At 65.9% G+C, this 56,375-nt stretch carries 52 protein-coding genes, 1 pseudogene and 2 riboswitches (2 of these 55 cut by a window edge); of the genes and pseudogenes, 29 read left to right on the plus strand and 24 right to left on the minus strand.

The window, feature by feature from the left end:
• A protein-coding gene (locus tag ASD05_RS23610; protein WP_056597589.1) for a LysR family transcriptional regulator crosses the window boundary here: on the plus strand, positions 1-436 show its final stretch. Its footprint begins 452 nt before the window's first position; the window shows 436 of its 888 coding nt (coding positions 453-888); the start codon falls outside the window, past its left edge; it ends in the stop codon at positions 434-436.
• A 3-nt stretch (positions 437-439) separates the two neighbouring features.
• On the opposite strand, the gene ASD05_RS23615 is transcribed toward ASD05_RS23610, so the two are convergent.
• The 3 genes from ASD05_RS23615 to ASD05_RS23625 form a co-directional block, all read right to left on the minus strand.
• Positions 440-1,276, minus strand: coding sequence for an AraC family transcriptional regulator (locus ASD05_RS23615; protein WP_056597590.1), 837 nt, complete (start codon positions 1,274-1,276; stop codon positions 440-442).
• Between the two features lie 139 nt (positions 1,277-1,415).
• Positions 1,416-2,264, minus strand: coding sequence for a fumarylacetoacetate hydrolase family protein (locus ASD05_RS23620; RefSeq protein WP_056597591.1), 849 nt, complete (start codon positions 2,262-2,264; stop codon positions 1,416-1,418).
• Between the two features lie 87 nt (positions 2,265-2,351).
• A complete protein-coding gene (locus ASD05_RS23625) occupies positions 2,352-3,086 on the minus strand; it encodes an SDR family oxidoreductase (protein ID WP_056597592.1) in 735 nt (244 codons plus the stop codon).
• Between the two features lie 121 nt (positions 3,087-3,207).
• On the opposite strand from ASD05_RS23625, the gene ASD05_RS23630 reads away from it, so the two are divergent.
• The 4 genes from ASD05_RS23630 to ASD05_RS23645 are packed head-to-tail and all read left to right on the plus strand — an operon-like array spanning position 3,208 to position 7,496.
• The gene (locus ASD05_RS23630; protein WP_007839003.1) at positions 3,208-3,924 is read left to right on the plus strand and encodes a FadR/GntR family transcriptional regulator; all 717 of its coding nucleotides are present in this window, start codon (positions 3,208-3,210) and stop codon (positions 3,922-3,924) included.
• A gap of 30 nt (positions 3,925-3,954) precedes the next feature.
• Positions 3,955-5,481: a UxaA family hydrolase gene (locus ASD05_RS23635; RefSeq protein ID WP_056597593.1), complete on the plus strand. Its 1,527-nt coding sequence runs from the start codon at positions 3,955-3,957 to the stop codon at positions 5,479-5,481.
• Between the two features lie 20 nt (positions 5,482-5,501).
• A complete protein-coding gene (locus tag ASD05_RS23640) occupies positions 5,502-6,434 on the plus strand; it encodes an SMP-30/gluconolactonase/LRE family protein (RefSeq protein ID WP_056597594.1) in 933 nt (310 codons plus the stop codon).
• Positions 6,435-6,437: 3 nt separating this feature from the next.
• Entirely contained in the window at positions 6,438-7,496 is a 1,059-nt protein-coding gene (locus ASD05_RS23645; protein ID WP_056597595.1) for a malate/lactate/ureidoglycolate dehydrogenase, read from the plus strand.
• A 13-nt stretch (positions 7,497-7,509) separates the two neighbouring features.
• Here ASD05_RS23645 and ASD05_RS23650 read toward each other — a convergent pair whose 3' ends face one another.
• The 4 genes from ASD05_RS23650 to slmA all read right to left on the minus strand — a co-directional run bounded on the left by ASD05_RS23650 (position 7,510) and on the right by slmA (position 10,694).
• Entirely contained in the window at positions 7,510-8,385 is an 876-nt protein-coding gene (locus ASD05_RS23650; RefSeq protein ID WP_414930065.1) for a DMT family transporter, read from the minus strand.
• A 4-nt stretch (positions 8,386-8,389) separates the two neighbouring features.
• Positions 8,390-9,205 carry a DUF2182 domain-containing protein gene (locus tag ASD05_RS23655; RefSeq protein WP_056597597.1) on the minus strand — a complete coding sequence of 272 codons (816 nt, stop codon included), beginning with the start codon at positions 9,203-9,205 and terminating at the stop codon, positions 8,390-8,392.
• Positions 9,206-9,266: 61 nt separating this feature from the next.
• On the minus strand, positions 9,267-9,869 hold the full coding sequence (locus ASD05_RS23660; RefSeq protein ID WP_056597598.1) for a DUF1326 domain-containing protein: 603 nt from the start codon (positions 9,867-9,869) through the stop codon (positions 9,267-9,269).
• Positions 9,870-10,043: 174 nt separating this feature from the next.
• Complete coding sequence (gene slmA / locus ASD05_RS23665; protein WP_056597599.1) at positions 10,044-10,694, minus strand: nucleoid occlusion factor SlmA; 651 nt, start codon at positions 10,692-10,694, stop codon at positions 10,044-10,046.
• Between the two features lie 134 nt (positions 10,695-10,828).
• On the opposite strand from slmA, the gene galE reads away from it, so the two are divergent.
• Positions 10,829-11,845, plus strand: coding sequence for a UDP-glucose 4-epimerase GalE (galE, locus tag ASD05_RS23670; RefSeq protein ID WP_056597600.1), 1,017 nt, complete (start codon positions 10,829-10,831; stop codon positions 11,843-11,845).
• A 19-nt stretch (positions 11,846-11,864) separates the two neighbouring features.
• On the opposite strand, the gene argB is transcribed toward galE, so the two are convergent.
• Positions 11,865-12,758, minus strand: coding sequence for an acetylglutamate kinase (gene argB, locus ASD05_RS23675; RefSeq protein WP_056597601.1), 894 nt, complete (start codon positions 12,756-12,758; stop codon positions 11,865-11,867).
• 186 nt (positions 12,759-12,944) lie between these two features.
• Positions 12,945-14,042 carry a glycosyltransferase family 4 protein gene (locus ASD05_RS23680; RefSeq protein ID WP_056597602.1) on the minus strand — a complete coding sequence of 366 codons (1,098 nt, stop codon included), beginning with the start codon at positions 14,040-14,042 and terminating at the stop codon, positions 12,945-12,947.
• A 45-nt stretch (positions 14,043-14,087) separates the two neighbouring features.
• On the opposite strand from ASD05_RS23680, the gene ASD05_RS23685 reads away from it, so the two are divergent.
• A complete protein-coding gene (locus ASD05_RS23685; RefSeq protein WP_056597603.1) occupies positions 14,088-14,834 on the plus strand; it encodes a glycosyltransferase family 2 protein in 747 nt (248 codons plus the stop codon).
• A 1-nt stretch (position 14,835) separates the two neighbouring features.
• On the opposite strand, the gene ASD05_RS23690 is transcribed toward ASD05_RS23685, so the two are convergent.
• Complete coding sequence (locus ASD05_RS23690) at positions 14,836-15,819, minus strand: glycosyltransferase family 2 protein (protein WP_056597604.1); 984 nt, start codon at positions 15,817-15,819, stop codon at positions 14,836-14,838.
• A complete protein-coding gene (locus ASD05_RS23695) occupies positions 15,819-17,594 on the minus strand; it encodes a glycosyltransferase family 2 protein (RefSeq protein ID WP_200955476.1) in 1,776 nt (591 codons plus the stop codon). The genes ASD05_RS23690 and ASD05_RS23695 overlap by 1 nt, the downstream gene beginning before the upstream one ends.
• A 300-nt stretch (positions 17,595-17,894) precedes the next feature.
• Between ASD05_RS23695 and ASD05_RS23700 the strand changes: the two genes are divergently transcribed.
• From ASD05_RS23700 to ASD05_RS23710, 3 genes are read left to right on the plus strand one after another with little or no spacing between them, the layout of a single operon-like run.
• The gene (locus tag ASD05_RS23700) at positions 17,895-19,313 is read left to right on the plus strand and encodes a mannose-1-phosphate guanylyltransferase/mannose-6-phosphate isomerase (protein ID WP_056597606.1); all 1,419 of its coding nucleotides are present in this window, start codon (positions 17,895-17,897) and stop codon (positions 19,311-19,313) included.
• Positions 19,310-20,113 (plus strand): ABC transporter permease, encoded by an 804-nt coding sequence (locus tag ASD05_RS23705; protein WP_056597607.1) that lies wholly within the window; start codon positions 19,310-19,312, stop codon positions 20,111-20,113. Before ASD05_RS23700 ends, ASD05_RS23705 begins: the two co-directional genes overlap by 4 nt.
• 3 nt (positions 20,114-20,116) lie before the next feature.
• The gene (locus ASD05_RS23710; protein ID WP_056597608.1) at positions 20,117-20,818 is read left to right on the plus strand and encodes an ABC transporter ATP-binding protein; all 702 of its coding nucleotides are present in this window, start codon (positions 20,117-20,119) and stop codon (positions 20,816-20,818) included.
• A gap of 141 nt (positions 20,819-20,959) precedes the next feature.
• Here the strand turns inward: ASD05_RS23710 and ASD05_RS23715 are convergent, their stop codons facing one another.
• Positions 20,960-21,208: a hypothetical protein gene (locus ASD05_RS23715; RefSeq protein ID WP_056597609.1), complete on the minus strand. Its 249-nt coding sequence runs from the start codon at positions 21,206-21,208 to the stop codon at positions 20,960-20,962.
• 182 nt (positions 21,209-21,390) lie between these two features.
• On the opposite strand from ASD05_RS23715, the gene ASD05_RS30270 reads away from it, so the two are divergent.
• Complete coding sequence (locus ASD05_RS30270) at positions 21,391-22,293, plus strand: hypothetical protein (RefSeq protein WP_157610245.1); 903 nt, start codon at positions 21,391-21,393, stop codon at positions 22,291-22,293.
• 121 nt (positions 22,294-22,414) lie between these two features.
• Here ASD05_RS30270 and ASD05_RS30275 read toward each other — a convergent pair.
• The 3 genes and pseudogenes from ASD05_RS30275 to ASD05_RS23730 all read right to left on the minus strand — a co-directional run.
• Positions 22,415-22,616 (minus strand): annotated as a pseudogene (locus ASD05_RS30275) (DDE-type integrase/transposase/recombinase); the annotation flags it as partial.
• Entirely contained in the window at positions 22,616-22,768 is a 153-nt protein-coding gene (locus tag ASD05_RS30280) for a hypothetical protein (protein WP_056597611.1), read from the minus strand. The pseudogene ASD05_RS30275 and the gene ASD05_RS30280, both read right to left, overlap by 1 nt.
• Positions 22,769-22,865: 97 nt before the next feature.
• Positions 22,866-27,743, minus strand: coding sequence for an FkbM family methyltransferase (locus ASD05_RS23730; RefSeq protein WP_056597612.1), 4,878 nt, complete (start codon positions 27,741-27,743; stop codon positions 22,866-22,868).
• A 287-nt stretch (positions 27,744-28,030) separates the two neighbouring features.
• On the opposite strand from ASD05_RS23730, the gene gmd reads away from it, so the two are divergent.
• Together gmd and ASD05_RS23740 are read left to right on the plus strand one after the other, a co-directional pair.
• Positions 28,031-29,068: a GDP-mannose 4,6-dehydratase gene (gene gmd / locus ASD05_RS23735; protein ID WP_056597613.1), complete on the plus strand. Its 1,038-nt coding sequence runs from the start codon at positions 28,031-28,033 to the stop codon at positions 29,066-29,068.
• Entirely contained in the window at positions 29,065-29,943 is an 879-nt protein-coding gene (locus ASD05_RS23740) for an NAD-dependent epimerase/dehydratase family protein (RefSeq protein ID WP_056597614.1), read from the plus strand. The genes gmd and ASD05_RS23740 overlap by 4 nt, the downstream gene beginning before the upstream one ends.
• 385 nt (positions 29,944-30,328) lie before the next feature.
• Here the strand turns inward: ASD05_RS23740 and rfbC are convergent, their stop codons facing one another.
• Genes rfbC through rfbB form a run of 4 tightly spaced genes read right to left on the minus strand, consistent with a single transcriptional unit; the run spans position 30,329 to position 33,748 of the window.
• Entirely contained in the window at positions 30,329-30,877 is a 549-nt protein-coding gene (gene rfbC, locus ASD05_RS23745; protein ID WP_056597615.1) for a dTDP-4-dehydrorhamnose 3,5-epimerase, read from the minus strand.
• Positions 30,874-31,770 carry a glucose-1-phosphate thymidylyltransferase RfbA gene (gene rfbA / locus ASD05_RS23750; protein WP_056597616.1) on the minus strand — a complete coding sequence of 299 codons (897 nt, stop codon included), beginning with the start codon at positions 31,768-31,770 and terminating at the stop codon, positions 30,874-30,876. The genes rfbC and rfbA overlap by 4 nt, the downstream gene beginning before the upstream one ends.
• 20 nt (positions 31,771-31,790) lie before the next feature.
• Positions 31,791-32,681, minus strand: coding sequence for a dTDP-4-dehydrorhamnose reductase (gene rfbD / locus ASD05_RS23755; RefSeq protein ID WP_056597617.1), 891 nt, complete (start codon positions 32,679-32,681; stop codon positions 31,791-31,793).
• Positions 32,678-33,748 carry a dTDP-glucose 4,6-dehydratase gene (gene rfbB / locus ASD05_RS23760; protein ID WP_056597618.1) on the minus strand — a complete coding sequence of 357 codons (1,071 nt, stop codon included), beginning with the start codon at positions 33,746-33,748 and terminating at the stop codon, positions 32,678-32,680. The genes rfbD and rfbB overlap by 4 nt, the downstream gene beginning before the upstream one ends.
• Positions 33,749-33,862: 114 nt before the next feature.
• A riboswitch (glycine riboswitch) is annotated at positions 33,863-33,959 on the plus strand.
• A gap of 7 nt (positions 33,960-33,966) precedes the next feature.
• A riboswitch (glycine riboswitch) is annotated at positions 33,967-34,072 on the plus strand.
• A 91-nt stretch (positions 34,073-34,163) separates the two neighbouring features.
• Between rfbB and ASD05_RS23765 the strand changes: the two genes are divergently transcribed.
• Positions 34,164-35,465, plus strand: a complete 1,302-nt coding sequence (locus ASD05_RS23765; protein ID WP_056597619.1) for a D-amino acid dehydrogenase — start codon at positions 34,164-34,166, stop codon at positions 35,463-35,465.
• Between the two features lie 6 nt (positions 35,466-35,471).
• On the opposite strand, the gene ASD05_RS23770 is transcribed toward ASD05_RS23765, so the two are convergent.
• The 3 genes from ASD05_RS23770 to ASD05_RS23780 all read right to left on the minus strand — a co-directional run bounded on the left by ASD05_RS23770 (position 35,472) and on the right by ASD05_RS23780 (position 39,083).
• A complete protein-coding gene (locus tag ASD05_RS23770) occupies positions 35,472-36,752 on the minus strand; it encodes an FIST C-terminal domain-containing protein (RefSeq protein ID WP_056597620.1) in 1,281 nt (426 codons plus the stop codon).
• A 45-nt stretch (positions 36,753-36,797) separates the two neighbouring features.
• On the minus strand, positions 36,798-37,562 hold the full coding sequence (locus ASD05_RS23775; protein ID WP_056597621.1) for a PhaM family polyhydroxyalkanoate granule multifunctional regulatory protein: 765 nt from the start codon (positions 37,560-37,562) through the stop codon (positions 36,798-36,800).
• A 78-nt stretch (positions 37,563-37,640) separates the two neighbouring features.
• The gene (locus ASD05_RS23780; RefSeq protein WP_056597622.1) at positions 37,641-39,083 is read right to left on the minus strand and encodes a PLP-dependent aminotransferase family protein; all 1,443 of its coding nucleotides are present in this window, start codon (positions 39,081-39,083) and stop codon (positions 37,641-37,643) included.
• A 114-nt stretch (positions 39,084-39,197) separates the two neighbouring features.
• Between ASD05_RS23780 and ASD05_RS23785 the strand changes: the two genes are divergently transcribed.
• The 10 genes from ASD05_RS23785 to ASD05_RS23830 all read left to right on the plus strand — a co-directional run bounded on the left by ASD05_RS23785 (position 39,198) and on the right by ASD05_RS23830 (position 47,128).
• A complete protein-coding gene (locus ASD05_RS23785; RefSeq protein ID WP_056597623.1) occupies positions 39,198-39,797 on the plus strand; it encodes a LysE family translocator in 600 nt (199 codons plus the stop codon).
• Positions 39,798-39,805: 8 nt separating this feature from the next.
• Entirely contained in the window at positions 39,806-40,753 is a 948-nt protein-coding gene (locus ASD05_RS23790; protein ID WP_414930061.1) for a DMT family transporter, read from the plus strand.
• A 2-nt stretch (positions 40,754-40,755) separates the two neighbouring features.
• Entirely contained in the window at positions 40,756-41,163 is a 408-nt protein-coding gene (locus tag ASD05_RS23795) for a VOC family protein (RefSeq protein ID WP_056597625.1), read from the plus strand.
• 60 nt (positions 41,164-41,223) lie between these two features.
• Complete coding sequence (locus ASD05_RS23800) at positions 41,224-42,426, plus strand: PLP-dependent aminotransferase family protein (RefSeq protein ID WP_056597626.1); 1,203 nt, start codon at positions 41,224-41,226, stop codon at positions 42,424-42,426.
• A gap of 15 nt (positions 42,427-42,441) precedes the next feature.
• Positions 42,442-43,080 carry a LysE family translocator gene (locus ASD05_RS23805; protein ID WP_056597627.1) on the plus strand — a complete coding sequence of 213 codons (639 nt, stop codon included), beginning with the start codon at positions 42,442-42,444 and terminating at the stop codon, positions 43,078-43,080.
• A gap of 14 nt (positions 43,081-43,094) precedes the next feature.
• A complete protein-coding gene (locus ASD05_RS23810; protein WP_007838937.1) occupies positions 43,095-43,736 on the plus strand; it encodes a glutathione S-transferase family protein in 642 nt (213 codons plus the stop codon).
• Positions 43,737-43,869: 133 nt separating this feature from the next.
• Positions 43,870-44,793, plus strand: coding sequence for a PhzF family phenazine biosynthesis protein (locus tag ASD05_RS23815; protein ID WP_056597628.1), 924 nt, complete (start codon positions 43,870-43,872; stop codon positions 44,791-44,793).
• Between the two features lie 23 nt (positions 44,794-44,816).
• Positions 44,817-45,509: a VOC family protein gene (locus ASD05_RS23820; protein WP_056597629.1), complete on the plus strand. Its 693-nt coding sequence runs from the start codon at positions 44,817-44,819 to the stop codon at positions 45,507-45,509.
• A gap of 2 nt (positions 45,510-45,511) precedes the next feature.
• Positions 45,512-46,144, plus strand: a complete 633-nt coding sequence (locus tag ASD05_RS23825) for a LysE family translocator (RefSeq protein WP_056597630.1) — start codon at positions 45,512-45,514, stop codon at positions 46,142-46,144.
• A 12-nt stretch (positions 46,145-46,156) separates the two neighbouring features.
• Positions 46,157-47,128 carry a threonine dehydratase gene (locus ASD05_RS23830; protein ID WP_056597631.1) on the plus strand — a complete coding sequence of 324 codons (972 nt, stop codon included), beginning with the start codon at positions 46,157-46,159 and terminating at the stop codon, positions 47,126-47,128.
• A 9-nt stretch (positions 47,129-47,137) separates the two neighbouring features.
• Here ASD05_RS23830 and ASD05_RS23835 read toward each other — a convergent pair whose 3' ends face one another.
• The gene (locus ASD05_RS23835; protein WP_056597632.1) at positions 47,138-47,959 is read right to left on the minus strand and encodes a creatininase family protein; all 822 of its coding nucleotides are present in this window, start codon (positions 47,957-47,959) and stop codon (positions 47,138-47,140) included.
• Between the two features lie 370 nt (positions 47,960-48,329).
• On the opposite strand from ASD05_RS23835, the gene pgaA reads away from it, so the two are divergent.
• From pgaA to ASD05_RS23860, 5 genes are all read left to right on the plus strand, one after another.
• Positions 48,330-50,843 (plus strand): poly-beta-1,6 N-acetyl-D-glucosamine export porin PgaA, encoded by a 2,514-nt coding sequence (gene pgaA / locus ASD05_RS23840; RefSeq protein WP_056597633.1) that lies wholly within the window; start codon positions 48,330-48,332, stop codon positions 50,841-50,843.
• Positions 50,843-52,903 carry a poly-beta-1,6-N-acetyl-D-glucosamine N-deacetylase PgaB gene (pgaB, locus tag ASD05_RS23845; protein ID WP_056597634.1) on the plus strand — a complete coding sequence of 687 codons (2,061 nt, stop codon included), beginning with the start codon at positions 50,843-50,845 and terminating at the stop codon, positions 52,901-52,903. The genes pgaA and pgaB overlap by 1 nt, the downstream gene beginning before the upstream one ends.
• Positions 52,900-54,177, plus strand: a complete 1,278-nt coding sequence (pgaC, locus tag ASD05_RS23850; RefSeq protein WP_056597635.1) for a poly-beta-1,6-N-acetyl-D-glucosamine synthase — start codon at positions 52,900-52,902, stop codon at positions 54,175-54,177. Before pgaB ends, pgaC begins: the two co-directional genes overlap by 4 nt.
• The gene (gene pgaD, locus ASD05_RS23855; RefSeq protein ID WP_056597636.1) at positions 54,167-54,748 is read left to right on the plus strand and encodes a poly-beta-1,6-N-acetyl-D-glucosamine biosynthesis protein PgaD; all 582 of its coding nucleotides are present in this window, start codon (positions 54,167-54,169) and stop codon (positions 54,746-54,748) included. The genes pgaC and pgaD overlap by 11 nt, the downstream gene beginning before the upstream one ends.
• 109 nt (positions 54,749-54,857) lie before the next feature.
• A complete protein-coding gene (locus ASD05_RS23860; protein WP_056597637.1) occupies positions 54,858-55,655 on the plus strand; it encodes an SDR family oxidoreductase in 798 nt (265 codons plus the stop codon).
• 81 nt (positions 55,656-55,736) lie between these two features.
• Here ASD05_RS23860 and ASD05_RS23865 read toward each other — a convergent pair whose 3' ends face one another.
• Positions 55,737-56,375 carry the 3' portion of a LysR family transcriptional regulator gene (locus ASD05_RS23865; RefSeq protein ID WP_056597638.1) on the minus strand. It continues 270 nt past the right edge of the window, so only the last 639 of its 909 coding nucleotides appear in the window; its start codon lies beyond the right edge, outside the window; the stop codon is at positions 55,737-55,739.

Here is a 56,375-nt window from a genome sequence, read left to right on the forward strand (position 1 = left end):
CGACGCACGCTTCGTTGCGCGGCCGGTGGGAAAGATGGCGCTGCACGTGGTGGCCGCGCCCGCACTCGTCGCGCGCACGGGCGTGCCAAAGAAGCTGGACGCGCTCGCGGCGCTGCCGCTCACCGCACTGATCGACCGCAGGTCGGGCCGCCCCTGGCCGCTGATCTTCAGCAAGGGGCGGCAGCTGATGGTGACGTCGCCGGCCTTCGTTACCGACGACTTCGATGCCGAGTGCGCCGCGGTGCTCGCGGGCTTGGGCTTCGCCCAGTTGATCGGGGCACTGGCCGAGCCCTGGCTCGAATCGGGCGCGCTGGTGCCGGTGCTCGAAGCCGACGCGCCGGAGCCGTGGCCGATCTACGTGTACCGCTCGCAGCGCGCGCCGGTGCCGGCGCGCGTACGGCTGGTCTACGACGAACTGATCCGCGTGCTGCGCTGAACGCTACGGCAAGCCGCACGTCCTCTGCCACGCGCCGGGCGTGAAGCCGAACTGGCGCGCGAAGATGCGCGTCATGTGGCTCTGGTCCGCGAAGCCGCTTGCAGCAGCGGCGTCCGCGAGGCCTGTGCCGCGGCGGATCAGGCCGCGTGCGCGTTCGGCGCGCTGCAGCAGGAGCCACGCGTGGGGCGGCACGCCATAGGCCTTCTCGAAGCGCCGCAGCACCTGGTACTTGCCGAGGCCAGTCATCGCGGCGAGTTCGTCGAGCGTGGGCGCGGCGAGCAAGTCGTCGGCGAGGCGCTCGCGCACCAGCCGCACATCGCCACCGATCTCGGGCAGCGCAACGGCGGTGGAATGGGCGTCGAGCAACACGCCGCAGACTTCGGCCAGCGATTCTTCGCAGGCCAGAGCTTCGGCGCCTGCGGAGTTGCCCGTGGCACGGCGCCACTCGTCGAGGCGGGCGAACAGGCGGCGCAGCGTATGGAGCAGCCGCGCGTCCTGGAGCACGGGCCGCGTGAATTCGATGCCGGCGTCCGCAACGCCTGCGCGCATGTCCGCCATCACGGCCACATCGAAATACACCATGCGCCAACGCCGCGACGGGCCGCCGAGCGGCCGGCCGTCGTGTACTTCGCCGGGGTTGGTGGTGATCAGGTCGCCCGCATAGGCATCGACCTTGCCACGGCCGCTGGCCGAGCTTTGCGCGCCATGGTCGAGCAGACCGACGCCGTAGGTCGAATGCCAGTGCCGGCCGTAGTGGCGGGCACTCTCGATCGCGGTGCCGTGCACGCCCTCCCAGGGCGTGCCGAACACCCGCGATCGATGGTCCGGCGGCGCTTTCATCCGCCGGATGATCTCAAAACGAGTCCTCTTCACGGGAACCACCGCGGAACCGGCTTTGCCGGGCCGCAGGTGGTGCCCCCGGTAGGGGGAAGGCGCGCGCGACACGAAGTGCGCGAAGCCTGGGGGCGAGTCAATCCAATCAGAGCTTGAAGGGAATCACTTCCTGGCGCTGTTCGCCCAGGCCTTCGATGCCCAGCGTCATCACGTCGCCCTTCTTCAGGAACAGCGGCGGCTTCATGCCCATGCCCACGCCGGGGGGCGTGCCGGTGGTGATGACGTCGCCGGGCATCAGCGTCATGAACTGGCTCACATAGCTGACGATCTTGGCCACGCTGAAGATCATGGTCTTGGTGCTGCCCGTCTGCACGCGCTGGCCGTTCAGGTCGAGCCACATCGAGAGCTTCTGCGGGTTCTCGATTTCGTCGCGCGTGACGAGCCAGGGGCCGAGCGGGCCGAAGGTGTCGCAACCCTTGCCCTTGTCCCAGGTGCCGCCGCGTTCGATCTGGTATTCGCGCTCGCTGACGTCGTTGATGGTGCAGTAGCCGGCCACGTAGTCGAGCGCGCTCTTCTGCGACACATAGCGGGCGCGCGCGCCGATGACCACGCCGAGCTCGACTTCCCAGTCGGTCTTGACGGAGCCCTTGGGCAGCATCACGGGGTCGTTCGGCCCCTGGATGCAGCTGTTGGCCTTCATGAACACCACGGGTTCCTTGGGCACCGGCAGGCCGGACTCGGCCGCGTGGTCCGCGTAGTTGAGCCCGATGGCGATGAACTTGCCGACGTTGGCCACGGGGCTGCCGAAACGCGGCTTGCCCTTGACCCGCGGCAGCTTGTCGATCTTCTGCTTGCGCAGCTTGGCAATGGCGGCATCGCCGAGCTGGTCGGGACCGATGTCCTTGACGACCGCGCTCAGGTCGCGGAGTTGGCCCTTGTCGTCGATGAGGCCGGGCTTTTCCTTGCCAGGGTTGCCATAGCGGACGAGTTTCATGCTTTCCTTTCAGTGCATTGAATCAATACGTGGAGCGGCCACTGGAGAGGTCGGAGACCGCACCGGTGGCCCGCGAAGTCGAGCGGGTCATATGGTGATGCCGCCGTCGACCGTGAAGGCCTGACCGGTAGCGAAGATCGATTCGTCGCTCGCAAGGAACACTACCACCGGCGCGATCTCCTCGGCCTGCGCGAGCCGGCCCATGGGCTGGCGCGCGATGAAGGCCTTGCGCGCGGCGTCGGGGTCGGCATTGGCGTTGATGCGGTCGCCGAGCGAGGGCGTGTCGACCGTGCCGGGGCACACGGCATTGCAGCGGATGCCCCGGGCCACGTAGTCGGCCGCCACGCTCTTGGTGAGGCCCAGCACCGCTGCCTTGGTGGTGCCGTAGACAAAGCGGTTGGGCAGCCCCTTCATGCTGGAGCACACGCTGGCCATGTTGATGATGCTGCCGCGCCCGGCCGCCAGCATGCCGGGCAGTACGGCCTGGATGGTCCACATCTGGGCGCGCACGTTGAGGCTGAAGGCGAACAGCAGCTCGTCGTCGGTGGCCTGCTCGATGGTGCCGTTGTGCACCACGCCCGCGCAGTTGAAGAGAACGTCGAGCGCGGGCAGCTTCGCCACCAGAGCGCCGATGGCGGCCTTGTCGAGCACGTCGAGCTTGAGCGCGGTGACGTTGGGCATGCCGGCGTAGCGTTCGAGCAGCTTTTCGTTGACGTCGGTGGCCCAGACCTGCGCGCCTTCGGCGGCCATGGCAAGCACGCTGGCGTGGCCGATGCCCTGGCCGGCGGCGGTGACCAGCGCGGTCTTTCCCTTCAATCTCATGGGTGTCTCCTCGGGTTAGGCCCGATGTTGATCCGGGCGGTGTATCGTATTCTGAATTGGCCTTACCACTTGTCCAATTCAGGACAACCCTTAACCCCTTCGATTTCTCCTTTTCGTTCCCGTGCCGATCCAGACCCTCGAACCCCAGCGCCTCTACCGCCAGATTGCCGAGCAGCTGCGCGTGCTCATTGGCAAGGGCGAGTTCGCGGTGGGCGCGCGCATTCCCGCCGAGCGCGACCTGGCCGCGCAGCTGGGCGTGAGCCGGCCCTCGGTGCGCGAGGCGCTGATTGCGCTGGAGGTCGAAGGCTGGGTCGAGATCCGCACCGGCTCGGGCGTGTACGTGCTCGACAGGTCGCACCGAGCGGCCCCGCCAGCCAACGGCGCAGCCGGCGTCGAATGGGGCCCGCTCGAAATCATCCGCGCGCGCCGCCTGGTGGAAGGCGAGACCGCCGCCACCGCCGCCCAGTACGGCAAGCGCAAGGACGTGGACGCCATGCGCCGCGCGATCCGCATGATGCGCGAGATGGCCGCACGCAACGAGGTGCCGCACGAGGGCGATCGCGCCTTTCACCTGGCCATCGTCAACGCCTGCGACAACGTGGTGCTGACCGAGACGGTGCAGGGCTTCTGGGAGTCGCGGCATGGGCCGATCTTCGCCCGGATGATCGATTACTTCGAGACCATGGACTCGTGGCAGGCCGCCATCGGCGAGCACGAAGCCATCCTCGACGCCATTGCGGCGCACGACCCGGCCGCGGCGCGCGACGCAATGCACCATCACATGGACAAGTTCCACCAGCGGTTCAGCGCGAGCTGGCGCCGCACCAAGGCCTCCTGACAAACATACAAGCGCCGGCAGACACTCACGATGACTCCCTACATCCGACTCCACCCCGCCGATGACGTCGTCATCGCGCGCTCGCAACTGCTCGGCGGCACCGTCGTCGAGAACGTGGCCGTGCGCGGCCTGATCCCGCCGGGCCACAAGATCGCCATGCGCGCCATCGCGCAGGGAGAGCCCGTGCGCCGCTACAACCAGATCATCGGTTTCGCGAGCAAGCCCATCGCCGCCGGCGAGCACGTGCACACGCAGAACCTCGACATGGGCCCGGACAAGGGAGATTTCGAACGCGACTACGCCTTCGGCGCCGACGTGAAGCCCGCACCCGCCAAGCGCGAGGCCACCTTCATGGGCATCAAGCGCCCTGACGGCCGCGTCGCCACGCGCAACTACATCGGCGTGCTGACCAGCGTGAACTGCTCGGCCACGGCCGCGCGCGCCATTGCCGACCACTTCTCGCGCAAGACCAATCCGCAGGCACTTGCGGCGTTCCCGAATGTCGACGGCGTGGTCGCGCTCACGCACGGCACCGGCTGCGGCATGGACACCGAGGGCATGGGCATGCAGATCCTGGAGCGCACGCTCACGGGATACGCCACGCACCCGAACTTCGCGGGAGTGCTGGTGGTCGGGCTCGGCTGCGAGGCCAACCAGATCAACGCCTGGCTCGCAACCGGCCACCTGGCCGAGGGCGAGAACTTCCGCACCTTCAACATCCAGGACACGGGCGGCACGCGCAAGACGGTGGAGAAAGGCGTGGCGCTCATCAACGAGATGCTGCCGCGCGCCAACGCTGTGAAGCGCGAGCCGTGCAGCGCGGCGCACATCACCATCGGGCTGCAGTGCGGCGGCTCCGACGGCTACTCGGGCATCAGCGCCAACCCGGCGCTGGGCGCGGCGGTCGATTTGCTGGTGGCGCACGGCGGCACCGCCATCCTCAGCGAAACGCCCGAGGTGTATGGCGCCGAGCACCTGCTGACGCGCCGTGCCGTGAAACGCGAAGTCGGCCAGAAGCTGGTGGACCGCATCAAGTGGTGGGAGCACTACACCGCCATCAACGAAGGCGAGATGAACAACAACCCTTCGCCGGGCAACAAGGCGGGCGGGCTCACCACCATCCTCGAGAAGTCGCTGGGCGCGGTCGCCAAGGGCGGCACGAGCAACCTGGAGGCGGTGTACGAGTATGCGGAGCCCGTCAGCGCGCACGGCTTCGTCTACATGGACACGCCGGGCTACGACCCGGTGAGCGCCACGGGCCAGGTGGCCGGCGGCGCCAACCTGATCTGCTTCACGACCGGGCGCGGCTCGGCGTACGGTTGCGCGCCCTCTCCCTCGCTCAAGCTCGCGACCAACTCGGCGCTGTGGCAGCGGCAGGAAGAAGACATGGACATCAACTGCGGCGAGATCGTGGACGGCACGGCATCGATCCAGGAGATGGGCCAGCGCATCTTCGAGCTGGTGCTCGCGACCGCCTCGGGGGCGCAATCGAAAAGCGAGCAGCACGGCTACGGCCAGAACGAGTTCGTTCCGTGGCAGGTCGGCGCCGTGATGTGAATCCATCGACAAGGAACCCCATGGCCACACTCCCCTTCGGCTTCCTCGACGGCACCGGCTTCGAACACCTGGACCCTCGCTTCAAGACCTGCATTCCCGGCCCCGAGCGCGTGCAACGCCTGTGGACCGGTGCGCGCTGGTGCGAAGGCCCCGCCTGGTTCGGCGCGCACCGCACGCTGGTGTGGTCGGACATTCCGAACAACCGCATGCTGCGCTACGACGAGGTCAACGGCACGGTCGGCATCTTCCGCGAGCCGTCGAACAACGCCAACGGCCACACGGTCGACCGCGAGGGCCGGCTCGTGAGCTGCGAGCACCTCACGCGGCGCGTGACGCGCACCGAGCACGACGGATCGATCACCGTGCTGGCTTCGCACTGGCAGGGCCAGCGGCTCAATTCACCGAACGACGTGGTCGTGCATTCGGACGGCGGCGTGTGGTTCACCGACCCGAGCTACGGCATCCTCTCCGACTACGAAGGCCTGAAGGCGGACAGCGAGATCGGCGCCTGCCACGTCTATCGCATCGACCCCGCGAGCGGCGAGGTCGAGCGCATGGCCGACGACTTCGTGAAGCCCAACGGGCTGGCGTTCTCGCCCGACGAATCGCTGCTGTACATCGCCGACACCGGTGCGAGCCATGCGGCGGACGGGCCGCGGCACATCCGCAAGTTCAAGGTCGGCGCCGATGGCCGCACCTTGAGCGGTGGCGAAGTGTTCGCCGAATGCACCAGCGGCCTGTTCGACGGCTTCCGGCTCGACACCGAAGGCCGCATCTGGACCAGCGCGCTCGACGGCGTGCACGCCTACCACCCCGACGGCACGCTGCTCGGCAAGATCCTGCTGCCCGAGCGCGTGGCCAATGTCTGCTTCGGCGGGCCGAAGCGCAACCGGCTTTTCATCTGTGCGACCACGTCGCTCTATGCCATCACGCTGAACGCGAAGGGAGTCTGATCCATGTCCAGAACACTGGAGGCCGATGGCCTGCAAGCCACCGTCGCCCGCATCCTCGAAGCCGCAGGCAGCACGCCGGCCGAAGCCCAACAGGTGGCCGCCAACCTCGTGCTGGCGAACCTCAGCGGCCACGACTCGCACGGCGTGGGCATGCTGCCGCGGTACGTCGACGCGGTGGCCGAGGGCGGGCTGAAGCCGAATGCCGCCGTGCGCGTCAACCTCGACATCGGCACGCTGATGGGGCTCGACGGCCAGCACGGCTATGGGCAGATCGTCGGCGTGCAGGCGATGGAACTCGGCATTGCGCGGGCGAAGCAGCACGGCAGTTGCATCTTCACGCTCTCGCATGCGCACCACCTGGGACGCATCGGGCACTTTGCCGAGATGGCGACGGCGCAGGGGCTGGTGTCGATGCACTTCGTCAACGTGCTGTCGCGGCCGGTGGTCGCGCCGTGGGGCGGCGGCGACGGGCGCTTCGGCACCAACCCGTGCTGTATCGGCATTCCGCTCGCGGGCGCGGACCCCTTCGTGCTCGACTACGCGACCAGCCGCGTCGCGCAGGGAAAGATGCGCGTGGCGCACAACAAGGGCGAGCGCGTGCCCGACGGCTACCTGATCGACGAGAACGGCGCACCGACCAACGACCCCGGCGTGGTGGTCGTGCCGCAGGGCAACGGCCTGTTCGGCGCACTCATGACCTTCGGCGAGCACAAGGGCTACGGCATGGCCGTGGCGTGCGAGCTGCTGGGCGGTGCACTCACGGGCGGTGGCACATGGCACCGGCCGGCCGACACGACCCGCACGGTGCTCAACGGCATGCTGACGGTGCTGATCGACCCGGCGCGCCTGGGCACGCAGACATCGTTCGACCAGGAGGCGCGGGAGTTCGTCGAATGGCTGCGGCAGAGCCCGCCGGGACAGGGCTTCGACGAAGTGCAGATTGCCGGCGAACCGGAACGCAAGGCGCGGGCTGCACGGCGGCGGGACGGGATCTGGGTCGATGAGGCGACGTGGGGGGAGATCGTCGCGGCGGGTGCCAAGGTGGGCGTGGCCATCGCGTAAGGGCTGACGCCGGCTAGCGGCGCACGCTTCGCGACTTCTGGCTCAGCACGAGCGCGATGCCTCCCAGGATCGCCACGGAGGCAGCCGCCAGCCGCGGCGTGATCGCCTCGGACAGGAACAGCACGCCACCGAACGCGGCCAGCAGCGGCACCGACAGTTGCACGGTGGCTGCCCGCATCGCCGAAAGGCGGCCCAGCACCGCATACCAGACGACATAGCCGAGACCCGAGGTCAGCGCGCCGGAAGCCACGGCAAGCGCAACACCGGTCGCGTCCGCATGCGTGCTTGCCACGAAGCACAGGCTCAGCGCGAGTGCGAGCGGCACCGCCCGCGTGAAGTTGCGCGCAGTGGCGGCCAGCGGGTCGGCCACACCGCGGCCGCGCAATGAATACATGCCCCACGCCACGCCCGCCACTGCCATCAGCACGGCGCCAAGGAGCGGCGGCGCGGAAATCCCCGGGGACACCAGGTACACGAGTCCGACCGCCGCCAGGGCAAAACCGAACCATGCAGCAGGCCCGAAGCGCTCGCCGGAGCCCAGACCCGCACCGAGCATCGTGAGCTGAACCGCACCGAACAGAATCAGCGCACCCGTACCCGCGGACAGGCTGAGGTAGGCGAAAGAGAAGAACGCGACATAGGCGAACAGCATGGCAGCGGCAAGCCAGTCGGCCCGCCCGGCCACGGACGGCCGCACCCTGAGCCGCACGACGAGCGCAAGCGTGATCGCACCGGCAACCAGCCTGATGCTGCCGAAGCTGGCGGGATCGATGCCCCGTTGCTGCAGCGCGAGCCTGCACAACAGCGAGTTGGCCGCGAACGCGACCATGGCCACCGCGGTAAGGGCAATGGTCTGCAGGATAGACGGGCCGCGGCGCCCTTCAGACATGGCTTCAGACATGCATCGCCACCATGAAGACGGCCCAGCCCAGCAACGCGAACCCAAGCGGCGCGCTGAGACGATGGCCCCAGGGAACGTTCTTTTCTAGCGCCATGACGGCCGCGAGCAGAAGCATCCAGCCGAGGCTGCCGGTGCCGAGCGCGAACATCAACAACATCAGCGCCCAGCAGCAGCCGACGCAGAACAGGCCGTGGTGCGTGCCCAGCGCGAACGCCTGCCTGGCCTGCGCCTGTCCCCGCCAATGCTCGACGACGAAGCTCAGCGGCGTGCGGCACTTCTCCAGGCACCGGTGCTTGAGACGGCTGAACTGGAAGGCTCCAGCCAGCGCGATGGTCGCGGCACCGAGCACCCAGCCGTGCCACGCCAGGGTCGGCGCGCTGGCGAGCAGGGCCAGCACCGCACTGTGGAGTGCGTACGCCAGCAGCCCGAAGGCGCCCCACACCGCCATGTAGCCCAGCCCCAGCAGCACGAGAAGGCGCCCGTGATCCGGGCGCCCCTCGGTCAACCTGTCGAAGGCGTTGAACAACGGCAGCGTGGTCGGCAGCATCATGGCCGCCGTCATGAGAATCCACGAAGCGGCGTAGAGCACCATGGGCACGACCACGTCGCCGGCGGGAACGACCTGGCACAGGAACGCGGCCGGGCCCGAGGCGGTCCAGTCGCCGTGTTCGAGATAGCGTCCATAAGGACTGCGCGCCCAGGCCCACAACGCCATCCACGCGAGCGTGATCAGCGCAACAAGCACCGGCAGGAACACACGGCGGTGACGCGAGACGTTGCGCGGCGGCGAGCCGGCCGCCGGGTTCATTGGGCAACCTTCGTGCTTCGCATTGCGGTGCGAGCTTGCTTGGGGCGGCCCGGCGCGGCGCTCATGCGTCGAAGACGAAGGTGCTCTGCAGCGCGTTGTGGTTCTTGATGTCGAGGTCGATGCCCAGCGCAGCATTCTTCGACCGGTAGGTCGGGGCCTTGCCGACGAACACCGGCGCGCCCGGAACCGTCGAGAACACGGTGTCGGAAAGGGTGGTCTGGCCGCCGGTCGCGCCGCGGTAGGGCTCGAGTTCGGCGTAGTAGTCCTTGCCGATCTCCAGCTCGCCCTTGCCGTTGTTCACGGTGAAGCGGATCGGCGCCCTCTCGACCGACACGACCTGGCCGATGAGTTTGGCCAGGTCGGCAATCGGTCCGCCGGCCTGCCCGGTGTAGACCTTGAGCAGCGCTTCTTCCTGCTCCTTGGAGGCGCTTTCGTCGACGAAGATCGCCGCCGTCCAGTTGCCTTCCAGGATGTTTCCGGGCACATGCGCCACGGCCGCGATGGTGTTGCCGCCGACGTCGATGCCGTCGATCGTTCCCTTATCGATGCGCCACGCGACGATCGTGTCGCAGGTGCCTCTGTCAGGATCCTCGCCGATCCAGCAGGGACAAAGGACGTTGCAGTTGCATACCTCGAGCAGGCGACCTTCCAGGTGATAGCTCATACGAACCTCCGTTCAAGAAGCCACACGAACACGGACTTGTCGCCGCGACGGGGCGGCAAGGGGCGCTGATCCTACGCTTCGCAACGAAGCAAGTCGAGCGCGATGCCGGGCCGCGCGCCGTCACCTGGGTACCCTGTCACCGGGGCGATGAGCCATCGCCCCGACAGGGACGAATCAAACGATCAATGCGATCGTTGCTTCGAGGTGCTCGGAAGGCGCGCGGCGGAAACCCGAGCGCGCAAAGCGCTGGAGCTGCCCGACCACGAAGGCCGTGAGCGCCGCGGCGCGGACCTGCGCATCGACGCTGGGCGTGGCTGAACCATCGGCCGCGGCGGCGCCGCGCAGCACCTGGCGCAGCGTGGCTTCGATCTTGTCGAAGAACTGGTTCATGCGCTGCTGCAGGCGCTCGTTTTCATAGACCAGCGCATCGCCCACCATGACGCGGGTCATGCCGGGGTTGCGCTCGGCGAACTGGACCAGCAGCGTGAGGATCTTGGCGGCCTGCTGGGCGCCAGTGGCGCCCTCGCGCTCCAGGATCTGGTTGACCAGCGTGAAGACGCTCTGCTCGATGAAATCGATCAGGCCCTCGAACATCTGGGCCTTGCTGGCGAAGTGGCGGTAAAGCGCGGCCTCGCTCACTTCGAGCCGCGCGGCCAGCGCAGCGGTGGTGACCCGCTCGGCGCCGGGCTGCTCGAGCATGGCGGCGAGCGCCTGCAGGATCTGCACGCGCCGCTCACCCGGCTTGGGGCGCTTGCGCGTCGGGGGGGTGAGCGTTTCCGCAGAGGTCTCTACGCCGGAAGCACTGGTCGTCTCTTCGTTCTGCATGGGAGCGCGTGCAAAGATGTAATCAATTGATTCTCGCACAGGGCTGTGAGCACGCGCCTTCTCCGGCTGAGCGCGCCGACAGTCTCGCGAAAGCTCGTTCAAAATCTACTTTCCCTGGCAATCGATAGAACTTCATGAGCCAACGTATCCTGGTCACCGGCGGCGCCGGCTTCATCGGCAGCCATAGCTGCGTGGCGCTGGCTGCAGCCGGCTATGTGCCCGTGATTCTCGACAACCTCTGCAACAGCGACGTGCGCGTCCTGGAGCGGCTGCGTCAGATCACCGGCAGCAAGGTCCAATTCATTCAAGGCGACGTGCGCGACGCCGCGCTGCTTGCCCGTGTGTTCGCAGAAATGCGGTTCGCAGCCGCGATCCATTTCGCAGGCCTCAAGGCAGTGGGCGAATCTGTGGCCGACCCGCTGGCGTACTACGACACCAACGTGGGCGGCAGTCTGATGCTTGCCTCTGCGATGCGGGATGCCGGCGTCAACACACTGATCTTTTCCTCGTCGGCCACGGTCTACGGTGAACCGGAGCACTCGCCGATCCCGGAAGACGCCGCCTTGCGGCCGGCGAGCCCCTATGGTCGCTCCAAGCTCATGGTGGAACAAGCGCTCGTCGACCTTTATCGCTCGCAGCCCGGCTGGCGCATCGCGCTGCTTCGCTACTTCAATCCGGTCGGCGCGCATGAAAGCGGATTGATTGGCGAACACCCTCACGGCAAGCCGAACAATCTGATGCCCTTCGTCTGCCAGGTCGCCGTGGGGCAACGCGACAAATTGCAGATACACGGCGCCGACTATCCAACACCGGACGGCACCGGAGTGCGTGACTATGTCCACGTGATGGACCTTGCTGAAGGCCACGTCGCGGCCTTGAAACACGCGGAGATCCGATCGAGCCTCGTTACCCTAAACCTGGGAACCGGGCAGGGAGCCTCGGTGCTGGAAGTGGTGCGGGCCTTCGAACGTGCAAGTGGACGCCCCTTACCCTTCGAGATCGGTCCGCGCCGGCCGGGCGACGTCCCCGCCTACTGGGGCGATCCATCACTTGCCCAGACGACGCTGGGCTGGCGCGCGCGCCGCAGTCTCGATCAGATGTGCGCCGACAGCTGGCGCTGGCAGCAGCGCAACCCGGAAGGGTACCGCTAGCACCTCTCGCAATTGACTTTCAGCGCGCGCGAATCATCGTCCCGTAAGCCTGGTCGGTCAGGATCTCCAGCAGCATCGCGTGCGGCACCCGGCCGTCGATGATGTGCACCGCGTTCACGCCGCTCTTGGCCGCGTCGAGCGCGCCTTCGATCTTTGGCAGCATGCCGCCCGAGATCGTGCCGTCGGCGAACAGGTCGTCGATTTCTCGCGCACTCAGGTTGGTGAGCAGCTTGCCGTCCTTGTCGAGCACGCCGGGCGTGTTGGTCAGCAGCATGAGTTTCTCGGCCTTGAGCACGGTGGCGAGCTTGCCGGCGACGACGTCGGCGTTGATGTTGTAGCTCTCGTTCTCCTCGCCGAAGCCGATCGGGCTGACCACGGGGATGAAGGCGTCGTCCTGCAGGGCCTTGACCACGCTGGGGTCGATGGAGACGATGTCGCCGACCTGCCCCACGTCATGGTGCAGGTTCGGGTCGGTGCGGTCGGCCAGCTTGAGCTTCTGCGCGCGAATCAGGCCGCCGTCGCGCCCGGTCAAGCCCACGGCCTTGCCGCCGGCCTGGTTGATCAGGCCCACGATGTCCTGCTGCACCTCGCCGGCCAGCACCCATTCGACGACTTCCATGGTCTCGGCGTCGGTCACGCGCATGCCCTGGATGAAGCTGCCCTTCTTGCCGAGCTTGTTGAGCGCCGCCTCGATCTGCGGGCCGCCGCCGTGCACCACCACCGGGTTCATGCCGACCAGCTTGAGCAGCACCACGTCTTCCGCGAAGTCGGCCTGCAGCGCCGGATCGGTCATGGCGTTGCCGCCGTACTTGATGACGATGGTCTTGCCGTGGAACTTGCGGATGTACGGCAGCGCCTGGGCCAGGATCTCGGCCTTGTCGCGGGGGGGGATGTTGAGGACGGGGGCGGTCATGGGCGGTCAGGCTCCAAAGCAACAGTGGACGATCAGGTGAGGCTCAAATTCTCGCGCAATCGCGGTGACAGCCGACTGACTGCGCGGGAACACCGTGGAACCGGCTTTCCCGGGCCACCGGTGTTGCCCCCTGCAAGGGGGTTGGCGCAGCGACACGAAGTGCGCGAAGCCTGGGGGTGTGCCGGTTCACGGACGCAGCCAGCGCGGCACCTTGAAACGCACAATCATCAGGTACGCGCCCACATAGGTCGTGACAAACAGCAGGCAGAAGAACATCAGCACGATGGTGTTGTTCCAGAACAGCACGGCCGGCACCACCGACAGCGCAGCAAACATCCAGAGGTACGGCGAAGTGCGGTTGTTGCGTGCGAGCAGCTGCCGGGCCTCGTCGTCCGCGAAGGCCACGCGCACGATGCGGCGGAAGATCAGTTGGTGAAAGTGCAATGCGTCGGCCGTGCCCGGCGACTGGCCGCGCGCCAGCTTGCGGTAGATGGAGAACAGCGTCTCCCACACCGGGTAGATCAGCAACAGCATCGGGAACCAGGGCGACACCACGCGGTGGCGCTGCACCAGCGTCACGCAGGCCACGGCGATCACCATGCCCCAGACGTAGGCCCCGCCGTCGCCGGCGAAGATCTTGCCGCGCGGGTAGTTCCACACCAGGAAGCCGAATGTGGCGCCGACCAGGCAGATCACCATGGCCGCCAGCTGCCGGTCGCCGACCTGCAGCGCCACGTGGGAAATTGCCAGGCACACCAGCACGGCGACCGTGCCCGCGAGCCCGTTGTAGCCGTCGATGATGTTGAAGGCATGCGGCAGGCCGCCGATGGCCAGGGCCGCGAACAGCACGGTGGCAAAGGGAATCATCGCCAGCCAGCCGTCGACCGTTTCGGAGCCGGTGCGCGCCACGCCCAGCCCCAGCAGCCAGCACACGAGCAGCGCGGAGCCGATGGTGAGCCCCAGCCGGTAGCGCACCTTGACGTTCTGGGTGACGTCTTCGACGATGCCGCCCAGCACTGCCGGCGCGATGCACAACAACGTGAGCATCGAGGTCTTGACGGGCCACGACACGTTGAACGGATCGGTGCCGGTGACGCCGGCTGCCAGCCATGCCACGCCCATGCCCAGCAGGATGCCCGCACCGCCCAGGCGCGGCACATGGCCTTTGTGGAAGCGCTGAGGCATGTCGGCGCCATAGAGGCGGGCATGCCTGCGCGCGCGGCGCATGAACAGCTGGACCGCGAAAGCGGCGACGAAGAAACTGATGACGATCAGAGCAATCATGTGTGGGGGTTGGGGAACCCTAGAATTCCCGAGCGAAATTAGACCATGCCCACGCCTCCCTCCCCCCGCCCCCCGATCACCATTTCAATCGTGAGCCACGGCCAGCTCCCGCTGGTGCTGCCGCTGCTCGAGCAGTTGGACCGGCACAGCCGAGCCGTCATTGACAAGGTCGTGCTCACATTGAACATCCCCGAGCCGGACGTGCTCGCTGACCGCAACTGGGGCTTCGAGGTGGAGCGGATCGGGAACGCGAGCCCCAAGGGCTTCGGCGCCAATCACAACCAGGCCTTCGAGCGCTGCGGCACGGCGTGGTTCCTGGTGCTGAACCCGGACATTCGCTTCGACAGCGACGTACTGACGCCGCTGCTGGCGCAAGCCGCGGCCGACGCCGGGTTGCTGACACCACGCATCCTGGAGCCGGGAAAGAACACACCGGAGCCGCACCGGGCCATGCTCACCCCCTTCGAGATCGTCGGGCGCAAGAAGCCCGGTTACGTGCGGCCCAGCGTGCCGGCGTGGATTCCAGGGCTGTTCATGCTGTTTCGCAGCGAGGCGTACCGGCAGCTCGGTGGCTTCGACGAGCGCTTCTTCATGTACGGGGAAGACTTCGACATCTGCGCACGCACCCGACTCGCTGGCTGGAAGCTGCAGGTGGGCGAAGACCTGGTGGCGCGGCACGACGCACAACGCGAAAGCCACCGGAGCAAGAAATACCTGTACTGGCACGTGACCAGCCTGCTGAAGGTGTGGCTGTCGGGGGCGTTCTGGCGGTACTGGCGGCTTCGCAGTTGAGTCAGCCGCGTTCGAGCAAGTCCTGCACGATGGCGTGCCCACCGCGGCCAAAGCGCGCATAGCGGCCACGCGCCGCCTCGATCAGGATCGGCAAGAGACGCAGCGGCCGCGCTGACGGAAGTTCGGCCCGGAACCGCTGGTGCGCAACCTTGTCGCGCTGTGCCTCCAGGTAACGGGCTGGCACCCTGGTGCCGAGTTGCTGCAGGCGCTGCAGCAACGCCTCGGCCCGGCGCAGACGCGCCACGTGCTTGTCGCCACGCTCGACAAATGCCTTGGCGATCTTCTCGGACAAGGTGAGCCGCCGCGCGCCGATCTGGTTGCTCGCGTGCTGGCGGTAGTCGATGGTTGGTTCGGGCAGCACGTCCATGCGGCCGATGGCCGCGGCCACGGCGGCCAGCCACTCGTCGTGCACCCATTCGGGCGCGAACGGCAGCGCGACTTCGAGCAAGGTCTTGCGGAACACCGTGGTGGCGCCGGTCACGAGATTGCGCCGCAGCAGCACGCCGAAGGCCTCGCCGTGCGCGATGGCCTCCAGCTCTACGGGCTGCACTTCCAGTGCATGGAAGAGCGTGGAGCCCAACGGTTTCAGCTCCGCATCGACGAGGCGTGCGTCGGTGTGCAACAGCAACAGGTCGGGACGGGACTCGAATTGCGCCACCATGCGCGCGAGCCGGCCAGGATGCCAGGCATCGTCCTGGTCGCACAAGGCAATGAGGTCATGGCTGCAGGCGCGCACGGCCTGCTCGAAATTGCGCGTGACGCCCAGGGGCGGCACGTTGCTGAATACGCGCAATTCGATCCGATCGGCCACGTCGCACTGCGCAAGGGTGTCGCGCACGACGGCCAGGGTGTCGTCGGTCGAACCGTCGTCGGACAGCACGATCTCCCGCGGCAACGGCGTCTGCGTGCAGATGCTGCGGATCTGCTCGGGGAGATAGCGCGCGCCGTTGCGGGTGCAGAGCGCGACGGAAACGTCGAGGGCCATCAGACCGGAGGCAGGCGGGGCGGCCAGGCGTAGCTGAAGTCCTCGCGGGCCAGCATGAGGTTGGGGCTGTAAGCGGGGTCGTTCTGGATGAGATCGCCCCAGCGCTGGTGCATGTAGGCGGACTCTTCCTGGAACTGCGCCTGCCTCTTCGGGGACATGTTCTTCGAACGGGTCGCGGACTCGTAATGGAACAGTTCCGCATACGGCGTCCAGACATTGCGCAGGCCCGCTTCGCGCAGGCGCAGGCAGAAGTCGATGTCGTTGAAGGACTCCTTCAGATGCACTTCATCGAGGCCGCCAACAGCGAGGTAGTGCCGTTTCTGAATCACGAGGCAGGCCGCCGTGACGGCGGAGAACGATTGAATCAGTGCAGCGCGGCCGCCATAACCTTCACGCCCGACCGGCATGCCCCGATGCGCATGCGCCGCAATGCCGCCGATGCCGAGGATCACGCCCGCGTGCTGCAGTGTCCTGTTCGGATACCAGAGCCGGGCCCCCACCGCCCCCACACCCGGCTGAACGGCCAGGCAAACCATCTCGCTCAGCCAGTCGGGCGTGATGACCTCGATGTCGTTGTTCACCAGCGCGAGGATTTCGCCGTTCGCTGCGGGGATCGCACCGTTGTTGAGCGCCGAGTAATTGAAGTCGCGGTCGTCGCGCAGCACGCGGACATTCGGCTTTTCCGAAGCAATGCGCTTGAACCAAGCGAGCGTGTCCGGATCGTCGGAGCCGTTGTCGACGATGATGATCTCGTAGTTCGAATAGCTGGTCTTCGCGAGGATCGACTCCACGCACTGGCGCGTCAGTTTCAGGGCGTTGCGCGTGGGGATGATTACCGAAACCAAGGGTAAGACATCGGGCAAGGCGTAATGCACCCGGTAGCCGAAGTCGAGGTGTTCGGCGCTGGCGCGCACACCGGTGCGCACGAAGTGCTCGTTGAGGGCACGCTCGCCCGCGATGGCCGCGTAGGGCTTGGCGCTCATCGAACGGGCCGTGCTCTCGCTGTGCACGCGCCAGTGATACAGCACGCGCGGAATGTGGCGGATCTGCCCGGGCTCGACGCGCTCCATGCAGCGCAGCACGAGGTCCCAGTCCTGCGAACCTTCCATGCCAACGCGGAAACCACCGACCGATCGCATGAGCTCGGTCGAAAGCACGCCGAGGTGGCTGAACATGTTCTGCGAGCCGAAGAGATCGACGTTCCAGTCGCACTTGAAGTAGGGACCGAACCGGTGGCCGCCCTCGTCGACCTTGTCCTCGTCGGAATAGATCAGCTTCACGTCGGGATGGGCCGCGATGCAATCTGCCACCCAGAAGAGCGCATGCGCGGGGAGCAGGTCGTCGTGGTCCATCAGCGCGACCCAGGGGCCCGAGACCAGTTCCAGCGCACTGTTGGATGCGGCCGAAATGTGGCCGTTCTCGGGGCGGAAGAAGACCTTGATTCGGGGGTCGCTCTCGCTGTAGGTCTTGAGTATCTGGCGCACCTCCGCCGAGGGAGAGGCATCGTCGGCGATGCAGAGCTCCCAGTTCGGGTAGATCTGCGCCCGCACCGATTCGATGGCCTCGCGCAGCCAGCCGGGGTTCGGGTTGTAGGTGGGCATGACGACCGAGATCAGGGGCCGGTCTTTCATGGCGGCCACGCGCTGGGCAATGCGGTCGCGCAACTCGGGCGTCAGCGTGTCGTAGCGGCGCACCCAGGACGAATAGTTGTTGTAGCCGCCGAAGCGCCGGCCCAGCTCCCAGCGGATGCCCGGCCAGCCCGATTTCTTGAACATTCGCCATGCCCGCTGAACGCGCCCCATCAGTCCGGGGCCTTGCCAGAGTCCGGCCAGGCCGAGGATGAATCGATAGACAGATTTCATAGGATGCGCATCGCGGAGAACGGGTGAGGCGGAGCTTGTCAGGAAGTACCTGAGATAGACCGAGCAATGCCGAAACATGGAGGGCCGACCTTGCGGGAGGGGATTATCTTCGCAACCACGCGCAACAAAGGACAGCCGCAGCCGTTTCGCCCCAAGACCGATCATCGGAGGGCTGCCCGTAAAATTGGCTGGTTAAAAAGCTAAAGGAAAACAATGAGGCTACTCTCAGTGGTGCTCTCGGGAGGCGCCGGTTCCAGGCTCTGGCCTGCTTCGCGCCAGGCTTTTCCCAAGCCATTCATGAAGATCGGCGACTCAACGCTGCTGCAACAGGCCGTCGAACGCGGTCAGGCCTGCGGCACGGGCGACCTGATGATCGTTACAAACAAGGATCATCTGTTCCTCACGAAGGACGTGCTCGGGCAGATGAGCGACCCCCCGGCCACGACCTTTCTTCTCGAGCCCAAGGGACGCAACACCGGCCCGGCCATCGCGTTGGCTGCGCTGCAGTGCGCGCACCAGTTCAGCGGCGATACGGTCATGCTTGTTCTTTCTGCAGACCACCTCGTGCCCGACGTGCATGCTTTCGTCGCCAGTGCGACCGAGGCTTTCCGCCTGGCCCAGGAAGGCAACCTCGTGGTATTCGGCGTGAGCCCGACGAGCCCCGATACGGGTTTCGGCTATATCGAGGTCGAGCATGTCTCGCGCGAGAGCCAGGGAGTCAAGCGTTTCGTCGAGAAGCCCGACCTCGAGACAGCACAGAAGTACCTGGCCACGGGTCGCTACTATTGGAACAGCGGCATGTTCGCCTTCACGGCAGACACAATCATCGCGGCCCTCGAAAAGCATGCCCCCGACGTGATCCGGGCAGCAAGGCATGCTTTGGAAACTGCCAAGACCGCGGGCGAATCCGTGAATTTCGATCTTCATGCATTCGGCCTGCAACCGGACATCAGCATCGACTATGCAGTGTTGGAACGCGCCTCCAATGTTCATGTGGTTCCCGCCAAATTCAGCTGGAGCGACGTGGGCTCCTGGCCCGCCGTTGCCAACGCCTTGACCCCCGACGCCAGCGGCAACACGTTGCCCGACGACGTGGTGGCACTCGACACGACCGGTACGCATGTGCAGGTCGAGAGCTATGGACCGAAGGTCGTTGCTACCGTGGGCGTCCACGACCTCGTGATCGTCGATACGCCAGACGCGCTGCTCGTGCTCCACAAGGACAGTGCACAGAAGGTGAAAAAAGTCGTCGATGTACTGAAGGCCCGCAAGCACGAGACCGTGCATCTGCCGCCAGTGGTCCACCGCCCGTGGGGCACGTACGCCTCGCTCAAGGAAGAAGAAGGCTACAAGGTCAAGCGAATCACGGTCCGGCCCGGTGAAGCGCTCTCGCTCCAATATCATCACCAGCGCGCCGAGCATTGGGTAGTGGTACAAGGCCAGGGCATCGTGCAGATCGGAGACGTCGAGCACCAGACCCTCCCCGGCCAATACCGCTACATTCCCCTGAAAGAGAAACACCGCCTCACCAACACCGGCGACGAAGAGCTCGTGCTCATCGAAGTGCAGTGTGGTGGCTACCTGGGCGAAGACGACATCGTCCGCCTTGCGGACACTTACGGACGTACATGAGCCAAGTCCATTCCAATCTACACCGAAGCGCCTTATCTGACTGGTGGCAAGGCACCCGCCGCACCGACATCTGGTGGACCCTCGCCTGGTTCGACATTGTTCTGCGCTATCGCCGTTCGATGCTCGGCCCGATGTGGCTCACCTTGAGCATGGGCGTGATGATCGGCGGCATGGGCCCGCTGTATAGCTCGCTGTTCGGCACCGAGCTTTCCAGGTTCTTTCCGCACCTGGCGCTCGGCATCATCTTCTGGGGATTCTTCTCCAGCATCGTTACGGATGCCTGCAATGCCTTCGTCGGGTCGTCCAACTATCTCAAGCAAGGCTACTTTCCGATCAGCCTGTTCGTCTGGCGCAGCCTGGCTCGCAACTTGATCCAGTTTGCCCATCAGATCGTGCTTTACATCCCGGTGGCGATCTGGGCCGGCATTTCGCTATCCTGGTCGGTATTGCTCGTCTTGCCGGCTTTTGCCATCCTGATCATCAATGCGCATGCCTTGGGACTGCTGCTGGGCCTCATCTGTACGCGCTATCGCGACGTCACGCAAATCGTCACTAGCGTGATGCAGATGCTGATGTTCCTGACGCCGGTGTTCTGGCTGCCCGAGAGCCTTCCCGGACGCGCCAAGTACGTGCTGTGGAATCCGTTCGCACAAATGCTGGACCTCCTGCGCACCCCGCTGATGGGCGGCGTTGCACACATCCATAGCTGGATCGGCATCCTGGTCTGGACGGTGATGTGTCTGACCCTCGCCATTCTTCTGTTCTCGAAGTACCGCCGCCGCGTCGTCTACTGGCTCTGATCCATGGCATTCATTTCACTCAAAAACGTCGCGGTCAACTTCCCGATCTATGGCGCTGGTGCCAACTCCCTCAAGAAGACGCTTGCAGCCTCCGTGACTGGCGGACGCTTCGGCAAGGAAACCGGCGTGACCGTGGTTCAAGCGCTCAGTGGCGTCAACCTCGAACTCAAGAGCGGTGACCGGCTCGGCCTGGTGGGTCACAACGGCGCAGGCAAGTCGACCTTGCTGCGCACGCTGGCCGGCGTCTACGAACCGTCGTCGGGCGAGTTCACGCGGCAGGGCTCGGTCGCCAGCCTGATCGACCCGTCGCTCGGCATCGAGATGGATGCCACGGGCATCGAAAACATCATGCTGCGCGGACTCGTGATGGGCATGAGCATGAAAGAAATCGACCGCCTCACGCCCGACATCTGCGAGTTCAGCGGACTGGGCGAGTACGTCAACATGCCGGTGCGCACCTATTCGACCGGCATGATGATGCGGCTTGCGTTCTCGATCTCGACCAGCGTTCAGGCAGACATCCTGTTGATGGATGAATGGCTCTCGGTGGGCGATGCGGAGTTCACCGAGAAAGCCGAAAAGCGGATGAGAGACGTGGTTTCGAAGTCCGGCATTCTGGTGCTGGCCTCGCATTCGCCTGAGCTGATCGCCAAGGAATGCAACCGCGTGATCCACCTCGAGCATGGGCGGATCGTCGAGCAGTAAAACAAGCAACGACAGGCCTACATCCGCAGGCGGATCACGCTGCCAGATTGCACTCGGCACTGACGGCAAAAATCACACGCCCGGTTGACGTTGATCAGTCCGGCAACTACGCAATCTTTGAGCCCGAACTCAGCGATCTATTCATCGCTGATCAAGAGCGGATGCCGGCGATGCGAATGGCCAAACGAGGCGCTTGCCACGGGCCAAGGCGTCCTTGAACGTCGGCGATTTCTCCATGCCCTCGGTGCACGCGTTCACGGCGCTCATTCGCGTGCCCCGAGAAGTTGTCGGGACGTCGGTCTTCTCCAGATTGAGGGGGTCAACGGTGTGCCACTGCTGCGGCCAGTGCGCGAAGGTGGCAATCCAGAGGTTCGCCGGCGTGTTGCTCATGCTTTCTAAAATACTGCATATTTAAACAGCCCTTCGGCATCCAAGCGTTTTTCGAGCACACCTTCTCGGAAACAGCCGCCGAAGTACCGCGACTTACGGTCACGGCGGTACGGGCGCGCCCATGCCCCTCGAGCAGTGTCGCACTGAAGAGTTTTGCAATTTGATCAAGGAGCAACTTCAACATGCCAACTGCCAGTGCCAACCTAGTTTCGGATCCGGCATTTCGCGGCAACTTTTGCGACTACGTAGACCGCTCGCGCGTCTACGTTCCGAACGGTAACGATCCAGCCGCGCCTCCAGCTTGGAGCATCAATCAATCCGATGGTGCAGGAACAAATCGATGGGGCCTTTTCTCGAGCTTTTCACAGTTGCAGAACGGCGAGCAAGTCATGAACACGGCGTCGGAACAATTGGTCCGACAAGCCAGTCAGGGCGTCCGGCTAGCAACCAGTGGAAGTGCAGCTTACAACGGAGGATGTCGAGTAGCTGGCCAGGGATGGCTTCACCTCCTGCTAGTTGACGATTTTCTTCGCACGGGTCCCGGTTCCTTGCCTGCACCTCACACCCTGCTGACGGTCGGGCGACAGTATTCAATTGACTTGGCGTGCGATTTCCAAGTCATCAATAGCGACTCGCAGGCGCACTGCACAGCAGACCCGAACAATCCCAACATGTTCCCCCTGACACTGCTGCTGTCTGGATTGGATGCTGCGGGAAACATTGAACCTGTGAACGCAGATTTCACAAATCGCCTCTGGTATCAGATTCCGCTCTACGACAATCGAAACCGTCAAAGCACCCAGCAGATCATGAGGGACCAACACTCGTTTCCGATCTTCATCGAAAGCAGCGCCGACTTCTTCACCCCCTCGACGCATGACGGTGGGCCGCGCAGCATTCGTGCGAACTTGAAGGACAGGCTGGTTTCGGCGATCGCACGGGTCACAGCACAGTACGGCGGGAATGTAGATTCGATGAGGTGGGGCATTGAGCACGTCAACATCGGCTACGAAACCTACGGCGCTTGGACTTCAGAGACGAGAATCGACTATCTCCAACTCACTATGACGGGCGATTGGGGCTGACGTCACCACGCCTCCGTACGTCCGACATCCACGCTGGTGAAAAGTTGGATGCTTGCGTCGGGTTACCCTGATCGCGGTGAAAGATCAGACACGCCTGCTTGCTCGCGTGCCGCTTGCACTACGCCATGCGCAGCGCATCGATCACGAGTTCGCGCGTCATTTCATCGCGCAGCGACCCGCCCCACCACCTGGCGGCTGAACAGATCGATCACCACCGCCAGGAACAGCCAGCCCTCATCCGTGGCGATGTAGGTGATGTCGCCCACCCAGGCCTTGTCCGGTTGCGTGACGGTGAATTCGCGGTTCAGCAGATTGGGCGAGATCAGCGCTGTGCCTTGGCCCGGTTGAACAAGGTTTGCTCGACCACGCCCAAGGTACTACCCGCCGCCGCCGCGATGCTCTGGCCGCCTTCGACCAGCCGCATCGCCTCCTGCTTGAACTCAAGCGTGTAGCACGCTCTTGCTGTCTTCGTCATTTCAACTCTCCTTGCTTGCATTGAAACACTCAGCAAGGGATACGTTTTTCGAGGGCAAGGTCAGAAGCCAAAGAAGATCCGCATACGCGTCCGGCATTCAAAAACTCTGTGACGCCCTGTTTTGCAGAGTTATCTTGATCTCAGCCAGTCTGCTTGACATTTCATGTCCTGCAGCATCAAGTGCCAAGTTTTTTTCTGCGCTCGTTTTTGCCCGTTCGCCCAACTCCCTGGCCCAAGCCTGATTTTCATATACGCGCCGCATCAATTGGGCCGCAACTTCGATTGAAGGCTCAGCCCATTCGAAATCGGCATCATAGGGAGGAATCGGACGGCCGAGCTTCTTGAGCTTATAAGGCACAAGAAGACTATTAGAGTCATCCATGAAGTCCACGTTGCCTGAGTAATTGGTGGCGATGACTGGTTTGCCCATCAGCATCGCCTCTGCCATTGTCAGGCCTAGGCCTTCGCTGCGATGCAGGGAAACATACGAATCGCACGCATCCATCAGCGACAGCACTTCGTCCGAACTGTAGACCTGATCGATGATCGTGATATTGCTATCGGCCGCGGCCCGGCGCAGTTCCTCGATTTGCGCCGGATGGCGATCGCCAAACGAAGTCTTAAGCACCAGGCAGACTGGCTCGTCCCGTGTGAATGCGCTCTTGAAGGCGCGGATAAGCCCCAGCGGATTCTTCCGCTCCATGATGCTCATCATGTGGAAGGTAAAGAGAAAAGTGTACTTGCCGCGCTCGAGTCCAAAGTACTCGCGATCGCGCCGCTGGTACGCACCCAGCTTGACCCCCGGAAACAACGTGCGTACCGGAATGGACAAGCGCTCACGCACGCCTTTCGCCACAAACTCCGTTGCGACCCACACCTCATCAACCGTTGCAGCCTGTTCGATCCAGGAGTCCGGGATCGAATCGAACTCCCAGTACCAATAAGCGATGCGGTAGGTGCGCCGGGTGCGTTCAGCCAGATCGACTCGCGCATACACCTCTTCGAAGAACGGCTCAGGTTGCGTATGAATGATGGTGATATCGAAGTCTTCCAAGCCGTCGAACGCGAGGTGACAAGGATCATCTTTCTTGTCCGTCCGAATGTCACGCAAAGAAGTCGCGACGCCTGCGCGCTTGAGGCTATCGACCAGTGCCTCAACCGACACCCGGAGTCCCGAGGGATAGCAAAAATGTCCCAGAACATTAACGCCAGGTGCTACAAGCTCCCTAACGACTGCTTGCTTGTTGAGATGCCTGCACCAGGCACTAACTTCAGCAGAGTGCGTTACTTCATCGGACTGTAGCCAGTCGATGAACGCGGCGCCCTTACTCTCGTCTTCAAGCGCACGCGGATGCTGAGTCTGCCAATGCTCCCGGGCATAGTAGGCCTCCCGCAATTGCTTGGCCGGGGGCACGTCCAGCGGCCATTGCAATGGCTCGATCCAGTTGCCTTCCGCCCGATAAGTTGCGGCAAACCAGTTTGCAAAGGCCCGACGCCCAAAAACCGTCATCGCGTCTGGATAAAGGCGTTGCCATGAGGGTGTGAACAGATAGGCGCGCACCAACTCGAGCGACGGATTCTCGGCCGCCAGCCAGAACAGCCACCAAATTTCTTCGAGGCGCAGTCCCCCCTCGCGCCGCCCGTGCCGAATGAACCATTGAAACAGCGCGGGCCGCCCCGCAGGCGTCAAGCCATGTGGCATCGAGACGCGAACATCGGCGCGATACAGGAAGGTCTGTCGCGCATTTGCCGAGATGTCCGTCGAGAAAAGCTCCTCGATCGCCTCAAAAAACGTGGCAGGCAGACTGAATCGCGCCACACCGTCGGCCTTTAGCCAATGCACGAAATCGCCCGAGATGCCCGCTGATAGTGCCTTGGGGAAACGGTTTCGCACTTCGGCGTTGCTGCGCAATAAGTCCAAACACCAACGCGCAGCCGACCACTTATCGCAAACCTTGTGAGCAGGCTGGGGATTCCACACCACCGCTTCGCGCGGCAACCCCGCCACCATCAGACATGCTTCGTCGTTGAACAAATCCAACGCCCATCGCGACAAAGGCAGTGAACCATCTTGGTCGATGCGCGTCTTGAGAATGTCGCGTACCGACGGTGCGCCGCCGAGTCTCAACGTCGGAATCGCCATGGTGCCATCCATCTCTGGATGGAGATACGGATCCTCATCGATTCCCAAGGTACGGATATCGTCGGCGATACGGCGTACATCTTCGGTCGGGTTTGCATTGCCACGCGTCGCGCCCTCATGATGGACGAGGCAAGCGTGTGGTGCATAAGCCGTACGGTAGCCCGCCCGCCAAATCTGCAAACATAACGCGACATCGCTCATCGCCACTAGATAAGCTTCGTCAAATCCCCCAACTCGCTCGAACGCTTCGCGTCGTACGAGTTGGCACGCGCCCATGATCGCGAGCCAGTTGCGAGGGTGATCTGCCGAGCCAAACACGCTCCATCCTTGACCATCAGCGCTCCGATACATCAGCGCACAAAGGTGGATACCGATCCCCACGCCACCATGCTGCAACTCGAGTGAGGGGAAGATCAGTTTGGTACCAACAACCCCGACTCCAGGCCGCAACGCAAAGCGAACCATTTCCTGCAGCCAGTCCCTCGAGATGACCTCGATGTCGTTGTTAAGGAACAGTAACATCTCCCCATGCGCACACGAAGCGCCATAGTTACAGGCCGCCGAGTAGTTGAACTTCTTCCGGAAATGAACAATGCGAATTTCGCGAAAAGCGCGAAGTTCTTCGTAGTACGCCAGCGTCTCCGGCTCGTCGGAGCCCGTGTCGACAATGATGATTTCCTTGTTGGCATAGTCGGTCCCGAGCAACAAACCGTCCACACACATGCGCAAGAGATGCGCCTTGTTCTTGGTCGGGATGACGATCGACACCAGTGGAGGCTCCTCCATGGGCCACACCACTCGCTGGGTACCGTCGACTTGGGTTTCCGCAACCGCAGCAAACCCTTGCCGCGTCCAATACCTCTCGATAACGGCGCGACAGTCCGCCGCTCTTGGCGTCAGAGCGGCGGGGCGCCCCCGATCACTTCCAAGCTTTCGATGGCACAGCACCTTAGGAATTCGTTGAATCTGTTGGGCAAGGTCGCTTACGCGCAAATTGAGATCCCACTCCACCGCCGTCCCGCCATCGGCAGCAACGCCTGCTCGCTGGACGAGCGAACGCCGAAGCAGGGTCAAGCGACCGAAATAGTTGAACGCGTATAGAAGATCGGGCGACCAGCCCGGCTTGAAGTAAGGCGCATCACGAAAATGCGTCGGCGATTCCTCGTCTTCGTCGCTGTAGAAGATATCCGCTTCCGGAGCGTGATCTAACCCTGCGGCGAATTCGTTCAGCGCGTGCGGCGCCAACAAATCGCCGCAATCCAGGATGGCAACAAACTGCCCTGTTGCTTTCGCGAGCGAAGCCTCTAGGCACGCTGCTTCGCCGCCATTGATTGCGTTGACCACGATGATGCGCGGATCGGACTTTGCCAGTTGAGTGATCAAGGACGTTGTCGCTTGATCTGCGGCATTTGACTGGCACAAGATTACTTCCCACACTCCGTGCGACTGACCACGAACAGAGCCCAGCGTACGCGACAGCCCTTCGGCGGACTCGACGCTGTAGATAAGAAAGCTCACAACCGGCCCCTCGCTCGCAGCGAAGGTCGCCGGAGCAGAACGGGTCTCGCCATTCCGGAGCCACTGAGCGTAGGCCCCAACAGGGGGAATCGACAGCACCACTGCGCTGCCCTCGCCATGAGCTAACGCCAACTGCGTGCCTGCACCAGCCTGCGTGACCGCGCTTCGGCTGTGAATGAAACGAAGCCGCTGGGGCAAGCGCCAAGGGGTGAGAGCCCACCACGCGGCCTTTACCATACGTCTCGCCTGACTCCGCAGGGGAGCCGGAATTTTCGAAACGATCCGCCGTATGGGCCCTGTCAGTCGCCAGGAGGTGGAATTCAGTATGGCTTGATGCTGGTGTGCTGCCTGGATAGCACGTTGATTGGCTTCGGCCACCATCGCATCTCGCGCGCGCAATTCAGCCAATTGCGCGTTGGCACGCCGATGCGTCTCTGCCTCGCGCGCCTCTACTTCAACTCGCTTACTTTCGAGAGCTTCTGCGTTGATCAACGCCTGCGCCAGACTTTTTCGATGGCGCTCACGAAGCAAACTCAATTCGTGCTGAGTCTTGCCAGTCAGTGCTTGTGCAGTTTGAACAAGATCTTTGTAGTGAGCAACTTCCGCAGAAATAAACCTATCAAAGACATTGGGAGGGAACTTGAAAGCGTCAAGCAGTTCAGGATGCTCTTCTGCCACGTAGTAGCGATTGAGGCCGTCGGAGTAGCAATGTATATAGCGCGCAGCTATCAACAATGATTCCCATTGCTCATGGCTTTCAACCCTGGAAAGAGGAAGATCGGCCCCTAGGACTACAACTGGAAGAGTGGCCTCTACGAGGACGATCCATGGCCTATTGCGTTGCCAATCATTCCCTGCAAGGACTTCCTTTTCGAGACCCTCTACATCGACCTTCAAAAAATGAACGGCCTGGGTCTGTGGGATGTGCTTTGTCCAGATGGCCGCCAATGTGGTCAGATCGACCGCTTCTTGCCTTGCGGCCATTCCGGCCGCTTTGTGGCTTTCGGCGATTCGCGGATCGACTGTTGAAAGCCCCGTGTCTCCAATAAAGTTCATCGAAACCGAGCCAATTCGGTCGCCGACGGCAACCCGAAGGTTGATGTCAAGAGGCCTTCTTTCGAGCAATTGGGCGTAGTAGTACGGGTTGGGCTCGATATTGATGCCATGCCACCCCTTGTCGCTGAAGGCTCTAGTCACAGAATCTAGATCAGGAGACCAGGCACCAACGTCCACGTAGAAGCCGACTCGAACGTGACTGAGCGCTCGCCAGAGCATCACGTCTTCAGAATTTTGAGCGTAAGAAATGAAAGGCATTTATTTTTTTGGCCTCACCTGCAGGTGTGGGGAAGGAGGTCAAGATCCGAACAAAGAAAGCGGAGCTTCCGAGTTGACATAGGTAGCATAACCACTTACCTGCGCCTTGGATTCGATGTCCGCCGTCAGAAAAGAGACCGTATCACATGACAGCTGACGCAAGTTCCATCTCGCTTACGTTCCTGCTCGCGGAGCGGGATCGTCTTTGCGGCAAAATTCAAGGGTCTTCACTCTGAGCTTTCCAGCCATCGAGCGTTGACCCCGATCTATTTGAATGAGAGATTTACATGAAGAAACACGCCGTCGTCACAGGCATCACCGGACAAGATGGGGCTTACTTGGCCGAGCTGCTACTAAGCAAGGGCTACGTAGTCTACGGTACCTATCGACGGACCAGTTCCGTCAACCTCTGGCGCATCGAAGAGCTTGGCATTCAGAACAATCCCGACTTGAACCTCATCGAATACGATCTAACGGATCTCGGCAGTTCAATCGGGCTGATCCGCGACACAGCTCCTGACGAGGTTTACAACCTCGCTGCTCAGAGCTTCGTTGGCGTGAGCTTCAACCAGCCTGTCGCCACGGCACAGATCACGGGCATTGGCGCGCTGCATCTGCTCGAAGCCATTCGCCTTGTCAACCCCAAGATTCGCTTCTACCAAGCCTCAACCTCCGAGATGTTCGGTCAGGTACAGGCTATTCCGCAGGTCGAAGAAACTCCGTTCTACCCACGCAGCCCCTATGGCGTGGCCAAGCTCTACGCGCACTGGATGACCATCAACTACCGTGAAAGCTACGACATCTTCGGCTGCAGCGGCATCCTGTTCAATCACGAGAGCCCGTTGCGTGGTCGCGAGTTCGTGACACGAAAGATCACCGACAGTGTCGCCAAGATCAAGCTCGGCAAGCTCGATGTACTGGAACTCGGCAACCTCGATGCCAAGCGCGACTGGGGCTTTGCGAAGGAGTATGTTGAAGGCATGTGGCGCATGCTGCAGGTCGATGAACCAGACACATATGTGCTGGCCACAAACCGCACGGAGACCGTGCGCGATTTCGTGAGCATGGCGTTCAAGGGTGCGGGCATCAACGTTGAGTTCAAGGGAAGCGGCGAAGCCGAATCCGCCGTCGATACGGCAACCGGCAAGATCGTGATGCGCGTGAATCCGAAGTTCTATCGGCCCGCCGAAGTCGAACTTTTGATCGGCAACCCCGCCAAGGCCAAGGCCAAGCTGGGATGGGAGCCCGCGACCACACTGGAGCAGCTGTGCCAGATGATGGTCGAAGCCGATGTACGCCGGAATACGCAGGGCTTTTCGTTTTGAAGATTCTGCTGACTGGCGCAGAGGGTTTCACCGGCCGACTGTTTGCTGAGCGCGCCGTAGCAGCAGGCCACACTGTGGTCGCACTGCAAGCCGACCTGACGAACGCCAACGCGCTATGCGACGAAGTGCTAGGTATCACACCAGATGCCGTGGTGCATCTGGCGGCAATCAGCTTCGTCGGCCATGCCCACAACGAGGCGTTCTACGCCGTCAACGTGGTCGGCACGACCAACCTGCTAAGCGCGTTGACCCAGCTGCCAGTGCGTCCGAATCGCGTGCTCCTTGCCAGCAGTGCAAACATCTACGGCAATACCACCCACTCGCCCATCGACGAGACGCAGACGCCAGCGCCTGCCAATCATTACGGCATGAGCAAGCTGGCCATGGAATACATGGCGCGCACGTATGCCGATCGGTTGAACCTGGTGATTACCCGTCCGTTCAACTACACCGGTCCAGGTCAGGACGTCAATTTCCTGATCCCGAAGCTCGCGATGCATTTCGCGGCACGTGAGCACTCCATTGCGCTGGGCAACCTGGACGTGGAACGCGAGTTCAACGATGTGCAGATGGTTTGCGATGCCTATCTGCAGTTGCTTTCATACGGCGAGCCCGGGGAAACGTACAACATCTGTTCAGGGCAGCCTTATGCGCTCCGATTCGTCATCGACACCTTTGTGCGCCTGACGGGACACTCCCCCCGCATCGAAATCAATCCCGCATTTGTACGGGAGAACGAAGTGCGCCGACTGTGCGGCAATGCAACGAAGCTCCAGGCACTTGTTGCAAAGCAGGGCATCCAGTTGTACACACCGTCGCTCGACGAAACCTTGCGGCGGATGCTCAAGGCGGCCGATGGCAACAAGGCTACTTGAACTCCGATCCACCATAGGGTTACCAACAACGCGAAACAGCTCACTCCATTTGTGGATGGCAGTTTGGGCTTTTCGCCTCTGTTCCAAACTGAGGCTGTTGCCGAATCAAATAGAGATCACCCGCCGTCTTCTGCTCGCCGAGCCATGCTGCCTGCGGCCAACAGCCTTTTGCATGGCAGCATCTAGGTGGCAGGGGTCACCATTTGGCGACCTTGCGTTTGAGCTGCGCCTTCCCTTTCAAAAGCCAAAGGGCTCCTTCAAAAAAAGAAACGGCTGCTAGCGCAGCAGCAAAAAACCCTCTCTACGAGCAGATTCGATCAGACCAGTGTTCCATCGAGATCGACCGCAATAACTCTTTGCTTCGAACCCGCAAGCTCCAACATACTTACGGGAACAAATCGCCTTCGTCCAGCGAAGACCCGACTGCATCTTTGGCGGAAAGCTGCGGCGGCGCGCCGGTATCAGGCCACGCGATGCTCAGTGCGGCATCATTCCACGCAATGCAGCGCTCGTAGGCGGGTGCGTAGTAATCTGTGGTCTTGTAGAGAAATTCAGCGCTCTCGCTCAGCACCAGGAAAGCATGCGCAAAACCTTCGGGCACCCATAACTGCTTGTGGTTTTCATCGGTTAGCTCCACGCCTACCCATTTGCCGAACGTTGGCGACGACTTTCGAATGTCCACCGCCACGTCGAACACAGAGCCTCGAACAACGCGCACCAGTTTCCCTTGCGGTTGCTGGATCTGATAGTGCAGCCCGCGCAGCACACCCTTCACAGATCGCGAGTGATTGTCCTGAACGAAGTCGACATGCTTGCCTACGGCTTCGTCGAAAGCCTTCTGATTAAAGCTCTCAAAAAAGAAACCGCGCGCATCGCCGAACACTTTGGGTTCGATCACCAGCACATCGGGAATGGCGGTGGGCGTTGCTTTCACGATCGCACCTCGTCGATCAACAGGTGTTTGAGGTATTTGCCATAGCCACTTTTCTCGAGCGGCGTGGCGAGCTTTTCGAGCTGCTCGGTGGAGATGAATCCATTGCGCCACGAAATCTCTTCGGGACACGCGATCTTCAATCCCTGCCGGTGCTCCAATGTCGCGATGAACTGCCCTGCTTCCAGCAGGCTGTCATGCGTACCCGTGTCCAGCCACGCATAACCGCGCTGCATGATCTGAACGTTCAACTGATCGAGATTGAGGTAAGCCTGATTGACGGCTGTGATCTCCAGCTCGCCGCGCGCGCTGGGCTTCACGGCCTTGGCGATATCGACGACCTGGTTGTCGTAGAAGTACAACCCGGTTACCGCATAACTGCTCTTCGGCTTCAGCGGCTTTTCCTCGATGCTGCTGGCTCTGCCCTCGGCGTCGAACGCGACCACGCCGTAGCGCTCAGGATCATGCACGTGGTAGGCGAACACGGTGGCGCCCGACTGCTTCGCATCCGCATCAGCGAGCAGGTGCGCAAAGTCGTGCCCATAGAAGAGGTTGTCCCCAAGCACCAGCGCACTCGGGTCATTGCCCACGAACTTGTCGCCAATGATGAACGCCTGCGCCAGCCCATCCGGGCTGGCCTGCACCGCATACTGCAGATTGATCCCCCACTGGCTCCCATCCCCCAGCAACTGCTGGAACCGCGGCGTGTCCTGCGGCGTGCTGATGATCAGAATGTCGCGCATTCCGCCGAGCATCAGTGTGCTCAGCGGGTAGTAGATCATCGGCTTGTCGTACACCGGCAGGAGCTGCTTGCTCATGGCCAATGTGGCCGGATGCAGGCGGGTGCCCGAACCGCCGGCCAGGATGATGCCTTTGCGTTGCGTCGTCGTGGTCATGTACTTTTTCTCGTAAAGATTCAAAGGATCTCGCGCAGCATGCGCGCAACGCCTTCCTGCCAGGGCGGCAGGCGCAGGCCGAAGGTGGTCTGCAGCTTGGAGGTGTCGAGCCGGGAGTTGTGCGGGCGCTTCGCCGGAGTCGGGAAGGCGCTGGTGGGCACCGCCTCGACGGCCTGCGGGCCGGCCTTGAGTTCAACGCCGGCCTGCTGCGCCAGTTCGAGCACGAAACGCGCATAGCCGTGCCACGTCGTCTCGCCACCGGCAATCGCGTGATAGAGACCCGCCTTCGCCGGATCCTGCAGCGTGGCTCGAATGGCGTGTGCCGTCACGTCGGCCAGCAGCTCGGCCCCGGTCGGCGCGCCGAACTGGTCGTCGATGACGGTCAGCTTCTCGCGCTCCTTCGCCAGCCGCAGCATGGTCTTGGCGAAGTTGCCGCCGCGCGCCGCATATACCCAGCTCGTGCGAAAGATCAGATGGTTTGGGCAGTTCTGCGCCACCAGTTGCTCGCCTTCGAGCTTGGTCTGTCCGTACACGCTGAGCGGGCCGGTCGCGTCGCCTTCTTTCCAGGGCTTGGTGCCGCTGCCGTCGAAGACGTAGTCGGTCGAGTAGTGCACCATCAACGCTCCGATCTGGCGGGCCGCCTCGGCCAACACGCCAGGCGAGGTTGCGTTGAGCTTGCGCGCGAAATCGGGCTCGCTCTCGGCCTTGTCGACCGCCGTGTGCGCCGCGGCATTGACGATCACGTCGGGGCGAACCTTCAGCACCGTCTCGGCCAGTTGCTCGGGGCGGCTGAAGTCGGCGTTGAAATCGGTGCTGTCGAAGTCGAGCGCGACCAGTTCACCCAGCGGCGCAAGGCTGCGCTGCAGTTCCCAGCCGACCTGCCCGCCTTTTCCAAGCAGCAGCAGCTTCATGCCGCGACCTTCGCGTCGTACTGCTTTTCGACCCACTCGCGGTAGGCGCCGCTTTGCACGTTGCGCACCCACTCGCTGTTCGCGAGGTACCACTCCACGGTCTTGCGGATGCCGGTGTCGAAGGTTTCGGCGGGCTTCCAGCCGAGTTCGCGCTCGAGCTTGCGCGCGTCGATGGCGTAGCGGCGGTCATGACCCGGACGGTCCGTGACGTAGGTGATCTGCTCCTTGTACGGCTTGCCATCCGCGCGCGGTCGCAGCTCGTCGAGCAGCGCACACACGGTGTCGACGATCTCGATGTTGGGCTTCTCGTTCCAGCCGCCGACGTTGTAGGTCTCGCCCAGCTTGCCGGCCTCGAGCACACGGCGGATGGCGCTGCAGTGATCCTTCACGTAGAGCCAGTCGCGCACCTGCATGCCGTCGCCGTACACGGGCAGGTTCTTGCCGGCCAGCGCGTTGACGATCATCAGCGGGATCAGCTTCTCGGGGAAGTGGAACGGGCCATAGTTGTTCGAGCAGTTGGTGGTGACCACCGGCAGGCCGTAGGTGTGGTGCCAGGCGCGCACGAGGTGGTCGCTGGCGGCCTTGCTGGCCGAATACGGGCTGTTGGGCTCGTACTTGTTTTCTTCGGTGAAGGCCGGATCGGTCTTGGAGAGCGAGCCGTAGACCTCGTCGGTCGACACGTGCAGGAAGCGTAAGGCGGCTTTCTGGTCGGCCGGCAGTGCGCTCCAGAAGCCGCGCACGGATTCGAGCAGGCGGAAGGTGCCGAGCACGTTGGTCTGCACGAAGTCTTCGGGGCCGTGGATGGAACGGTCCACATGCGATTCGGCCGCAAAGTTCACCACGGCGCGGGGCTTGTGTTCGGCCAGCAAACGGTCGAGCAGCGCGCTGTCGCCGATGTCGCCCTGCACGAAGATGTGCTTCGGGTTGTCCTTGAGCGATGCGAGCGTCTCGAGATTGCCTGCGTAGGTCAGCTTGTCGAGGTTCACGACCGGCTCGTCGCTGTTGGCGATCCAGTCGAGTACGAAATTGGCGCCGATGAAGCCGGCGCCGCCGGTTACCAGGATCATGGGGTCCCCTGAATGTTTGTGAGAAGTTCGGTGCGGCAGATTAACAAATGATTATCCCATCGCTCATATGGGCAAAAGTCACAGGTCGGTAGTCGCACGAACCTCGCCTACAATCGCCCCACTGCAGGAGAGCGGGCCACCCCGGTGGCCCTACCGAAGGCGCAAACTCCCATAAACGCTCAGGTCGGCCCGAACAAGGGGTCTGTACTGCACCAACTGAAACGCCGTCTGGAGAGCCGCCACGCCATGTGGCGCACCGAAGGAGCAAACCCTCTGCGGGCGCAGCGGGTGAATCTCTCAGGTACCGAGGACAGGGGGAGCGGCAACTTGGACGGCGGTCGTCCGGTTGCTTGCTATTGATTCAATAGCACACCACACCCGCCATTCAAGCGTTGCAACCTCAAAGGTACTTGAAATGCGTGTGATCGTTCTTGGCGCCGGCCTGCTCGGCGTGACCTCGGCTTACTACCTCCAGCAACTCGGCCACGAAGTGACCGTGATCGACCGGCAGGCCACCCCGGCCGCCGAAACCAGCTTCGCCAACGGCGGGCAGATCTCGGTCAGCCATGCCGAACCCTGGGCCAATCCCAGCGCGCCGCTGAAGGTGCTGCAGTGGCTGGGCAAGGAAGACGCCCCGCTGCTCTTCCGCATCCGCGCCGACATGCGCCAGTGGCTCTGGGGCCTGCAGTTCCTGCGCGAATGCACCCCGGCACGCACGCGGCACAACATCGAGCAGATCGTGCGTCTTGGTACATACAGCCGCTCGATGTTGCAACAGTTGCGCCGCGACACCGGCCTGAACTATGACCAGCGCACACAGGGCATCCTGCACTTCTACACGACGCAGAAAGAGTTCGACGGCGCCCTCGCGCCCGCCGAGCAGATGCGCGCCCTGGGCTGCGAGCGCCAGGTCATCTCGGCCGACGAAGCCGTGAAGATCGAGCCCGCCCTCGCCCACATCCGCCCTCAGCTGGCTGGCGCCACCTACACGGCCGAGGACGAGTCCGGTGACGCCAATCGCTTCGCGCGCGAGCTGGTCGGCCTGGCCGCCGCGGCCGGCGTGAAGTTCCTCATGAGCCACACGGTGACCGCCTTGCGCGAAGCCGGCGGCAGCATCGACCACGTCGAGGCCACCGACAACGAAGGCCGCTTCCAGCGCATCCGCGGCGACGCCTTCGTGCTGGCGATGGGCTCCCTGAGCCCGCTGTACGCCGCGCCGCTGGGCATCAGCCTGCCGATCTATCCCGCCAAGGGCTACTCGGTGACGCTGCCCGTGAAGGACGCCTCGAAGGCGCACCAGGTCTCGCTGACGGACGACGAATTCAAGCTCGTGTTCTCGCGCTACACGTCCGAGTCGGGCGACCGCCTGCGCATCGCCGGCACGGCCGAGCTCAACGGCTACGACCGCGACCTGAACCGGGTTCGCTGCGAAGCCATCGTGCGCCGCGTGGAAGAGCTGTTCCCCGGCGCCGGCGACACCACGCAGGCGCAGTTCTGGACCGGCCTGCGTCCCGCGACGCCGAGCAACGTGCCGCTGATCGGCAAGACGAAGCTGCCGAACCTGTTCCTCAACACGGGCCACGGCACGCTCGGCTGGACGCACGCCTGCGGTTCGGGCAAGTCGATCGCGCGCATCGTGAGCGGATTGGCGCCGGAGGTCGATTTCGCGTTCACCGGCATGCCCACGCCCGCGCCGCGCGCGCTGCAGCCGGCCTGATCGCCGTCAGTCGTTGCTGGCGAACACCGTCAGCACGCCGGTGTAGCCATACAGATGGTGGCGAGCGATCTCGCCCGCCGCGAAGAACCCCACCAGCGGCACGTCGCCCAGCGCGTGCCGCACGATCTGCAGTTCCGCCCCCGGCGCACCGAAGTGCGGACCGCCGCGCCCGGAACAGCTGACGTACACCGCCCCCGCGATGCGCCGCGCCGGATGCGGCGCCGCCTCGGCCTCGCCCGCCGCCACGGCGCGCGCGGTGGCCAGCGTCTGCTCTTCGGGCTCCAGTTCCTCGCGGATTTCGGCGCAGATGCGCATCAGGTCGGCACGCGCGGCCTGCGCATTGCGGCGGCAGAAGCTCAGCCGCATGCCGGCTTCGGCCACGTCGGCGATCGCGATGCCGCGGCGCGTCGGGTCCAGTCCGATGATGTGGCGCACCAGCACGTCGGCGCCCAGGTCCCCGGTGCGGCGGATGCCGTCGCTGCCCGCATAAGCCAGGCCGACCAGCGTGTTGCGCACCGCATCGATGGCCTCCTGCGGCCGCTCGAGCGACACCTGCAGGTCGGCCAGCAGCACGTCGAGCGCCGGCTCGCCGTCGAGCTTCAGCAGCAGGTTGCCGTCGGCTTCGGTGATCTCGCGCTCGCGCGCTGCCCCCGATCGCAGTGGCTGGCAGCCCTGCGTGACGCGCGACACCAGCCGCACGCCCTCGCCGAACACCACGCCCGACAAGCCACCCGAGAACACCCCGCCCGCAGCCCCGTGCCCGCGGATGTTGCCGTTGCCGCCAACCGCGAACTGCAGCGCGCTGCCACGCCCCGAAGACAGGCCGCCGAACAGGTAGCCCGTGTTCGTGCGCCCCGCCATCTCGGCGATCAGGTCGGCAAGATCGGGCGTGGCCGGGTCGGCGTGCACCAGCGCCGTGTGCGCCTCGAAGCCGCTCATCTCGGAATTGCCCAGCGGCGCCACGCCCGAGAACACGCGGTATTGGTCGCTCGGCAAGGCACAGAGCATCAGGCTCAGCCCCGGCTCGTCGAAATACTCGGCGTTGTTGGCCGACACGCCGACGCCGACCGTGCCCGACCAGTCGGTCACTTCGGGCAGTTCCGCGCTCAGGTGGTCGAGGATGTCCTGCGCCTCGCTCGCATAGTGGTCGGTGATGTAGAGCAGCCCGAGCGTCGGCGAAGACGCGTAGTCGGGCAAGGCCATCTGTGCGCGCAGCTGGGCCAGCACGAGGCCGGCCGCCATACGCCATTGCGGATGGGTGGCGTGGCCGGAGGGGAACAACTTCATGGTGCGTGCCAACCCGTTCTCTTCAACGAATGAATGTGTATGACGTCAACGCCGGCCGGAGGTTCGCTTGCGGGCGGCGGCCGACGTCCTTTTCTTTGCGGCCGGTGCTGCAGCCTTCTTGGCTGCTGCGGGCTTGCGGGCAGCCGCGGCGGGCTTGCCCATGACCTTGTCGACGGCGTCGGCCAACGGCTGGGCCATGGCCGGCACCTTCAGCTGCGCCGCGTCCTGCAGCGCCGAGCTTGCGATCTGCTGGAACTGCTCGGTGAGCGAGCCCCACCACTGCATGGGGTCGACCACGCCGGCGCCATCGGCCGCTGCGGTCTTCGCCTTGGCCGAAGCCGGCCTGCTGTGCGATTTCTTCGGCGCAGGAGCTTCCTCCTGGGGCACTTCGTCCCCGTCTTCGTCCCCATCTTCGACCTCTTCGGTTTCGGGCTCCGGGGCCGCCGAAGCGGGGGCGGAGGCTGGCGCCATCGCGGCTGCCTGCTTGGTGAACGCGTTGGCGATGTCTTCCATCCGCACGTTCATGCCGCGCAGCGTCGACAAGGTCATCTTCTGCACTTCGAGCGCCTGGATGGTGGCCTTGAGGGCATGGCCGTTCTGTTCGAGCCAGTACTGCACCGTCTTGAGCTCCTGGATGCGCTTGTCGACCTCTTCCACGCTCAGCGTGGGCGCCACCCAGCTCGCAAGGCTCGGCATCCCCGGCACCGAACCGGCGCCCGAACCCGCCGCGGCGCCGCCGGCGAGGTTCTTCAGGAAGTCGAATCCGGGGACGAACTGGCTGAAGTCGAAGGGCTTGCTGGTGTTGCTCATGCAGAGGTCTCCTGGGATGGTTTTCTTGTGTTCCCAGCTTACTCCAAGCCCCCGGCCTTTTTCGGCCTTTCGGCACCGTCAGAGTTCGCTTCGGACCTTGCTGAAGACCTTCCAGAAGGCCGCGTCCTGCGAGGTCGCGAAGTTGATCCGCATCATGGTGCTCGGCGGGCGGCGCGCGTGGAACAGCGAGCCCGGCGCCAGCAGGTAGCCCTGGTCGAGCATGCGCTGGGTGAGCGCATCGGTGTCCACGCCCGTATCGACCCAGCCGAACAGCCCCGCGGGCTCCGAGGCGAAGGTGCAGCCATGCGACATGGCCAGCTTCACCGCCCGCCCACGCGCCCCGTCGAGGCGGATGCGCACGCGCTCCGAGTGCCGGCGCAGCTGCCCCTGGTCGATGCACCACGACAAGGCCCGCTCGAACAGCGTGGGCGAGGTCAGCGTGGCCAGCAGCTTGGTTTCGAGCAGCCGTTCCTTCAGCGCTGGCGGCGCGGCCAGGAAGCCGATGCGCCAGTTGGGCGCCAGGATCTTCGCGAAGCCGCTCACGTAGATGGTGCGCTGCAGCCCGTCGAGCGCGCTGAGCCGGGTGGCGTGCTCGGGCGCGAGGTGGCTGTAGGTGTCGTCCTCGACGATGTGGAAGTCGTGCTCGTTCGCCAGTTTGAGCACGCGGTGCGCGCTGCCCGGCGTGAGGCTGTAGCCGGTCGGGTTGTGCAGCACGCTCACGCTGACGAACAGCTTGGGGCTGTGCAGCTTGCAGTACTGCGCCATCACCTCCAGGTCGGGCCCGTCGGCGCGCCGCGGCACCGGCAGGATGCGCATGCCCAGCGCCTCCAGCCGCGCGAACTCCAGCGCCCAGCCCGGCTCCTCGACCATCACCGGATCGCCCGCGCGCAGCAGCGTACGGCTCACGATGTCCAGCGCATGGGTGGCGCCGATGGTGGTCACGATCTGTTCGGGCGACGCCGGCACGTTGATGCCCACCAGCTTCTGCGAGAGGCTGCGCCGCAGGCTCATGTCGCCGGCCGGCTCGCCGTACTGGAGCGACAGTTCCTGCAGCGCGGCTGTACTGGTCATGCGCCGCACGGCCGTGGGCATGAAGGTCGACGCCATCCAGTCCGGCGGGAACACGCCCATGCCGGGCTGCGGCTTGTCGCTCGGGCGGTGGAACATGCTGCGGATCAGCGAACTGGCATCGGCCGGCACACGCGAGGCCAGCATCTGCACGGCCATCGCCGCGGGCATGCCGCTCGCACCGGCTTCCATGCCTTGGCCCGAGCGGGTGTCCTGTACCGGTGCCGAATCGCGCACGTAGAAGCCGCGCTGCCGGCGAGCCTCGACGAGGCCCTGCGCCAGCAACTGGTCGTAGGCGGCGACGACGGTATAGGGGCTCACGCCCTGCTGCCGCGCGCATTCGCGCACCGAGGGCAGGCGGGCGCCGGGCGGCAGCAGGCGGGTGCGGATGCGCTCGGCCAGACGGTCGGCCAACTGCCCTGTCAGTGACTGTGTGGAGGTGCGTGTCAGCATGCGTTTTTCGGGGCTGTGCCGGCTTCTGTGTCGAAGGAGTCACCAATACAGATTGCCTGATTGTTCGATCATCTGTACTGGAACTGTAATGGTCGCAAGTTTAGAGTGTGTGTCATGAACTGGCAAGAATTCACCGCGCTGCTGGTGCTGGCCACGGCGATGAGCTTCTCGCCCGGTCCCAACACCACGCTCTCCACCGCCCTCGCGGCCAACGGCGGCCTGCCGCGCGCCATGCGCTTCGTGGTCGCGGTCCCCGTGGGCTGGACCCTGCTGCTGGCGCTGTGCGCCGCCGGCATCGGCGCGCTGGTGGTGGCCATGCCCTCGCTGCGCCTGGCCATCAAGGGGCTGGGCATCGGCTACCTGCTGTGGCTCGCGTACAAGCTCAGCGGCAGCGCCACGCTCGGCAAGGCCGATGGGGCGAGCCTGTCGGTCGGCTTCGGGCAGGGCGTGATGCTGCAGTTCGTGAACATCAAGGCGTGGCTGCTCGCGCTCACGCTGGTGGCGGGCTGGATCGCCGGCCAGCCCGACGCCCTCGGCCGCTTCGCCATCGTCGCGCCGGTGATGCTGGCCTATGCCTTCGTCAGCAATTTCGCCTATGCGCTGGTCGGCGCGCTGCTGCGCGAATGGCTTGCCAAGGGTTCGCGGCTGCTGTGGTTCAACCGCGCGATGGGCCTCGTCCTCGTCCTCACCGCCTGGTGGATGGTGAGCGTATGAAGCTCGCCATGAAAGACGAGACGCTGGGCATGTGGCTCGGCGTCATCGGCGTCGCGACGTTCGCCATCACGCTGCCCATGACGCGCCTGGCCACCGGCTCGCAGGATGCGCCGCAGCTGTCGCCGTGGTTCGTCACGCTCGGCCGTGCTGCGCTGGCAGGTGTGCTGTCGGCCATCTTCCTGTTGGTGACGCGCTCGCCGAGGCCCGCCGCGCACCAGTGGAAGCCGCTGAGCATGGCGGTGCTGGGCAACGCCATCGGCTTTCCGCTTCTGCTGGCCTACGCGCTGCGCGTGGTCACGGCCAGCCACGCGGCGGTGGTGACGGCGCTGCTGCCACTCGTCACGGCCGCCGTGGCGGCCTGGGTGCTGCACCAGCGCGCGCGGCTCGGCTTCTGGCTCTGCGCCATCGCGGGCAGCCTGCTGGTGGTGGCGTTCTCGGTACTGCGCGCGAGCCAGGGTGGCCATGGCTTCGGTTTCGAATGGGCCGACCTGCTGCTGGTGGGCGCGGTCATCGCCGCCTCCTTCGGCTACATCTACGGCGCGCAGGTCACACCATCGCTGGGCGCCGAGCGCGTGATCTGCTGGGTCTGCGTGATGGCGCTGCCCTTTACGCTGCCGGCCGCGCTGGCGCTGTGGCCGCAGCAACCCGTCGCGGTGTCGGCCTGGGTGGGCTTCGTCTACGTCGGCATGTTCTCGATGTGGATCGGCTTCTTCGCCTGGTACCGCGGCCTCGCGCTCGGCGGCGCGCTGCGCGTGAGCCAGACACAGCTGCTGCAGCCCTTCCTGTCGATCCTCGCCTCGATCCCGCTGCTGGGCGAACCGCTCGACGTGGTGACGCTGGGCTTCGCCATCGCGGTGGTGGCCACGGTGGTCATCGGCAAGCGCCTTTCGCAACCGCAGGCCGCGCCAGCTACGGCATCGCTGCCCGCAGGCGCCGTCGGCCCCGGGAGAAGCTGACGATGTTCAGTCACATCACCGTCGGCTGCACCGACCTGCCGCGCGCCGCCGCCTTCTACGACGCGCTGCTCGCCCCGCTCGGCCTGAAGCGCCGCCCGGTCACGCCCGACGGCGGGCCCGAGGCGGCCTGCTGGGTCGTGCCGGGACAGGTGCTGCCGCGCTTCTACGTGTACATCCCGCTGGACGGTGAACCCGCCAGCGCCGGCAACGGCAGCATGGTCGCGTTCTCCGCGGCCTCGGCCGAAGCCGTGAATGCCGCCCACGAAGCGGCCCTGCGCCACGGCGGCCGCGACGAAGGCGCGCCGGGCCCCCGCCCACGCTATGGCCATGGCTATTACGGCGCCTACCTGCGCGACCCGGACAGCAACAAAATCCATGTCGTGTACCGTGGCGACATCCCGCCGGACTGACCTCCGGCCCACCTGCCCCCCTTATCCGAATCTCACCTCACCGCCTGAAAGAAGAAAGCCATGAACTGGAAACTCGCCGCCCGCGCCGCCAAGATGAATCCTTCGGTGCTGCGTGAAATCCTCAAGGTCACCGAGCGCCCCGGCATCATCAGCCTGGCCGGCGGCCTGCCCTCGCCCAAGACCTTCCCGATCCAGGCCTTTGCCGATGCCTGCGCCGAAGTGCTGCACAACGACGGCCAAGCCGCCCTGCAGTACGCCGCCAGCGAAGGCTACGCGCCGCTGCGCCAGGCCGTGGCCGACATGCTGCCCTGGGACGTCGACGCCTCGCAGGTGCTCATCACCACCGGCTCGCAGCAGGGCCTCGACCTCGTGGCCAAGGTGCTGATCGACCCGGGCAGCAAGGTGCTGGTCGAGACGCCCACGTACCTCGGCGCGCTGCAGGCCTTCGGCCCGATGGAGCCGCATCCGGTGGGCGTGGCCAGCGACGACGACGGCGTGGTGGTCGAAGACCTCGTGGCGAAAGCCAAGGACGCTCGCTTCGTCTACCTGCTGCCCAACTTCCAGAACCCCACCGGCCGCACCATGACCGAGGAGCGCCGCGCCGCCGTGTCGGCGGCCGCCGCAGCAGCGGGCCTGCCCATCGTCGAGGACAACCCCTACGGCGAACTGTGGTTCGACGAAGCCCCGCCGCTGCCGCTGGCCGCGCGCAACCCCGAGGGCGTGATCTACCTGGGCTCGTTCTCGAAGGTGCTGGCGCCCGGCCTGCGCCTGGGCTTCCTGGTGGCGCCGAAGTCCATCTACCCGAAGCTGCTGCAGGCCAAGCAGGCCGTCGACCTGCACACGCCGATCTTCACGCAGCGCATGGTCTCGGCCGTGATGAAGGACAAGTTCCTCGACCGCCACGTGCCCACCATTCGCGCTCTCTACAAGCGCCAGCGCGACGCGATGATCGCCGCGCTCACGCGCGAGATGAAGGGCCTGGACGTGAAGTTCAACGCGCCCAAGGGCGGCATGTTCCTGTGGGCGCGCCTGCCCGAGGGCGTCGACACCGTCACGCTGCTGCCCAAGGCGGTGGAGCGCAACGTGGCCTTCGTGCCCGGCGCGCCGTTCTATGCGGGCGAAGGCGATCCGCGCACGCTGCGCCTGTCGTTCGTGACGGCCAGCGTGGAGGAAATCGACGTCGCCATCGCCGCGCTGGCGCAGACGCTGCGCGAAGAGCTGGTGCTGCTCGGCAACAAACAGCTCGCGGCCGCGCAGGCCTGAGCCAGGAGCCTCCCCTTGATCGGCCTCGCAACGCTCTCGCTCTTCCTGCTCGCGGTACTGGCGCTGTTCCTGTCGCCCGGCCCGAACATGGCCTTCGTGCTCTCGCACGGCGTGGCCCACGGCCCGCGCGGCGGCTTTGCGGCGGCCCTCGGCATCTCGGCGGCCGACCTCGTGCACACGCTGTTCGCAGCCACCGGCGTCACCGCGCTGGTGGCGGCGTGGCCGCCCTCGTTCGACGTGCTGCGCTATGCGGGCGCGCTGTACCTGGTGTGGCTGGCAGTGCAGGCGCTGCGAAGCGGCGGCGGCCTGCGCATCGGCACGCAGCCGCAGCCGGCCGGGTTCGGGCGCATCGTGCGCATGGCGCTGCTGAACAACCTCGTCAATCCGAAGGCGCTGCTGTTCTTCATGGTGTTCCTGCCGCAGTTCGTCGATCCGGCGCGCGGCAGCGTGCCGCTGCAGCTGGTGCAGCTCGGCGTGGTGCTGTCGATGGCCGCGCTGGCCTTCAACACGCTGCTGGGCGCATGCAGCGGCCAGATCGGCCGCTGGCTGCACAGCCGCCCCGGTGCGGCACGGTTCCAGAGCAGCCTGCTGGCCGCCGTGATGCTGGGGCTGGCCGTGCGCCTGCTCTTCCTCGACCGTCCTTCATCCCGCTGACAAAGAAACCGACCATGCTCAACATCTGGGGCCGCATCAGTTCGATCAACGTCCGCAAGGTGGTGTGGTGCGCACAGGAGCTCGGGCTCGACTTCCAGCGCACCGAGGCCGGCGGCAGGTTCGGCGTGGTGCAGACGCCCGAATACCTCGCGCTCAATCCGAATGCGATGGTGCCCACCATCGACGACGGCGAAGGCGCCGAGCGCGTGACGCTGTGGGAATCGAACGTGATCGTGCGCTACCTCTGCGCGAAGCATTCGCACGGCACCCTCTACCCGAGCGAGCTGCCCGCGCGCTTCGACGCCGAGCGCTGGATGGACTGGCAGCAGACCACGCTCAACCGCGCGAGCCGCGACGCCTTCGTGCAATGGGTGCGCACGCCGCCGTCGGAGCGCCAGCTGACGCTCATCGACGACTCGGTGCGCGCCAGCGAGGCGCTGTTCGCAATGCTCGACGCGCATCTCGCCCGCCAGCCGTACATGGCCGGCGAGCGCTTCACCATGGCCGACATCCCCATCGGCTGCGAGGCGCACCGCTGGTTCGGCCTGCCCCCCGCCGAATACCGCCGGCCGACGTGGCCGAACGTCGAGCGCTGGTATGCCGAACTGCTTTCCCGACCGGGCACGCGCGGCGTGCTCGACTTGAGCCTGGAATGACCCCCAGTCTTCGCGCACTTCGTGTCGCTTCGCCAACCCCCTTCCAGGGGGCAACACCTGTGGCCCGGCAAAGCCGGTTCCACGGTGTTCCCCGGACTGACATCGCCCATTGATCGATCCTCCCGAGTCTCCAATGAAATCCCGCCCCTTCAAGCAAGTCGACGTCTTCACCGCCACGGCCTACCGCGGCAATCCGCTCGCCGTCGTCATCGACGGCACGGACCTCGACGACGCCGCGATGCAGCGCTTCGCGCAGTGGACCAACCTGTCCGAAACCACCTTCCTGCTGCCGCCCACCGACCCGGGCGCCGACTACCGCGTGCGCATCTTCACGCCCGGCGGCGAGCTGCCGTTCGCCGGCCACCCGACCATCGGCAGCTGCCATGCGTGGCTGCAGGCTGGCGGCAAGCCGAAGGCCGCGGGCCTCGTGGTGCAGCAGTGCGGCGCCGGCCTCGTGCCGCTGCGCCGTGAAGGCAGCCGCCTGGCCTTCGCCGCGCCGCCGCTCAGGCGCAGCGCCCCGAGCCCCGCGCTGCTGGCTAAGGTGGCTGGCGCGCTGGGCCTGAAGGCGCAGCAGATCATCGCGGCGCAGGTGCTCGACAACGGCCCGGTCTGGTTCGGCCTGCTGGTCAACGATGCCGACGCGGTGCTGGCGCTCGCGCCCGATCACCGCATGCTCAAGGAGCTGGGCGTGAAGGCCGGCGTGGCCGGCGTGCCCGCCGCGCTCGACACCTCGCCGCTGATCGGCCGCTCGAACCGCGAGGCGCGCGCCTTCGGCAACCGCCCGGCGGCCGCTTACGACGACGGCGCGAAGATCGACCTCGAAGTGCGCGCCTTCGCCGAACCCATCGGCGTGCAGGAAGACCCGGTCACCGGCAGCCTCAACGCGAGCCTGGCCGAATGGCTGATCGCCGACGGCCACATGCCCGAGCGCTACCTCGCCGCGCAGGGCCAGTGCCTGGGCCGCGCGGGCCGCGTCCACATCGAGCGCGACGCCGAGGGAAAGATCTGGGTCGGCGGCGATGCCGTGACCTGCATCGACGGCGACGTCACGCTCTGAACCCCGGCGAAAACCATCGCACCATGCACGCGCAGCTCGACCACCTCGTGATTGCCGCCGCCTCGCTCGCCGAGGGCGTGGCCTGGTGCGAAGCGACGCTCGGCGTGACGCCGGCACCGGGCGGCTCGCATCCGCTGATGGGCACGCACAACCGCCTGCTGAACATCGCGAGCGATGCCTTTCCTGCCGCCTACGCGGAGATCATCGCGATCGAGCCGGGCAAGCGGCCCTCGCGACCCAAGACGCACCGCTGGTTCGACCTTGACGACGCCTCGCTGCAGGCCGGGCTCGCGCGGCACGGGCCGCGGCTGATCCATTTCGTCGCCCGCGTGCCCGATGCACATGCGGCAACGCGTGCGCTCGCGCATGAAGAGCACGCGCACATCGACCGCGGCCATCTGCTCGAAGCCTCGCGCGACACGCCCGCCGGCCGGCTCGAGTGGCAGATCACCGTGCGCGACGACGGCCAGCGGCTGTTCTACGGCGCGCTGCCCACGCTGATCCAGTGGGGGCCGGTGCATCCGACCGATGCCATGCCTGCGTCGGGTCTCTCGATGCGCTCGCTGCGCGCCGTGCATCCGCGTGCGCCCGCGCTCTCCGCCGCGCTGTCGGCCATCGGCATGACCGGCATGGTCGTCGCTGCCGGCGCGCCCAACCTCATCGCCGTGCTCGACACACCGCGCGGCCCCGTCACCCTCGAATCCCAAGGACTCTGACCATGCTGAGCCTCACCGAAATCGCCTGGTTCGCCCTCGCCTCGCTGCTGCTGGCGCTCACGCCGGGGCCGAACATGATCTATTGCGTCTCGCGCACGCTGATCCAGGGCCGCCGCGCCGGGCTCATCTCGCTGGGCGGCGTGCTGATCGCCTTCCTGGCGCATCTGTTCGCGGCTGCGCTCGGGCTCACCGCGCTGCTATTGGCCGTGCCGCTCGCGTTCGACGCGATCCGCATTGCGGGCGCGGCCTACCTGCTGTGGCTCGCGTGGCAGGCGGTCAGGCCCGGCGGCAATGCACCTTTCGAGGCGCGCGTGCTGCCGGCCGATCCGCCGGCCAGGCTGTTCCGCATGGGCTTTCTGACGAACCTGCTGAACCCGAAGGTGGCGATGTTCTATCTCTCGTTCTTTCCGCAGTTCATCCACCCCGAGCGCGGCTCGGTGCTGCTGCAGAGCATGCAGCTGGGCGTTGCGCAGATGACCGCCAGCGCCGCGGTCAACACGGTGGTGATCGTCGGTGCCGCGAGCATCACGGCCGTGCTGTCGCAAAGCGCCGGCTGGCTGCGCGCGCAGCGCTACATCATGGGCAGCGTGCTCGCTGCGCTGGCCGTGCGCGTCGCGCTCACCGAACGCAGGTAGATGGGGCACCCGATGAAGTTCACCCGCGAAGAAATCGAAGCCGCGCAGCGCACCGTGCATGCGGCCATGCCGCCCACCCCGCAGTACGCCTGGCCGCTGCTCTCGCAGCGCCTCGGCGCCACCGTGTGGGCCAAGCACGAGAACCACACGCCGGCCGGTGCCTTCAAGATCCGCGGCGGCCTGACCTACTTCGAAACCCTGGCGCGCGAGCAGCCCGGGGTGCGCCACGCCATCAGCGCCACGCGCGGCAACCACGGCCAGTCGGTCGGCTTCGCCACGCGGCGCCACGGGCTGGCCGCGACCATCGTGGTGCCGCACGGCAACTCGACCGAGAAGAACGCCGCCATGCGCGCACTCGGCGTCACGCTGGTCGAGCATGGCGACGACTTCCAGGCCGCCTCCGAACACGCGGCCGTGCTGGCCGAGCGCGACGGCCTGCACCGCGTGCCCTCGTTCCACCGTGAGCTGGTGCGCGGCGTGTCGACCGCGTATGTGGAGTTCTTCGACGCCCTGTCGGGCACGCCGCCCGACGTGCTGTTCGTGCCCATCGGCCTGGGCTCCGGCTTTGCCGCGGCAGCGGCGGCGCGTGCGCATTGCGGCGCGTCGACGAAGCTCATCGGCGTGGTGTCGGCGCACGCCACGGCCTACCGCGATTCCTTTCGCGCCGGCAAGCCCGTCGAGTCGCCCGTCACCACGCGGCTGGCCGACGGCATGGCCTGCCGCACGCCGGTGCCCGAGTCGGTCGAGGTGATCCTGCGCGAGGCCGACGACGTCATCACCGTCACCGACGACGAGATCGCGGAGGCCATGCGCATCCTCTTCAGCGACACGCACAACGTGGCCGAGGGCGCGGGCGCCGCGGCGCTGGCGGGCGCGCTTCAGCAGCAGGAGCGCTGGCGCGGCAAGACGGTGGGCATCAGCGTGAGCGGCGGCAATGTCGATTCCGGCATGTTCGCGGGCGTGCTGGGGCGCAGCGCTTCGTAGTACGACGGGTCAGGGCAGCGGGCCGGTGTTGGCCGTGTCCAGCGGCAGCCGCGACACCTCCGACAGCAGCAGCGCCAGCTGCTGCGCAGCCGCATCGATCACCGCCTGGCCATGTTCCGCCGTGGCCGCCGCCGCGTTGCCGGCGGCACCGTGGGCGTTGTAGTCCTCCATGGCCCAGCCGAGCTTGGCGCTCTTGCCGTTGCCCAGGATCGCGTAGCCGGCCGCGCGCTGCTCCGAGGTCGAACGGAAGTCTCGCGCCTCGCCCATGCGCACCAGCTGCGGCGCGAGCGCCAGCATCATCGAGGTCTCGATCTCGCCCGCGTGCACGCCGAAGCGGTGCTCGTTGGCACTGAACTGCGCACCCGCGTCGCCCAGCGGCAGGTTGAACCAGCTCACGCTGTAGACGATGAGCCCGTACGCCGCGCGCAGCTCGCGCGCCACGATGTCCATCGCGCCGACGTGCCCGCCGTGGGCGTTGAACAGCACCAGCTTCTTCACGCCGGCGCGCGCCACGCCGGCACCGATCTCGTTCCACACGCGAATCAAGATCTCGGCCGACAGCGTGAGCGTGCCCGCGAAGCGCGCGTGCTCGGGGCTCAGGCCGATCTGCTGGGTCGGCAGGAACAGCACCGGCAGTTCGGCCGGCAGCAGCGGTAGCGACGCGACGACGATGCCGTCGGCCAACACCGTGTCCACGCCCAGTGGCAGGTGCGGCCCGTGCTGCTCGGTCGCGCCCAGCGGCAGCACTGCGACGGTGGTCGCCGCATCGAGCGCCGCGAAATCGCGCGTGGTGAGCTGGGACCAGAAGCGGGGCAACGAAGGAGCATTCATCACGCGATCTTAGGCTGGTGGCGAGCCGGCCTCGAAAGCTTCGGTCCGGACAAGGCAGTCAACGCGGACGCCGAAAACGCCAATCTATTCACACATATAACCAGTTCGTAGCGCTTTGGTTTGCCTTAGTTAACAGTTATGTCTAGAGTGACCTCGAATTAATTTTCTAGAACCGCCGACCTGTCACATATCGGCGGTTCGGTTTTCGCGGCGGCATCTCTTGTCGTGAAAGCTGTGGTTTCAAGGGAGCAGAGTGTTCATCCAGAAAAAAGCTGGAGGCACGGCCACGGACGGACGCAAATCGGCGTCCGCCCGCTCGTTGCCTCGCCATCTCGCGCATGCAGCACGAGAATTTCCGTCCCTCGTTTGCATGCTGGCCTTCGGTGCGTCCGGGGCATTCGCAGAACCGTCGGTCACCGCGGCACCCGCGGTCGACCGGAGTGCATCAGCCTACGACGCCCAGCGGCACGATGCGCTGATCGTCGCGCGCCGCGAAGGCCGCATTACCGCGGCCCAGGCGCTGCAGCAATTGAAGGACTGGCTCGCCGCGCCGATCGACGGCGCAGCCCGCCAGCGAGTGGCCTCCGATGCGATCGCGATCGCATCCGCCGACGGCCGCTTTGCCGAAGCCGTGGCGCTGGGCCGGCAGGCCACGCCGTCGAAACTGAGCGACTACGCGCTGGGCCCGCTCGCACTGGCCGCGCGGCGCACGCATGACCTCGCCTTGCAGGGCGAGGCCATCGGCCTCTGGCGCGCGCATCAGCCCGGGGCGCGCGAGGCGCGCATCCACGAGGCCTACTGGCGCCTCGACAGCGGCGACGTCGCGGGCGCGCAGACGCTGTACCGCGCGCTCTCGCAGCCGGCACCCACGCAGGTCGAAGACCGCGTCGCGCTGCTGGAGCTGCGCGCCGCCCTGGCGCGCGCCGAAAAAGATCCGCTGCAGGCGCTCGCCGCCTATACCGAGGCTGGCGCGCTGCGGCCCGGGCGCGGCGACATCCGCCGCGAGGCCGACTTCCTGCTCGCGAGCAGCGGCGCCGCATCGAGCGCCTTCGACAACGCCGAGGCAGCGGAGCGCGCCGCGCCGGGCAGCTTTTCGCCGCTGGCGCTTTCCCCCCTGCAGCAGGAGGCGCTGGCGCAGCGGCTGCGCTGGGCGATCCAGGCGCGCGACCAGCGCCTTGGCGCGGAGCGCGTCACCGCGCTCGATCGCGTGCTCGCCGACCAGGAAGCCGCCCTGGCACGGGCCGATGCCGCGGCCTTGAAAGCCGCGCCCGAAGACGCCGGCGCATGGCGCACCGTGCGCGCGCGGTTGCTGTCCGACCGCCTGCTGGCGCTGGTCGAACGCGGCCGCCCAGCGGACGCCGTCGCGCTCTACGACACAGTGCGCGCCACAGGCACGGAACTGCCGCCCTACGGGCTCGGCGCCGCGGCGCGCGCGCTCGCACAGGAGCGCCGCTCGGCCGAGGCCGTGCCGATCTACGAAGCAGCCATCGCCCGCGGCGGCGCCGACCTGCCCATGCCCAGCGACATCCACCTGGGGCTGGTCTACGCCTACCAGGACGTCGGCCGCTTCAGCGATGCCGAGGCACTGCTGAAGAAGCTCGAAGCCGCCACGCCGGCCCTGCTGCATCTCGCGCCGGAAGCCGGCCGTCCCAACGGCGAGTACACCGAGGTGAGCGGCTTGCGCGGGCTGATGCAGCTCTACACCGACCAGCCGGCGCTCGCGCAGCAAAGCTTCGCGGCCCTGACGCGCGAAGCGCCGTTCAACGCCGGCTATGCCTCTGGCGCCGCCCTCACCGAGCGGCTGCGCGAGCGCCCCGAAGCCGCGCTCGCACGCTTCGAGGCGCTGGCGACCGACGCGCCCTACGACGTCGGCGCGCGCACCGGCCACGTCGAGGCCCTGCTCGATGCCGGCGAATTCGGCGAAGCCCGCCGCCGCGCCGAATCGCTCGCCGCCGACCTGCCCGACTCGAAGCAGGTGCGCGACATGGAACGCAGGCGGCTCATCCAGGTCGGGCCGCGGCTCGACGTGGACGCCGGAGCCTCCTCCGGCGGCGCGGCCATCGCCAACCGCGAATGGCGCATCGACAGCCGGCTCGCCTCGGGCCTCATCGACGACCAGTGGCGCGTGTTCTACGACCAGTCGCTGGGCCGCGGCACCACCGACCTCGGCAACGCGAACTGGGCGCGCGGCGGCCTCGGCCTGGGCTGGCAGCGCGGCCGCTGGCTGGCCGAAGGCGTGCTGCAGCATGCGAACGGCGGCCCCTACCGCAACAGCGCAGCCGGCCGGCTCGACTACCGCGCGGGCGACGCCTGGCGGCTGTCGGCCACCTACGACGGCGACAGCAAGGAACTGCCGTGGAAAGCGCGCGCGGCCGGCATCGGCGCGCACGAAGCCGGCGCGAGCGTGGGCTACGTGGTGAACGAATCGCGCCGCTTCGACCTGAAGTGGCAGCAGCTCGACTTCAGCGACGGCAACCTGCGCAGTGGCCTCGGCCTCGGCTGGCGCGAACGCTGGGTCAGCACGCCGGCGTTCCAGCTCGAAACGACGCTCAGCGCCGACGCGAGCCGCGGCCGCGACATCGACACCGCGCCCTACTTCAACCCGTCGAGCGACGGCAGCGCGCAGCTCTCGGCGCGCGCGCAATGGCTCAACTGGAAGCGCGACAACCGCCAGTTCTTCCAGGTCGTCGAACTCGGCGGCGGCACCTATCGGCAGGCCGGCTTCGGCAGCGGCCCGACGTGGAGCCTGCGCTACGAGCACCGCTGGAACCTCGGCTCCAGGCTCGCGCTGCGTTACGGCGTGCGCATTGCCAGCCACCCCTACGACGGCGTGCGCGAACGACAGCGCGGCGTTTTCCTGAACCTCTCGATGCCCCTGCAGTGATGCGAACGACGAACAACCCTTTCACCTTCCTGCGCGCGGCCCTTGCGTGGCTGCTGCTGGCGCTTTCGCTGCCGGCCCTCGCGCAGCCTCTGCCGAGCGCCGACCCCGACGACGGCGTGAGCTTTCGCGTGATCGCCTTCCACGACGTGCGCGCCAACGTGCGCGCGAGCTTCGAAACCTCGCCCGAGGCAACCGCGGTGGACGAGCGCACCTTCGCCGAGACGCTGGCCTGGCTGCAATACAACGGCTATCACCCGGTGAGCCTGCAGCAGATCGTCGATGCGCGCGCCGGCGGCAAGCCGCTGCCGCCCAAGCCCGTGCTGCTGACCTTCGACGACGGCTATCGCAGCGCCTACACCAAGGTGTTCCCGCTGCTCAAGCGCTACAACTACCCGGCGCTGTTCGCGCTGGTAACGAGCTGGCTCGAGGTGCCCGAGGGTCAGCCGGTGCACTGGGGCGACAAGCCCGCGCCGCGCGAGAACTTCCTGCTGTGGCGCGAGGCCGCCGAGATGGCCCGCTCGGGCCTCGTCGAGTTCGCGAGCCACAGCGATGCCATGCACACCGGCATCCTCGCCAACCCGCAGGGCAACATGCTGCCGGCCGCGGCCACGCACCGCTACGACCCGAAGACCGGGCGCTACGAGGACGATGCCGCCTACACGCAGCGCATCGAGTCCGACCTGCGCCGCAGCCGCGAACTCATCGAAAAGCGCACCGGCGCGAAGGTGCGCTCGATGGTGTGGCCCTATGGCGCCTACAACGCGGCAGCGCTGAAAGCTTCCGAGCGCGCGGGCATGCCCATCACCCTCACGCTGGACGACGGTTCGAACACGCCGACGGTGCCGCTCGCGCGCGTACGCCGCGCGCTTGCGGAGTACGACAACGAGGCGCCCGAATACGCCCGGCTGCTGCGCAGCCCCGTGGGCGGCGAGGTCTGGCCCGTCAACCGCGTGATGCACGTGGACCTCGACTACGTGTACGACCCCGACCCGGCCCAGCAGGAGCGCAACCTCTCGAAGCTGATCGACCGCGTGGCCGCCGTGCGCCCGCGCTCGGTGTTCCTGCAGGCCTACGCCGACCCCGACGGCGATGGCGTGGCCGACGCGCTGTACTTTCCCAACCGGCACCTGCCGATGCGCGCCGACCTGTTCAGCCGCGCGGCCTGGCAGTTGGGCAGCCGCGCCGGCGTGAAGGTCTATGCCTGGATGCCGGTGACGGCCTTCCGCCTGCCGGCCTCGAACCCGCTCGCCACGCACACGGTGATGGCGCAGGGCGGCGCGATGCCGGCCGGCCGCTACCACCGGCTCACGCCTTTCGACCCCGCGGTGCGCGCGCTGGTCGGCGACATCTACGAAGACCTCGGCCGCCATGCCTTCTTCGGGGGCCTGCTGTTCCACGACGACGCGACGCTGTCCGACGACGAAGATGCGAGCCCCGCCGCCCTCGCCACCTACGCCCGCTGGGGCCTGCCGGCCGACGTGGCCGCGATCCGCGCGAACCCGGAACTGACGGCGCGCTGGACCGCCGCCAAGACGCGCTACCTGATCGACTTCACGCACGAACTGGCCGCACGCGTGGGCGCCTGGCGGCCCGCGCTGGAGACCGCACGCAACCTTTATGCACGACCGGTTCTCGACCCCCAGGCCGAGCAATGGTTCGCGCAGAACTACGAGGCCTCGCTCGCGGCCTACGACTACGTCGGGCTCATGGCAATGCCGCGCATGGAGCGCGAGGCCCGAACCGACGCCGACGGCGACGCCTGGCTCTCGCGGCTCGCGCAGCGTGCGGCCGGCACGCCGCGCGGCCTCGACGGCACCGTGTTCGAACTGCAGGCGCGCGACTGGCACACCGGCAAGCCCGTGCCCGACGCCGAACTCACGCGCCAATGGACGCTGCTGCAGCGCGCCGGCGTGCGCCACCTGGGCTACTACCCCGACGACTTCCTGAACGACCAGCCCTCGCTGGAAACCGTGCGCCGCGCAATCTCGGTGCGCACGCTGCTGCCGCGCGCGCTGCGTGCCCCGGCCGCCGCGACGATCCCTGCACAGCCCGCGCCATGACCACCGTCCAGATCCTCGCGCACTCGTTGCCCACGCTGCTGTTCGGCTTCGTCTTCTACTACCCCTTCTTCATGGCCTACGTGTGGATGGCGGGCGGCCTCTCGCATGCATGGGTGTTCGAGCGCAGGCGCGACGCCGACGCCAATCCGCTCGACTCGCTGCCCTCGCAACCGCTGGTCACGGTGGTGGTGCCCTGCTTCAACGAAGCGCCGCACCTGCGCGAGGTGATCGAGCAGCTGATGCGCACGCGCTACCCGCACTACGAGGTCATCGCCGTGAACGACGGCAGCACCGACGGCACCGGCGAGCTGCTCGACCAGATGACGCAGGAATACAGCCGCCTGCGCGTGATCCACAACGCCAGCAACCAGGGCAAGGCGGTCGGGCTCAACACCGCCTGCCAGCTCGCGCGCGGCGAATACATCCTGGGCATCGACGGCGATGCGCTGGTGGACGTCGACGCCATCGCATGGATGCTGCGGCCGATGCTGCGCTCCGAACGCATCGGCGCGGTGACGGGCAACCCGCGCATCCGTACGCGCACCACGCTGCTCGGGCGCATGCAGGTGGGCGAGTTCTCTTCGATCATCGGGCTCATCAAGCGCTCGCAGCAGCTGGTGGGCACGCTCTTCACCGTCTCGGGCGTGCTCGCCATGTTCCGGCGCCGCGCCGTGATCGAGGTCGGCTTCTGGAGCCCCGACGTACTCACCGAGGACATCGACATGAGCTGGAAGCTCCAGCTCGGCGGCTGGAAGCTGCGCTTCCAGCCGCGCGCACTGTGCTGGATCCTGATGCCCGAGACCTTGCGCGGCCTCTGGAAACAGCGCCTGCGCTGGGCCGTCGGCGGCATCCAGACCATGCTGCGCTACACCTCGCGCATCCTGCGGCCGCGCCACTGGCGGATGTGGCCGATCTACCTGGAGTACATGACCAGCGTGGTGTGGGCCTATTGCATGGCGGCGGTGCTGGTGATCGGCCTCGTGCGGCCGCTGCTGCCGGCGAATTCGTCCTGGCATTCGGCGCTGCTGCCGCACTGGCAAGGCACGCTGCTGGCCATGACCTGCATCCTGCAGATGCTGCTGAGCCTGTGGATCGACCGCCGCTACGACCGCGACCTGATGCGCTATTTCGCCGGAACGATCTGGTACCCGATCGCCTTCTGGATCATCACGATGGCGACCACCGTCATCGCCCTTCCCAATGCTCTGATACGCCGCCGCGGAAAGCGCGCGGTGTGGACGAGCCCCGACCGAGGAGTTTCCGATGCGCCCTGAGACCCATGCCCAAAGCCGCCTGCACGAGGCGCACGACGACAGGCCTCCGCCGAGCCGCCAGCGCTCCTGGGGGCAGCCCGCGGTGGACGAGCCGATCATCGACGCTGCACGAATCCCGCTGCGCGCCTTCGGCACAGGCCGCTCGCCACAGCGCACGCTGGCCATGTATCTGTGGCTGCGCGTGCTGCGCCCGGCGGTCACCCTTGGCGTCTGGTTCTGCACGATCTGGTACGCATGGCCTTATGTGCTCGGCGCGCGCTCGCAGCCCGAGGTGATGCAGCTGCTCGGCCTCTACGCCATTGCGATCGGTGTGATCCTGGCCTCGATGCTGGTGATGGCACCGCTGCGCCGCCGCCAGCAGAGGCGCGAGACGCCTCCAGACCAGGAACAGTCGTCGCTGTTCGCGCTGGCCTCCTACATCGAGGTACCGCCGGCGCGGCTGTCGGCCTGGCAGCGCGCGCGGCAGCTGCTGGTGCACCACGACAACAACGGCCACCTGCGCGACGCCACGGACACCGCGACGGGAGCGCTGGAGCCCGAGCCGCTGCAGCGCGCGGTCGCGGGGCGCTGAGGCCGGCCAGGCACGATGAGTCCTGGCGGCATACGGCCGCATCCGTGCAGGGGTTTCGCGGCGGTGCTTCAATCGCCGCCACACTCCACTCTCCATCAAGGACTCTTTCATGGACCTCCAGCTCCAGGACCAGCACGTTCTCGTCACCGGCGGCAGCAAGGGCATCGGCCTGGCGTGCGCGCTGGGCTTCCTGCGCGAAGGCGCGCGCGTGAGCCTCGTGTCGCGCGATCTCGCCAATCTGGAACAGGGCCGCAGGACGCTGGTGGATGCCTTTGCGCAGGCCGAAGGGCGGATCTCGGTGCATGCGGCCGACCTCAAGGACCCGGCCGGCGCCGTGGCCGCGCTCGACGCGGCGGAGCAGGCCTTCGGCCCTGTCGACGTGCTCGTCAACTCGGCCGGCGCCGCGCGCCGCACCCCGCCCGACGAACTGACGGCCGCGTCGTGGCACGACGCGATGGACGCGAAATACTTCACCTACATCCACATGATCGACCCGGTGGTGAAGCGCATGGGCCAGCGCGGCCGCGGCGCCATCGTCAACGTGATCGGCCAGGGCGGCAAGGTCGCGAGCCCGGTGCACATGGCCGGCGGCGCGGCCAATGCGGCGCTGATGCTGGTGAGCGCCGGCATGGCCTCGGCCTATGCCGCCAAGGGCGTGCGCGTGAACGCGGTGAACCCGGGGCTCACGCTGACCGAACGGCTGCAGGAAGGCATGAAGGCCGATGCGAAGCTGCAGGGCATCGGCACCGACGAGGCGCTGACGCGCGCCACCGCACGCCTGCCGCTGGGGCGCATCGCGACGCCCGAGGAAATTGCCAACACGGTGGTGTTCCTGGCGTCGGCGAAGGCGAGCTATGTCACGGGCGCCATCGTGGCGATGGACGGCGCGGTGACACCGATGATCTGAAGGCGCGGTTTCAAGCGCCGCCGCCCTCACCCCAACCCTCTCCCGGAGGGAGAGGGAGTGAATCCGAAGCAGCCGCTTTACTCAGGCAACAGCCTGCAACGCCTCGAACTTCAGCGCCAGGAAATCGACGAACGCCCGCACCCGCGCGGGCACGAAGCGCCCGCTCGGCAGCAGCGCGTGCAGCGGGTACGGCTCCGTCTCCCAGTCGGGCAGCAGGCGCACGAGGCGGCCTTCGCGGATGTCGTTGCGCACGTCGAGCGCGGACTTGAGCGACACGCCATAGCCCGCCACGGTCCATTCGCGCGCGAGCGAGGCGTCGTCCACGCTGCGGTTGCCGTTCACGCGCACTTCGGTCCACTGGCCGTTCTGCGCGAAGCGCCAGACGCGGTGGCGGCGCCCCGAGCGGTTGAAGATCAGGCAGTTGTGGTGCACCAGGTCTTGCGGCACCTTCGGCGCGGGATGGCGGCTCAGGTAGCCCGGTGAAGCCGTGAGCATCGGGTTGGTCAGCGCGAAGGGCCGGGCCACCAGTCGCGAATCGGCCAGCGCACCGTAGCGCAAGGCCACGTCGACCTCGTCGCGCATCACGTCCAGCGGACGGTCGCCGACCGACAGCGAGAGCTGCACGCCGGGGTGCAGCGCCAGGAATTCGTCAAACCACGGCAGCAGCGTGCTGCGCGTGAGGTCCGAGGGCGAGGCCACCCGCAAGGTGCCGACCAGATC

The sequence above is a fragment of the Variovorax sp. Root434 genome (assembly GCF_001426595.1).
Lineage (GTDB): Bacteria > Pseudomonadota > Gammaproteobacteria > Burkholderiales > Burkholderiaceae_C > Variovorax.

Coding starts and splice junctions, on each gene's coding strand:
- ASD05_RS23815 (WP_056597628.1), top strand. CDS start 43,870: ATGAAATCCCGCCCCTTCAAGCAAGTCGACGTCTTCACCGCCACGGCC.
- ASD05_RS23775 (WP_056597621.1), bottom strand. CDS start 37,562: ATGAGCAACACCAGCAAGCCCTTCGACTTCAGCCAGTTCGTCCCCGGA.
- ASD05_RS23650 (WP_414930065.1), bottom strand. CDS start 8,385: ATGTCTGAAGGGCGCCGCGGCCCGTCTATCCTGCAGACCATTGCCCTT.
- gmd (WP_056597613.1), top strand. CDS start 28,031: ATGAAGAAACACGCCGTCGTCACAGGCATCACCGGACAAGATGGGGCT.
- ASD05_RS23795 (WP_056597625.1), top strand. CDS start 40,756: ATGTTCAGTCACATCACCGTCGGCTGCACCGACCTGCCGCGCGCCGCC.
- ASD05_RS23640 (WP_056597594.1), top strand. CDS start 5,502: ATGGCCACACTCCCCTTCGGCTTCCTCGACGGCACCGGCTTCGAACAC.
- ASD05_RS23825 (WP_056597630.1), top strand. CDS start 45,512: ATGCTGAGCCTCACCGAAATCGCCTGGTTCGCCCTCGCCTCGCTGCTG.
- ASD05_RS23625 (WP_056597592.1), bottom strand. CDS start 3,086: ATGAGATTGAAGGGAAAGACCGCGCTGGTCACCGCCGCCGGCCAGGGC.
- ASD05_RS23810 (WP_007838937.1), top strand. CDS start 43,095: ATGCTCAACATCTGGGGCCGCATCAGTTCGATCAACGTCCGCAAGGTG.
- ASD05_RS23860 (WP_056597637.1), top strand. CDS start 54,858: ATGGACCTCCAGCTCCAGGACCAGCACGTTCTCGTCACCGGCGGCAGC.
- ASD05_RS30280 (WP_056597611.1), bottom strand. CDS start 22,768: ATGACGAAGACAGCAAGAGCGTGCTACACGCTTGAGTTCAAGCAGGAG.
- ASD05_RS23615 (WP_056597590.1), bottom strand. CDS start 1,276: ATGAAAGCGCCGCCGGACCATCGATCGCGGGTGTTCGGCACGCCCTGG.
- ASD05_RS23780 (WP_056597622.1), bottom strand. CDS start 39,083: ATGCTGACACGCACCTCCACACAGTCACTGACAGGGCAGTTGGCCGAC.
- pgaB (WP_056597634.1), top strand. CDS start 50,843: ATGCGAACGACGAACAACCCTTTCACCTTCCTGCGCGCGGCCCTTGCG.
- ASD05_RS23700 (WP_056597606.1), top strand. CDS start 17,895: ATGAGGCTACTCTCAGTGGTGCTCTCGGGAGGCGCCGGTTCCAGGCTC.
- ASD05_RS30270 (WP_157610245.1), top strand. CDS start 21,391: ATGCCAACTGCCAGTGCCAACCTAGTTTCGGATCCGGCATTTCGCGGC.
- ASD05_RS23660 (WP_056597598.1), bottom strand. CDS start 9,869: ATGAGCTATCACCTGGAAGGTCGCCTGCTCGAGGTATGCAACTGCAAC.
- ASD05_RS23830 (WP_056597631.1), top strand. CDS start 46,157: ATGAAGTTCACCCGCGAAGAAATCGAAGCCGCGCAGCGCACCGTGCAT.
- ASD05_RS23655 (WP_056597597.1), bottom strand. CDS start 9,205: ATGAACCCGGCGGCCGGCTCGCCGCCGCGCAACGTCTCGCGTCACCGC.
- ASD05_RS23685 (WP_056597603.1), top strand. CDS start 14,088: ATGCCCACGCCTCCCTCCCCCCGCCCCCCGATCACCATTTCAATCGTG.
- ASD05_RS23645 (WP_056597595.1), top strand. CDS start 6,438: ATGTCCAGAACACTGGAGGCCGATGGCCTGCAAGCCACCGTCGCCCGC.
- ASD05_RS23690 (WP_056597604.1), bottom strand. CDS start 15,819: ATGGCCCTCGACGTTTCCGTCGCGCTCTGCACCCGCAACGGCGCGCGC.
- ASD05_RS23620 (WP_056597591.1), bottom strand. CDS start 2,264: ATGAAACTCGTCCGCTATGGCAACCCTGGCAAGGAAAAGCCCGGCCTC.
- slmA (WP_056597599.1), bottom strand. CDS start 10,694: ATGCAGAACGAAGAGACGACCAGTGCTTCCGGCGTAGAGACCTCTGCG.
- ASD05_RS23715 (WP_056597609.1), bottom strand. CDS start 21,208: ATGAGCAACACGCCGGCGAACCTCTGGATTGCCACCTTCGCGCACTGG.
- ASD05_RS23790 (WP_414930061.1), top strand. CDS start 39,806: ATGAAAGACGAGACGCTGGGCATGTGGCTCGGCGTCATCGGCGTCGCG.
- ASD05_RS23730 (WP_056597612.1), bottom strand. CDS start 27,743: ATGCCTTTCATTTCTTACGCTCAAAATTCTGAAGACGTGATGCTCTGG.
- pgaD (WP_056597636.1), top strand. CDS start 54,167: ATGCGCCCTGAGACCCATGCCCAAAGCCGCCTGCACGAGGCGCACGAC.
- galE (WP_056597600.1), top strand. CDS start 10,829: ATGAGCCAACGTATCCTGGTCACCGGCGGCGCCGGCTTCATCGGCAGC.
- ASD05_RS23765 (WP_056597619.1), top strand. CDS start 34,164: ATGCGTGTGATCGTTCTTGGCGCCGGCCTGCTCGGCGTGACCTCGGCT.
- ASD05_RS23680 (WP_056597602.1), bottom strand. CDS start 14,042: ATGATTGCTCTGATCGTCATCAGTTTCTTCGTCGCCGCTTTCGCGGTC.
- ASD05_RS23770 (WP_056597620.1), bottom strand. CDS start 36,752: ATGAAGTTGTTCCCCTCCGGCCACGCCACCCATCCGCAATGGCGTATG.
- ASD05_RS23820 (WP_056597629.1), top strand. CDS start 44,817: ATGCACGCGCAGCTCGACCACCTCGTGATTGCCGCCGCCTCGCTCGCC.
- ASD05_RS23785 (WP_056597623.1), top strand. CDS start 39,198: ATGAACTGGCAAGAATTCACCGCGCTGCTGGTGCTGGCCACGGCGATG.
- ASD05_RS23800 (WP_056597626.1), top strand. CDS start 41,224: ATGAACTGGAAACTCGCCGCCCGCGCCGCCAAGATGAATCCTTCGGTG.
- ASD05_RS23695 (WP_200955476.1), bottom strand. CDS start 17,594: ATGTTCAAGAAATCGGGCTGGCCGGGCATCCGCTGGGAGCTGGGCCGG.
- pgaA (WP_056597633.1), top strand. CDS start 48,330: ATGCTGGCCTTCGGTGCGTCCGGGGCATTCGCAGAACCGTCGGTCACC.
- ASD05_RS23835 (WP_056597632.1), bottom strand. CDS start 47,959: ATGAATGCTCCTTCGTTGCCCCGCTTCTGGTCCCAGCTCACCACGCGC.
- pgaC (WP_056597635.1), top strand. CDS start 52,900: ATGACCACCGTCCAGATCCTCGCGCACTCGTTGCCCACGCTGCTGTTC.
- rfbD (WP_056597617.1), bottom strand. CDS start 32,681: ATGAAGCTGCTGCTGCTTGGAAAAGGCGGGCAGGTCGGCTGGGAACTG.
- ASD05_RS23635 (WP_056597593.1), top strand. CDS start 3,955: ATGACTCCCTACATCCGACTCCACCCCGCCGATGACGTCGTCATCGCG.
- rfbA (WP_056597616.1), bottom strand. CDS start 31,770: ATGACCACGACGACGCAACGCAAAGGCATCATCCTGGCCGGCGGTTCG.
- argB (WP_056597601.1), bottom strand. CDS start 12,758: ATGACCGCCCCCGTCCTCAACATCCCCCCCCGCGACAAGGCCGAGATC.
- ASD05_RS23705 (WP_056597607.1), top strand. CDS start 19,310: ATGAGCCAAGTCCATTCCAATCTACACCGAAGCGCCTTATCTGACTGG.
- ASD05_RS23710 (WP_056597608.1), top strand. CDS start 20,117: ATGGCATTCATTTCACTCAAAAACGTCGCGGTCAACTTCCCGATCTAT.
- rfbB (WP_056597618.1), bottom strand. CDS start 33,748: ATGATCCTGGTAACCGGCGGCGCCGGCTTCATCGGCGCCAATTTCGTA.